The organism is Paenibacillus sp. JJ-223 (genome assembly GCF_927798175.1).
Classification (GTDB): Bacteria; Bacillota; Bacilli; order Paenibacillales; family Paenibacillaceae; genus Paenibacillus; species Paenibacillus hubeiensis.
Genome location: NZ_CAKMMP010000003.1, coordinates 403699 through 461369, shown reverse-complemented (window position 1 = coordinate 461369; position 57671 = coordinate 403699). Strand labels below are relative to the sequence as shown.

Below are 57671 nucleotides of genomic sequence, written 5' to 3'. Positions count from 1 at the left end.
GGCGATTATGGAGCACATGATTCAGTAAAGTTGTTTTGCCCGCTCCCAAATATCCGCTCAATACGGTGACGGGAATGGGGCTGCGTGCTTGTCGTTGTTCCATGTATCGTTCCTCCGCTTCTCCAGATTCTTTCTGCCCTCTCCGTTATCGTGTAAATGTTTAGTTCAACCTGTATAATAAACAGAATGCTTTTATTAATCGTAATAATTACGATTAACAAGTAGTAATATACCTTATAGCAAATACAATGTCAACGGCACTATGTCTTTGCACGCCAATAAATCGTAATTTTTATGATTAGATGCCTGCCAACAGTTATGTTGTCCAAGGTACAAGCATATATCTTAAACAAAACGATTGTGGAGGTCTGTCGATGAAGCTGGCGGCCAATCTGAAGCTCCTTACCTTCCTTATTCCCTGCGCATTTCTCATCCCCGTACTTGTTCTCATGGCGCCGGACCTGCAGCAAGCCTGGAACAGCGGGAGTATGCAAAGCATAAAAACGATATTGGTCAGCATCCTGCTCGAAGCCATGCCGTTCCTCCTCATTGGCGTTCTGCTCTCTTCCCTGATGCAATGGTTTGTGTCCGAAGACATGGTGCGCAGGCTGACGCCAAAAAACCCCGTGCTGGGGATTATCGCCGCAGGCCTGCTCGGCATCGCGTTTCCGATTTGCGAGTGCGGCATGATTCCGGTCGTGCGCAGGTTAATGCGCAAAGGCATGCCTGCCTACATCGCCACGACGTTTATTCTCAGTGGACCTGTAGTAAATCCGGTTGTGTTCACGGCCACCTTGCTTGCCTTTCCGTCCCATCCCGAAATCGTGATCGCCCGCATGGGACTGGCTTTCGCCGTTGCGGCCATCGTCGGGGGGCTCGTCTATCTGTTCGCAAAACACAATCCGCTCCGCAAAACAAATGTACCGGACGAACTGTCCGTACAAACAACGGTGAGAACGCATCCCGGCTTCAAGATGGCACATCCGCACGTCCATAACGGACATGATCATTCGGATCATGAACATCCCAAAAACTGGCGCAGCTTTTTCATTCATGCGGGAGACGAGCTGTTCGACATGGGCAAATATTTGGTTCTTGGCGCCGTGATCACTGCCTGCATTCAAACCTTTGTCAGCCGGGCCGACTTGATTTCCCTCGGAAACGGGCCGATCTCGTCCTATGTATTCATGATGGCGTTCGCCTACGTGCTGTCCCTGTGTTCTACTTCCGATGCCTTCGTTGCTTCAGCTTTCTCACATACGTTTGCCCTTGGGCCGCTGTTGTCTTTTCTCGTGCTCGGACCAATGCTCGATTTCAAAAGCACCTTGATGCTGCTGTCCACGTTCCGCACCCGCTTTGTCATTGGCCTTGCGATCGCCATCATCGTTCTGGTGTTTGCGGGATCGTGGTTAATCAATGCATTTGCATGAGGTAGCTTAGCTTTAAGGCTGCGGAAGATTCTGAGCATCTTGCCTGCTCGCAGCTGAAGATACATGAACCGCAGAAGAAAAGAAAGGAGTTGATGCCATGGCTGCCGTGTTACGATCATCCCCAAAAATGCGTACTAGCTTTTCCCGTTCAGTTCGCGTGCAATGGCACAGCCTGTTTCGTTCCGTTTGGCTCGGTGCGCTGGCTATATACATTATTCGGCTCAACGAAACCGATTCGCTGCACTATTATTTGGCCCCCTCGCTGCACCCGCTGCTCTTGTGCTGTCCGGTGCCGCTCTTGTTCATCTCGGCAATCATGGGTTGGCAAGGCGTTTTCGGTCATAAGCATGTGCATTGCGATTGCGAGCATCCACCGCCTTCGGGATGGATTCGTACCTCCCTTACCTACGGATTGGTTTGTTTTCCTTTACTGCTCGGCTTTTTGTTGCCTGATCTTGCATTGGGCAGCGCGATGGCTAGTCAGAAAGGCATGGCGCTTTCTTACGCACCTCCCGAAATCCGACGCAAAGAGCCTTTGCCGGAAGCAAACGCCATGAAGGTGCAGGATATTAACGGGCTCCCATCCAGAATGGATGCGTCCAAAGCTTCCAATGCAGCTGCCGCGGGACAAGTGCAATTCATACCGCCTGACGAATACAGCCAGGAGTTCGCCGATCTCGCCCAAAAGCTGTACCGCGAACAGGTCATTCAGGTCCATCCGGCGATTTTCTCGGAAACGCTTGGTGCCATCGACATGTTTCAACGTCAATTTGCAGGCAAATCCATCTCGTTAACGGGCTTCGTATACCGGGATGAAGACATGAATCAGGATTCCCACTTTGCCCTTGGTCGTTTCCTGGTCATGTGCTGCCCGGCGGACGCCGCTCCCTTCGGCATTATGATCCATGTGCCCGACGCTGCGGCCTTCCCCACCGACAGCTGGGTCCAAATCGACGGCAGCATCGGTTCCGTGCAGGTAGACGGCATAGATCGGCTGGAAATTCGTGCTGACAAAGTCATTCCTGTGGCTGAACCGTCGACGCCTTACATCTACACCAACGCAGATTCGGTGGAAGCCTATGACCAACTTCAGAATAGCGATACGGGGCAATAAAAAGCATCATAAAGAAAGGCTATGTATAATCCTTGTGGTGATATTTGATATCCACGAACATTTGTTCTGTAATCAGAGCAAGTGAGCGGTTTTTACCAAAAATCAACATCCAAAGAAAACAGAGCCTACAGAAAAAACCGCAAGCATGGTAGAGACCCATGCCTGCGGTTTTCGTAATGTATTTCGTCCTTTTATTCGGTTACTATACCATGTACCAATACCGGAGCTTCCGCATGATCGGCAATCGTAATGTTTTCCTTGATTTTCTCGATCACGCTTGCGACATCCTCGCGATTGGCATGGATCGTAACAAGGGATTCGCCCGCTTTGACGGCATCCCCCACTTTTTTGTTCAACATCAGGCCAACGGCCAGATCAATCTCGGATTCTTTCGTTGCGCGTCCGGCACCAAGCAGCATGGCCGCCGTACCAATCTCGTCAGCGATAATTTCCGCTACGTATCCATCTTTATCCGCAGGCACTTCAATGAGATATTGAGCCTGGGGCAGACGTTCCGGATGATCCACGACCGAAGCATCGCCGCCCTGATTGGCGAGGAACTGCTTGAACTTCTCCAACGCTTTGCCATTGCGGATGACTTCTTTCAGTTTTTCCTCGGCATCTTCCAGCGAATCCGCTTTGCCTGCGAGGAACACCATTTGCCGCCCGAGTGCCAGGCACAGTTCCTCAAGGTCTTTCGGCCCTTTGCCTTGCAGCGTCAGAATGGCTTCTTTCACTTCAAGCGCATTCCCGATCGCGAATCCAAGCGGTTGGGACATGTCGGAGATGACCGCCATCGTTTTGCGGCCGACATTGTTGCCGATGCTGACCATCGCGTGCGCAAGCTCTTTGGCGTCCTCTGCGGTTTTCATGAACGCGCCCGCGCCCGTCTTGACGTCCAGCACGATCGCGTCAGCGCCGGCGGCGATTTTTTTGCTCATGATCGAGCTGGCGATCAATGGAATGGAGTTGACTGTTGCCGTCACGTCGCGCAATGCGTACAGCTTTTTGTCCGCAGGCGTAAGGTTGCCGCTTTGTCCGATGACCGCAACTTTGTTTTCGTTCACAAGCCGGATGAACTCTTCTTTTTCCAGCTCGACGTGGAAACCGGCAACGGATTCCAGCTTGTCCGTAGTACCGCCGGTGTGGCCCAGGCCGCGTCCGGACATTTTGGCTACAGGCACGTCCAATGCCGCTACAAGAGGTGCCAGCACCAATGTCGTTGTATCGCCTACGCCGCCGGTGGAGTGCTTGTCTACCTTGATGCCTTCAATGGCGGAAAGGTCGATCGTTTCGCCGGAATTCACCATGGACATGGTAAGGTCAGCACGCTCTTTGTCCGTCATGTCATTGAAATACACGGCCATCGCCCATGCACTGACTTGATAATCCGGAATTTCGCCTTGGGTATATCCTTGAACGACAAAATCGATCTCGGCCGTCGTCAGCTCTTTCCCATCGCGTTTCTTGGCTATAATGTCTACCATTCTCATGGCCTAATCTCTCCTTTGAAGTTTATATTGTGAATTGGTGTCATACTTACAGCGTAATGGCTGTATCCAGGGCGACAACCATCATGTCGTTGAACGTTTTTTGGCGTTCTTCGGCCGACGTTTCTTCGCCTGTCAACAAGTGGTCGCTTACGGTAAGGATCGTCAGCGCGTTTACACCGAACTTCGCTGCAATCGTATACAGTGCTGTCGTTTCCATTTCCACGCCCAATACGCCGTGCTGCATCAGCTTTTCTGTCACGGAACGGTCGTCGCGATAGAAGGAATCGGAGCTGAACACGTTGCCGACATGAATGTTCATGCCTTTTTCGGTAGCGCGGTCATATGCGGCCTTAAGCAGAGAGAACGTCGCGATTGGAGAAAAGTCGTATCCGCCGAACACCAGCTTGTTCATGCTGGAATCCGTACAAGCCGCTTGGGCCAAAATGACATCGCGAACGCGAACGTGCTCCTGCATGCCTCCGCAAGTGCCCACGCGAATCAGGTTTTTAACGCCATAATCGCGGATCAACTCGTTCGCATAGATCGCGAAGGAAGGAATGCCCATGCCCGAACCTTGCACCGAAATCCGTTTTCCTTGATATGTACCCGTGAAACCAAGCATGCCGCGCACCTCGTTATAACACACCACGTCTTCAAGGTACGTATCCGCAATGTATTTTGCCCGCAAAGGATCTCCCGGCAACAGAATCGTTTCCGCAATATCTCCCGGTTTTGCTCCAATATGTGTACTCATCGTATGTTCTCCTCCATTAACCAATGAATTGTGTTCGTTTATCAGGTGTGTCGACTTTCATCGACCATGGGCGAAGCTAAGCCGAAGCAGCAGGACTGCCCCGGCTCATTGCTCCTCCCGATTATTTAAGTTCGCTCAGGAAACTTGTGCCATGTTCCGGCAGTTTTACGCCGAAATTGTCGGCCACGGTTGCTCCTACGTCGGCAAACGTACGTCGCTGCTCCAGCCGTTTGCCTCCTGCAAAGCGAGGGGAGTATACCAGCAGCGGCACATACTCGCGCGTGTGATCCGTTCCGCGATAGGTTGGATCGTTACCGTGGTCTGCTGTGATGATCAGCAAATCGTCTTCCGTCATTTTACCCATAATTTCCGGCAGGCGTGCATCGTAGTCTTCCAGCGCTTGCGCATAGCCTTGCGGATCGCGGCGATGGCCATATAACGCGTCGAAATCCACCAGGTTAACGAAGCTAAGGCCAGTGAACGCTTCGTCCATCGTTTCGGAAAGCTTGTCCATGCCGTCCATGTTGGAAACGGTACGAATCGCCTTGGTCACCCCTTCGCCGTCATAGATATCGGAAATTTTGCCAAGCGCAATGACATCGAAACCGCCGTCCTTCAGCTCGTTCATCACGGTGCGGCCGAACGGTTTCAACGCGTAGTCATGGCGGTTCGCCGTACGTTTGAAGCTGCCTGGTTCACCCACGAACGGACGTGCGATGATGCGGCCGAGCATGTACGGGTCATCCAGCGTGATTTCGCGGCAGAACTCGCAAATTTCGTACAATTCCTTCAGCGGAACGACGTCTTCATGCGCAGCGATCTGCAGCACCGAATCTGCGGAGGTATAAATGATCAACGCACCGGTCTTTACATGCTCTTCGCCCAGCTCGTCAATGATTTCCGTACCGCTCGCCGGCTTGTTGCCGATGACTTTGCGGCCCGTTTTTTCTTCGATGCGCCGGATCAGCTCATCCGGGAAGCCGTCGGGGAATACGCGAAACGGCGTATCGATGTACAGCCCCATCAGCTCCCAGTGACCTGTCATCGTATCTTTTCCTTTGGACGCTTCCTGCATTTTGGTGTAAAACGCCTTCGGCGCATCCGCTACCGCCACGCCTTCGATTTCCTTGATGTTGGACAACCCCAGGCTGGCCATATGAGGCATGTTCAGCCCGCCGCGCTCACGCGCGATGTGGCCGAACGTATCGACGTCATAATCGTCGAAATCCGCTGCGTCCGGCGCCTCGCCGATTCCGACGGAATCCATGACGATCAGGTGTATTCTTTTGAATGTTGACATAGTTGAAGCACTCCTTCCAAATGATCCGGCTTACAAAAACAGTCCGGCGATGACCGCGGACAGCACGCTGACCAGCGATGCACCGTAAAGCAGCTTCAGACCGAAGCGGGCCACCACGTTGCTCTGTTTTTCATGAAGGCCCTTCACCGCACCGGCGATAATGCCGATGGAGGAGAAATTGGCGAACGACACCAGAAAGACGGATACGATGCCTGTCGTTCTGGCAGACAGCGCCGTTTGCTGGGTCAGACTCAGCATGGCCACAAATTCGTTCGAGACCAGCTTTGTCGCCATGATGCTTCCTGCCTGCACCGCTTCTCCCCAGGGAATACCCATCACAAACGCAAGCGGGGCAAACACATAACCGAGCAGTTGCTGGAATGAAATGCCGAGCACGGCGCTAAAAATGCCATTCACAAGCGCAATCAAAGCCACGAAGCCAATAAGCATCGCCGCTACCGTGATGGCGACCTTGAAACCATCCATGATGTATTCGCCCAGCATTTCAAAGAACGATTGCTTCCCCTCTTCCTGCACTTCCAATATATCTTCTTCCTCGGTAACCCGGTATGGGTTGACGATGGACGCGATGATAAAACCGCCAAACAGGTTCAGCACCAGTGCCGTAACCACATATTTCGGGTCAATCATGGACATATAGGCCCCGACGATCGACATGGATACCGTTGACATGGCCGAGGCGCACAGGGTATACAGTCGATGCTTTGGCAGCAGGCCGATTTGCTTTTTGACCGAAATGAACACTTCCGATTGCCCCAGTATGGCTGAAGCAACCGCGTTATACGATTCCAGTTTGCCCATTCCGTTGATTTTGCTTAATACCAGACCAATATATTTTATAACAAAAGGCAAGATTCGGATATACTGCAATATGCCGATCAGCGCCGAGATAAAAACGATCGGCATTAGCACGCTCAAGAAGAACGGAACGCCTCCGCTCTCCGCGCCGACGGTCGTCAATCCGCCGAACACAAACGAGATCCCTTCGTTCGCGTAATCGAGCAAGTTTTTAAAAACAGACGCAAAACCGCCGATCAAAAATGTGCCGATCTCAGTATTGAGCAGCAAATAAGCAAGTATTAGCTGCAGAACGATCATGACGGCAAGGGGACGGTAACGAATGTTCTTTCGGCCGTTGCTGGCGAGATAAGCCAGTCCAAACACCACCAGCAAACCGACAATCGCGATCAGAAATTTCATGTCTTCACTCCTTTGAAGTTGGTTGGGCCTGATGCAAGTCTTCGGATCAAAGGTTGCTTTGCCATGAATTAACCTTTCAGAAACAAGGTGAAGCGCTTACAATAGAGCCGGAATCCAAATAGCCAGCGTAGAGTTGTTCCCTTATGGAAAAGAGCGGAATCTACTGCATGGCTAATGGAACGAGGCCTGTATGCTAGTGCCCTAGTGTGATTAATTCGTGCGGTTTATATAGCTTCGCCTTAATAAGAAGATGTGGATTGTCCGCCTTGCATAATTTTCACGCCGGAGCTGGCTCCGATGCGCGTTGCGCCTGCTTCGATCATTTTTTGCATGTCTTCGAGGCTGCGCACGCCGCCGGATGCTTTAACGCCTACATTCGGGCCCACCGTACGGCGCATCAGCGCGATGTCTTCCGGAGTGGCTCCGCCCGTGGAGAATCCTGTGGACGTTTTAACGAAATCAGCACCTGCTCTAACTGCCGCTTCGCAAGCACGAACCTTCTCGTCATCGGTAAGCAGACAGGTTTCGATGATGACTTTCACCAACGCTTTGCCTGCTGCAGCTTCCACGACCGCACGGATGTCCTGCTCCACGTAATCGTCCTTGCCGTCCTTCAAAGCGCTGATGTTAATGACCATATCCACCTCGGTAGCACCTTTGGCAATGGCATCTTTGGTTTCGAATGCTTTCGTTTCGGATGTGGACGCACCCAGAGGGAAACCGATGACCGTGCAAATATCGACGCCAGTGCCTTGAAGCTGTTCGGTGGCGTAAGCAACCCAGCCCGGATTGACGCAAACGGAAGCAAATTGATATTGTTTCGCTTCTTCCGTCAGTTTATGGATTTCACTTTGCGTAGCATCGGCACGCAGCAAGGTATGATCAATCATTTTTGCGAGTTGTGATGTATTCAATCGAATCTCTCCCTTAGTTTTCTGAACTGATGAATTCCATACTGTTACACTACCATGAACATATGTAAAAATCAATTTGAACTTTCGTTCAATCTGTAAAGATAACTTGGGTTGCCATACGACTTATCTTTTGCCTAAAAAAACAAAACATCCACCGATTGTCTTTGGCAGATGTTGTCACCGCTTTCTATATTAACCGGTTTGCCTCCGGCAAGCATTATTCCAACGGCGGCTTAAGGATCTGCCGCGATTCGGCGGCGGCTTTACATTCGCAGCAGTGCTTGCGCCGTGTACTGGTCCGTAACCAGGGTGTTCGCATAATGTCCTCTCAATGCCGCATGGATGGCTTCGATCTTACGCTGCCCACCGGCAACGAGAATCGATTTGTCTTTTTTGCGCAGCTCGCCCAAATCGATCCCCACGGTTCTGCTGTTGATCTCATCGCTGATCAATCGGCCTTCCGCGTCAAAGAAGCGGGAACAGATGTCTCCCACGCCGTTTTCCATCAGAAGCCGCTGCTCCGTTTCGTTGAAATAGCCCAATTTGAACAGAAGCGCATCCTCTTTCACCGTTCCCACGGTGAAGACCGCGATGTTGGCCTGTCTCCCGAGTTCCACGATCCTTCCGATATGCCTGTCGGCTTCGACCATTTTCTTCACTTCGATATTGTCGAAAATGACCGGCAACGGCAAATACCGCGGAACGGTATGAAAGGCTTCGGCGAACAAATGCGCAATCTCTGCCGCATGAGTATTCACATGTGAATGGCTGACTCCGCCCTTCAGCTGAACGACTTCAACGCCCTTGACTTGTTTTGGGCGCAGCTGGCGGGCCACGTCATGCATCGTCGTTCCCCAGGTCACGCCGATGATATCGGTATCCTGCACGATCTCATGCATATAATCGGCCGCACGTTTGCTGATGTGTTTCCGGATCTCTTCATCGCTTTTGATCGGAGCAAAACAGACCAGCGCCGTTTCAAGCCCATATTTGGCTTTCAACTCGTCGGCAATGATGTCGATGTCCTCCAGCGGGTCCATAATTTCGATGCGTACATACCCGCGATCCTTGGCGTACTGTAACAAACGGGATACCGTAGGGCGCGACACGCCGAGCCTCTCGGCGATATCCTGCTGGCTGTAATCCGATTGATAGTACAATTTGGCTGCTTCAATGCTCAGTCTTTGCTTTTCCAAATCCATCCCTGCTCGCCTCGCTTCACTATAAGCCCAATTATGCCTGACTTAACGTTGTCCCACCACAAGCCTTGGAAAACGCGTCCTGTTCATTATACATGAATCGCTGCAAGGGTCACTATTCCCGCACAAAAAGCCTGCCTCTCCTAGCATAGCGCTAGGATAGACAAGCTTGGCGGTATATATCTATATGATTATATATATTTAGAGCGAAAGCTGTTGTATTATCTGCCGGCACCGGATCGGGTGATCGTTTCCAACTTGCGTGAAATGGCATTGCGGTCGACTTTAAGCCCCCACAATTCCTCGATGATTTTTTCTTTTTCGTTCGGTTCGTCCGTATCCTTCAACTGCAGCAGCAAAGCATGCATTTGTTCATTAATATGTTCAAACTGTACCCAGAGGTCGTGTCTGACCTCATGCGAATCCCGATGGCGGTTTGCCTCTACCTCTTCGCGGAGTGCATCCAAAATGGATTGCTTCCATTCATCATCCCCGAGCCGGTCAGCCATGTTCAGGAGATCCAGATAATCGTCGACAAGCAGCGAGTTCAATTCATCGTATGTTTTCATCGTTTATTGCATCCCCCTACGGTTTGTTTACCAAGTATTATACTCGGTAATAGCGGATATGCAATAGTTGTCGAAAAAAGAATTTCATTTATTTTCACGAATCAGGATTTAAGCTGCTGCAGCAGCTGGACGCGGTACGCCTCCGTTTCCAGAGATTGGATCTCTTTATATTGTTCAGCCGTGAGCGCTCTGGGTTCTCCGACCGACTGGGCGATCATGTACACCTTGGCGCTTTCCTCAACGACTTGTGTACGATAATAGGCTTCCCGCAGATTTTTGCCGATCGTCACCAGACCATGGTTCGCCAGGATCAAGGCGCTATGCTGCCCTGGTCCCACTTTCGCGGAGACGGTATCGGCAAGGCGTTTGGTGGTTGGCAGTACATAAGGGACCATACCGATGTCCCCCACGAGTGCGGATTGATCGGGAAAGAGGTGCGGCAGTTCGTCGTATACCAGGCTGAGCGCAATGGTGTAGGCCGGATGCGTGTGTACGATCGCTTGAATGCCCGCATTAACGCGATACGCGAACAAGTGCATCAGCACTTCGGATGAAGGGCGGGGAGAGCCTGGCCGCGTCTCCCCCGTGGAAATATCCACGGCAACCCACTCATCCGGTTCCAGTTCTTCCAGCGCATAACCGCTTGGGGAAAGCAGCATCGTGTCGCCCGCGCGTGCGCTGATGTTTCCGCCGGGTCCTACCACCAGTCCTTGCGCGACTGCTTTTCTGGCATACTTCGTCAGTTCCTCCCGCACCTGCTGTTCCGTTTGTTCCAACATGTCCTCTCCACTCCTTTATATCCAAGGTTTAGATCATTCTATTTACGTCTGCATGTTCAATCGCTGATACGTGCCGTATGCTTCCTGCCATTGCGCCATTTCCTGGGGTTCATACGTCTGTGGTGAAAAAGAAACCTTCATGACCTCCCGGATCTCGCCGAGATGGGCAAATTCGCCCTGGGCCATCAACTGGACCATGCAGTTTCCGGCCGAGGTAGCCTCGGCTGGGCCAGCGATGACCGGAATGCCGGCAGCATTTGCGGTCAACTGACACAGCAGCCGGTTATGCACCCCGCCCCCCACCATATGAATCACGCGCGGCTCAACCCCCGTAACCCGTTCAAGTTCTTCCAGCGTCTGCCTGAACTCCAGGGCAAGGCTTTCGATGATACAGCGCACGACGGCTCCAACCGTCGCGGGCACCGTTTGCCTGCTGGCCTCGCACTGCTTGCGAATCCGCTCTGGCATGTTGCCCGGTGCCATGAACGCTTCGTCAGCCAAGGAGACGTAACACAGGTGCGGTGTGGACGTGGCGGCGAGCTGGACCAGTTCCTCGTGCGAGAACGATCGCCCCTCCCGCTCCCACTGTCGCTTGCATTCCTGTAGAAGCCACAGGCCGGATCGGTTTTTGAGCAGGCGAATCCTGCCATCTACCGTACCTTCATTGGTAAACCCCAGGTCGCGGGCCGTATCATTCAATACCGGCTTATCCATTTCCATGCCCATAAGCGACCATGTTCCACAGCTGATAAACGCATGGTCCGAACCTGTGGCTGGAATGGCCGCAACGGCGGAGGCGGTATCATGCGAACCCGCAGCCACAACCTGAATGGGGCCAGTCTGCAATTCTTTGCGCAGGTCGCCGGACAGTCCACCTAGGATCGTTCCAGAAGGAACGACCTCGGGGAACAACGTTTCCGGCAGCCCCAACCGGTGTAAGAGCGGTTCGTTCCATTGCGATCGCCCAGCCTGAAGCAACCCGCTGGTGCTTGCGATCGTATATTCGCAAGATTGCACGCCAGAGAGATAATAGTGGAACAGATCCGGCATGAACATCATCCGCGTATCCGAACCCAGATGTCCGGCATGCTCCCGCGCACGTCCGAACAATTGGAACACGCTGTTGATCTGATGGGGCAATACGCCGGACATCCGGTACAGTTCCCGTTCGCTGACTAGGCGCACGGCCTCCTGCATCCACGCTTTGTTGCTTGCATCGCGATAATGGCGCGGATTTCGAAGCAGCCTCCCGGTTCCGTCCACCAGGCCGAAATCAACGCCCCATGTATCTACCGCCATGGAATGAATCCCGGACACGGACCGTGCCCCTTTCGCGATGCCTTCCTTGAGTTCATGATAGAGCCGCAGGAAATCCCAATACAGGTCTGCGCCGAGCTGCACGGGATCGTTGGCGAACCTGTGCACCTCTTGCAACTCAAGCTTTGCGCCGTCATAGCTGCCCCGAACCACCCGGCCGCTTCCGGCCCCGAAATCTGCGGCAAGCACGCGGATTGCCTGCTTTCCCATCCGCTATTCCTCCTTTTAGAACCGATGATCGACAATGTCTGTAAGCAATCCTAGCGGTACAATGGGCCAAAGGTGCTGCATGCGCGGTAATCGGCATTTTCCGGTTCGCTCGTTCCGAACAGTCCCCATGCTCGCGGCCGGAAAATGTCTTCAGCAGGCACGTTATGCATGCTGACCGGTATGCGCAGCATGGAAGCCAGCGTCAGCAGGTCTGCGCCGATATGGCCATATGAGATGGAGCCATGATTCGCTCCCCATTGGTTCATGACTTCGTACACGGAGGTAAAGGCTCCCGAACCGGTCAGGATCGGGGCAAACCAGGTCGATGGCCAAGTCGGGTCCGTGCGTTGATCGAGCGCATCGTGCACGTCCTCCGGCAGATCCACCGTATATCCTTGGGCAATTTGAAGCACCGGGCCAAGTCCCTTGACCAGATTGAGCCGGGTCATCGTGACAGGCATGCCGCCCCGCGTAAGGAAATCCGCCGAGAAACCGCCGCCCCTGAAATATTCCACCGATGCCGGTCTCCAGGATGTGGCCCCCAGGCACGCCTTGGCTTCTTCATCCGTTATTTCCCAAAACGGCTTCAGCGCCGGCTTACCGTCCCGGGTCTGTTCGCCCGTGCCGTCCAGCGCCGCCGAACCGGAGTTGATCAGATGAAGGATACCGTCCTGCGCAAGACCTTCCAGCTGATGTCCTGTTACCCGTTTGACGGAGTCCGGGCTCCAATACGTACGCACATCGGCAAAAATCTGCGCGGTATGTGTCAGCAAGGAACCGAACAGCATGGATACGCCGTTCAAGCTGTCGTTTTCCGTAGCGACAAGATAAGGCGCACGTCTTCCGTTCCAGTCGAAGGAGGAATTCAGCATCGATTCGAGGAAATCCCCGTTCGGCGCATGATCCGTCCACTGGCGTTGTCCTTGAAAACCGGATACGATCGCATGGTGACCCATCGATTCTTCGGCATAACCGAGCTCGGCAAGCCTTGGATTTCCGGCCATCAAATCCCGCACGATTTGCGTCATTTTCACGACCGTTTCCCATTCGTAATCCTTCCGCTTGCGATCCGTCTGTAAATGCGGTGGATTGTTATCCGGGCCTTCAATGCAGTTCTCTTTCACCCAAGCGAGCGCCAGCTTGTATTCCTCGGGATCGTAGATTTCTTCCTCGATGCGGCGCGTCAGTTCGCTCATGTCCACATATTCGTTCCGCATGCCGAGATATTCTTGAAAAAATGCATCGTTCACGATGGAGCCGGCAATCCCCATGGAAACCGAACCGATCGACAGATAAGCCCGGCCTTTCATCGTCGCTACTGCGAGCGCTGCGCGGCTGAAACGCAGCAGCTTCTCCCGCACATCGTCCGGAATCGAAGAGTCTCCCCCATCCTGAACATGTTCACCGTAAATGCCGAACGCCGGAATCCCTTTCTGGGCATGAGCCGAAAGTACAGCCGCCAAATATACCGCACCCGGCCGCTCCGTGCCGTTGAATCCCCAAATCGCCGTCGGCGTCGAAGGAGACATATCCATCGTTTCCGTGCCGTAACACCAGCAAGGGGTGACCGTAATCGTAACGCCAACGTCGGAGCGGTTGAACAGTTCACCTGCAGCCGCAGCCTCGGCGGCGCCGCCAATGCAGGATTCGGCAATGATGCATTCTACCGGCGAGCCGTCGGGGTATCGAAGTTCAGCCGAGATCAATTCGGCCACGCTGGTGGCCATGCGCATCGTTTGCTCCTCCAGCGATTCGCGAACTCCCTTGCGTCTTCCGTCAATCGTGGGACGAATGCCAATCTTGGGAAAAGCCTGCTTATAACGGTAATCCTGATGTGTCATCGTTAAGCGTCCTCCTTTAATGGGTCCATGGAATTTCGCGAATCACGTTACGATGCCTTATTTTCTTGTGCCCACAGCCTTGTATACGGGGTTTCGCTCGTTTTGAATGCGTTTACATAACTTTGGTTAAAAACACCGATACAATCTCTGCGCATGGGACCTCATTTTCAATGGATATGTACTTCACCCTTCTATGATGTAAACAGCCATTTTAGGCAAGAAGGATGCTGTGAAAATGAAGTCTTTTGTTAGTAGGGTTATCGGTAACCCTAACATAGCATGCACTTCTCTTGCTGTCAATCGAGGTCATCCTATAAAATGGGAGGAACATCACCCGAGAAAGGTTCGATCGCATTGATTACGATTTATGACATTGCCAAAAAAGCCAACGTCTCCGCGATGACGGTCTCCAAAGTCATCAATCAGACGGGGCGAATCAGCTCCGCAACGCGTGAACGCGTGCAGCAGGTCATTGACGAGCTCGGATATATTCCGAATTCAAACGCACGAAGTCTCGTGCTTCAGCGTACCGGCATACTGTCCCTGCTCATTACCGATATTACCAATCCGTTCTACACCACCTTGGCACGGGGAGCGGAGGATGCAGCCCATGAACGCGGATACCGCCTGCTGTTCGCCAACAGCGATGAAGATTACGGGAAGGAGAAAAGTTATGTCGAGGCCCTGCTGTCCACTCGGGTCGACGGCGTACTGTTTGCGCCTGCCGGAGACCGATCGCTGGACCATTTGCAGCAATTGCAGGCACGCAGCATTCCGTTTGTCATTCTGGACCGCACCGTTCCGGGCATCACGTCAGACGTTATTGCCGGCGACAGCCGCGAAGGCGCCCTCCAGCTGATGCGTTACCTCGTGAAGCTCGGCCACCGGCGCATTGCGCTCGTCAATGGTTCTCCCGATGTGTCGACGGCCCGCTTGCGGGAACAGGGGTATATGGAGGGATTGCAGGAAGCCGGACTAGATGCCGATCCATCCTTCGTGCTGCGGACAGACTACCGGGAGTTCCGGGACGAGCAAGCGCTCCATTCATTACTGGACGGCCCGGACGGCCCTACGGCCATTTTTGCCGCGAACAATCTCGTTGCGATCGGAGTCATTCGGATTTTGCGAAAAAAAGGGCTTGCCGTGCCTGACGACGTTTCGGTCGTCTGTTTCGACGATCTGGATGCAGCGTCCGCGTTCGATCCGTTCCTGACCGTTGCGGCGCAGCCGGCCTATGAATTCGGCGCCCGAGGCATGCGGATGCTGATCGATCGGATCGAGGACAAGGCGCCAGCCGAGCCCCAGACGGTCATTCTGCCATCGGAGCTGCGCATACGCGCGTCGGCGACTTCACCACGATCTGCACCGTGGTGAGTGATGGAGCAATTTGCTGAATACGCGGATGGTTCCGGGTATGGTTTCATCCGCCGCTTGATAAACAAAGACCATGCATCGCGTTGGATGCATGGTCTCTTTATAATAACCGCGTATGCTCAGCTCGATCGTAGATTCGTGGTCGCATTAATCATACTTTGGGACATTATCGTTCAAACGTTGGATTGAAGCGCGAGCGCGACTTCTCTGACAAGACCCGGGAACCAGTCCATCAATGCCTCGAACGAATACCCTTCCTGCTCCGCTTTCGCTGTATCCATGAACCACGATTGCGCCACGCCGAACGGCGACATGTCTTCCGGCCCTGTCCGGGTCAGGATCTGGGCCTGCATGCCGGTCACGGTTTCGATCAGGTTCATCATCGCCGACAGGGTGATCGTGCCTTTGGATGCAGCGTTGACAGGACCCGTCAACGAATGTTTGCCAAGCCATGCGAGAAACCTCGCCGCTTCGGTCGAGTTGATGAAGGCGATCTCCGCATCTTTGTTCGGAATGCCGATCGGCTTGCCCTTTTGCACGTGTTCGACATGGAAATGCAGACGTTTCGTATAATCATCGATGCCGAGCACGATCGGGATGCGCATCGCAGCCACCGGAAAATCAGCCTGTTGGAAAAATACCGCCTCCGCCATCCGTTTGCCCTCCCCGTAGGAGAAATCGTCGCGGCCTCCCGGTTGGACCGGATATGTATATGGATCAAAATCGGTCTCCGTAAACCCGGGGCGCGGATCGCCATAGACGGACAACGTTGACGTCAGCACATAACGCCGCGTTCTTCCCTTGAAGGCCTCACAAGCGGATGTGGCGTCATTCGGCGAATAACAGATGTTGTCGTAGACGACATCCCAGTGGTCCGACTGCGCGGCAGCCGCAAGGGATTGCGGATCTTCCCGGTCCAATTTGATCCGTCTCACCTCGTCTGGGAAACCTGGATCCGTATTGCCGCGCGTAGCGATCGTAATCTCCGATTGGCCTTCCCATAACAGATGGTCTACCAGACGTTTGCCAAAGAAACGCGTACCGCCAAGAATAAGCACTTTTTTCATTCCCATTTAACCTCCTCTGCACGTTCTGACTTAAAACCAAATTATAACGGGCGTTGACGAAGAAGAACAAATTCCGGAAAGCGGCAACCTGCCTGATTTCAACCACTGATGTTCCTCAGCGGAGGAAAAATCACTGCCTGATAAGATCATTTTCGGATGATTAGCATCGTGTGTGCGCCCGACTGGAACTCGTATGCGGTCTTCACTTCCGATACGGAATACCCGGAATCCGCCACCGAAGCCAGCAGCTCATCCATTTGACTGTAGCGTTTCCCCGAACGATCTGCCGTAGGGAAAATGCGCAGCTCCCCTTTGGTCACCCGCAGCAGCTCCCGCAAGGTACGCACATGGAAATCCAGATCCAGCTGATCTGCGTAGGTAAAAAGGAAATGGGCCGATAACGTCAAATCGAACCATTCATCCTCAAACGGCAGACCAGGCAGCACGGCTGAGACATAACGTTCCGGAAAGTTGGCCATGTCATCGGTACTCTCTCTGAGCGCACGCAATCGTTCCACTTTCAGGCCGTCGATCGACCCGTGCTCCTCCCAACGAAAGCCGTCGCTTACTTTGGACAACTGCCGCATCGTATGATCGATGTCTGCCTGCCCCTTCAACCTTAAACTCTCCAAATCAAACGCATACGCGATATCGGCCGCAACGGCACGGGCACCGAGCTCGCAGGCTCGCGCCGTAAAGGAACATGCGCCTCCCGGACAATCCAGAATGGATGTGCCACGCAGTTCTTCCGGACGAAGATCGAACATGCGCACGTATTCTTCAAACGTTCTTCCGATAAACACGATCTGGTCCAGCTCCAAAGCGGACGACCGTCCCGTTTGCTCGTCTCTTCTGTTCTCGCTCATCTCTACTCGCCTCGACTTTCCAATTTTTCATTCAATCATTCGGGAAAACAAGTCCGATTTGCTTCCGAATCCGATCCATGACCTGCATCGTGACCAGGGAGCGTTCATACGTATTGATGTCCGACTCTCGTCTGCCCTCTTCGATCAGCTTCACGAACTCCTCCACCTCATAATACATGACCGGGTGCGTCTGATCCGCCGCAATGTTCTCGACGGTGCCGTCGTTGTACCGGATTTCGGCCTGTTCAGGGGATCCGATTTTGTCGATCAGGATGCTGCCCCGTTCGCCCATAATTTCGGTAGGAACATAGGAATTCGAAATTTTCGAATACGTCACGACGGCTTCCAATCCTTCATAATTCAAAAGGACGCTGCCCTGGCCGTCCACGCCGGAATCCAGCATCATCGCTTGCGCCTGCACCTGCTGCGGTGCGCCAAACAGGGTAATCAGCGGATACAGGCAGTACACCCCAAGATCCATCAGCGCCCCGTTCGCCAGTTCCGGTTTAAATGCGTTCAGCACGACGCCTTCCTTGTATTTGTCATAACGCGAGGAATACTGGCAATAGCTGGCCACGTATTTGCGAACAGGCCCGATTTTGTGCAGATGCGATTGCACCATCCGGAACACGGGCAGCACGGTCGATTTCATGGCCTCCATCAAGAGGACATCGTGCTTGCGCGCAACCTCGATCATGCGACCGACTTCGGCGCTGTTGGCCGCCAAAGGCTTCTCGCACAACACATGTTTGCCGTTACGCAGAAACAATTCTGCCTGCGCGGCATGAAGCGTATTGGGCGTAGCGATGTATACGGCATCCAGATGCTCGCTCGCTGCCATTTCTTCCAAATTCGTGAACCGATGTTCTGCTTGATATTGATCGGCAAAGGCATTCGCCTTCTCCGCGGTTCTCGAAAAGACGGCCGTCAACTCGAAACCTTCGACCTGCACGGCAGCCTCCAGCAGCCTTTCCGTAATCCAATTCGTACCTACCACGCCAAAACGAACCATGTCTACCTACCTCTTTCATCGATGAGTAAATATTATTATCAGTCTCCAGTACATTGTAGCTTATATTGCATTCAGATTGAAGGCAGCACCTCACCTCATCGCATGCTCTATTGGACTTCTCAGAAATTCGTTTTGAAATCTTGCTTTTACGTTCTTTCACCGTTGTTGACGATCTCAAGACGGTTATAATGGAACTGGAGGTGAGTGCCATGAAACATGCCGCAGACCGTCGAGCCGGCGCAAAATCGTTATCCTTGAGCGAAGAACACTGGAAAGCCATCATCGGCAACGATGCGTCCTGGGACGGGCGATTCTTTTACGGCGTCGCGACAACAGGCATCTTCTGCCGTCCTTCCTGCAAATCCAAGGCTCCGCTTCCCGAAAACGTTCTGCTCTTCGCAAACGCCGATGAGGCGCTGAATCGCGGGTTTAGACCTTGCAAACGCTGCAAGCCTACGGGAAAACGGGTTCCGGACCAGGAATGGATTGCCGTCGTTACCGACTATATTCATGTCCATTATGCCGAAGCAATTACGCTGGACGCATTGGCCGCTGCGAGTCACGGCAGTCCCTATCATTTGCACCGCGTATTCAAGCGGGTCACCGGCATGACGCCGGTTCAATACATTCAAACGAAACGGATGGCTGCGGCCAAAGGCTTGCTGCGCGACCAGAGCCTTTCCATTGCCGAGATCGGGCCCAAGGTCGGCATACCGAATGCCGCTTATTTTAGTACCCTCTTTCGAAAATCGACCGGCCTCACGCCCGCACAGTATCGGGAAAAGTTAGGTGATGACTCATGAAAGCGACCATTTTCCATAAAAATCCAAAATCGCTGATGAACAAAGGGAGCGGCTTCCTTCAAGGGTATTCCCACACGTTGAATCCGTACGCCGGATGTTCCTTTGCGTGTTCATATTGTTATGTCAGGCAGATGCCGGTGGCGCTGTTTCGCGGTGAGGCCTGGGGCAGTTGGGTCGATGTGAAGCAGCAGGCCGCCGCCGTGTTTGTCCGCGAGCTCAAACGTGCCAAGGCCAAAGGTCCTGTGACGATATTTATGTCCTCCAGCACCGATCCTTATCAGCCAGTCGAACATAAAGAACGTGTCACGCGCTCTTTGCTGGAGGTGATGGCCGACGATCCACCAGACTTCGTGCTGGTCCAGACCCGCAGTCCTCTCGTCACCCGGGATATCGACCTGCTTCAATCCTTGGGTCAGCGCGTGCGTGTAAGCATGACGGTGGAAACCGATCTGGAGCATGTCCGCAAGCTGTTCAGCCCGGCTGCGCCGCCGATCGCTGCAAGATTAAAAGCGCTTGCCGCACTGCGCGACGCAGGCATTCCGACGCAGGCAGCGATCGCTCCGGTTTTGCCAAGCAGCGAACGATTCGCTTCCCTGCTGAGGCCGCTTACGCAGCGCATTTGCATCGACGATTATTTCATGGGCGACGGCAGCGAAGGCAAACGCACGCGCAGGCTTGGCTTGGATGTCCTTTATGAAGAAGGCGGATATGAGGAATGGTACGGTCCGGATGCTTACCGAATCGTGCTGGAGCGCATGCGGACATGCTTCTCCTCGGACGAAATCCGGATCAGCCAGGCGGGTTTTGAACCTTGAACCTTATATCGGTAAACCTTGAATTATTGTAACTCGATCGTGAAAAGCAGCAGCCCCGCCTCCTTAATGATAAGGACGCGGGGCTGTTTTCATGGTCTTGCAGCCGGTTGAATGAGCTGCTATTGACGAAGTTTTTTTATTGATCCAGCGTATACAACGGCAAGTTCTCCGGCAGCGCCGCCGGACGTTTGCAGGTGCTCTTCATCTCGTAGAACGTTCCGGTATCGGAGGAGTCATGGAAGGCCCACATGGCTTCAAGCACATGGTATGCCAATTCCCCGCTTGCCCGATGAGCGCGGCCGCTGCGCGCAGCGTATGCCATATCCGCAACGCCGATTCCGCGCGTGTTTTCCTGATAGCCGGGAAGCAGCGGAACCTCGGTCCACTCCTGCTCGCCCGTCAAGCGATACCGGACCGGACCGCCGAAGGTGTTCGGATCGGGAACTTGCAGCGTGCCGTGCGTTCCATAAACCTCGATCGGAGGCAGTGCGCTCCCGCCAAATACGTCAAAGCTCGTGATGAGCGTGCCGATCGCCCCTTGCTCGAATTGCAGCAGACCCGTTACGTGCGTCGGAATGTCCACTTGGATCGTTTGGCCCCGCTTTTTCTCGCTGCTAATGGTGCGTTGGTCCATGGCCTTGCCCGTCATGCCCGCAATTTTGGAGATCGGTCCGAGCAGCTGCACCAGTGCCGTCAAATAATAAGGACCCATATCGAACATCGGGCCGCCGCCGGATGCATAGTAAAACTCCGGATCCGGATGCCAGTGCTCGTGGCCGCGGCTCATCATAAAAGCGGTCGCAGACATCGGCTTGCCGATTACCCCGTCTTCGACGAGTTTCAGCGATGTCTGAATGCCGGAACCGAAGAACGTTTCGGGTGCGCAGCCGACCAGCAAGCCCTTTTCGCGGGCAAGCTCCAGCACGGCTTGACCTTCTTCGCGGGTAACGGCAAGGGGTTTTTCGACGTAGACGTGTTTGCCTGCTTCAAGCGCCTTCAAGCAGACATCCGCATGTACGGCGGGGATCGTCAGGTTGATGATCAGTTCGATTTCGGGATCCGCCAAAATCTCTTCCACCGAATATACTTTCGGAACCTGATAGGCAGCAGCCTGTTCCTCCGCGCGCTTCCGGTCGATATCTGCTACGGCTGCAAGCTCGAGCACCTCGAATCGGTGGCAGTTTTCCATGTAGATGCCGCTGATTTTGCCGCAACCAATAATGCCGACTTTCATTTTGTCCATGATTGTCCGTACTCCCTTCGGGCGTATATTGAATTGTTGGAGCCTCTTTATGCGCGTTATACCGTTTGATTATCCGCCATGCCTGTGTATGCTTCCGTGCTCGCAACATTCCGTTCTTTGGCCACGGCTTTGCCTGCCGCCGCCCATTTGAAACCGCTGCGCATCATTTCGGACACGGGTTTCATGTCCACGATGTCGGCATGGTGTCCGAGCGAGTTGTAGAACACGCGGCCGGCTCCCCAGCGCTTCGTCCAGACAACAGGCATGTCGACAGGACCGTTCGCCGCATGAGGACCGTTAACGATCGGGAAGCGGGTTGTTGCCAATACTTCCACCGCAGGATCGACATGCAGGTAATATTGCTCGCTTTTGACTTCGAAGTCTTCGATATGATCCAGGAGCGGGCTTGATCCGCGCTTCATGTTCACCGTGTACTCGACGCCATCGTTGCCGGGATGGGCAACCCATTGTCCACCCGTCATGAACTGCCAATCAACGTTGTTGCGGAACGCGTCGCACATGCCGCCGTGGCAGCCTGCAAGACCGACCCCGCTCTGTACGGCCGCGGATACGTTATTGACCAGCTCTTGTTCAATCTGCCCCATCGTCCACAACGGAACGATCAGATCCAGGTCAAGCAGTTTCTGTGCATCGGCGTAGGAGTCCAGCGTGTTGGATACCTCTACCTCAAATCCTTCTTCCTTCAAAATGCGTTCAAAAATAGCCGCTACCTGTTCCGGTTCGTGACCATCCCAGCCACCCCATACGATCAAAGCTTTGCTCATCGCCAATCACTCGCTTTCCCGAAAGTTTGTTATATTCGCTGCCATGGCACTTTGTACTTTGTTTCCTCAACCCTACATTTCTTCCAGTCCGACCCAACGCCGTTCCGTTACGGAACGTTCCACGGCTTCCAATACGGCCTGACAAGCTACGCCGTCATGGAAGCTTGGCTGAGGCTGGCGTCCTTCGGAGATCGCCGTCACCAGTTCCAGCATTTCATGCGTGAACGTATGCTCGAAGCCGATCGTGTGCCCAGCCGGCCACCAAGCCTCGGCATACTTATGCGCCGCATCGGTCGCAAGCACGCGCCGGAAACCTTGCACATCTTCCTCATCCTTCGTGAAGTACACTTCCAACTCGTTCATGCGTTCGAAATCGAAGCGCACGCTGCCCAAGCTGCCGTTGATCTCGAACGAATTGGTGCTGCGATGGCCTGCCGCAAAACGAGTCGCCTCGAAACTGCCCACCGCACCGTTCTCAAAACGTGCGAGGAACAAGGTCGCATCATCCACCGTAACTTCGCCCATCGGCGCATCGGTGCCCGAGTTGCCTTTAGCGGTCAGTCCGGTCATTTCCGAAGCCAGCGGACGCTGCTTGATAAACGTTTCGCTCATGCCGATGACTTCCTTGAATTCGCCGACCAGGAAACGCGCCAGATCGATCAGGTGGGCACCAAGATCGCCGTGCGAACCGGACCCGGCTACGTCTTTTTGCAGGCGCCAAACGAGCGGGAACGATGGATCGAGAATCCAGTCCTGAAGGAAGAACGCGCGGAAATGATAAATTTTGCCGAGACGTCCGCTCTCCACCAGCTCCTTCGCCAACTGCACGGCCGGAGAGAAGCGATAGTTGAATCCGACCATGTGGGAAATGCCCGCTTCCTCCGCTGCCTGAAGCATTTCGCGGGAATCCGCCAGCGAAAGCGCCAGCGGTTTTTCGCAGAAGAGGTGCTTGCCCTGCCGTGCCGCTTCAAGCGCGATTTCCTTGTGCGCGTCGCTCGGCGCGTTGATATCGATCAGGTCGATGTCGTCGCGCTTCACGAGCTCCCGCCAGTCCGTTACGCTTTCAGCCCATCCGAACTGCTGCGCAGCCGCTTGAACTCCCTGCTCGCTCCGTCCGCAGATCACGGACATCTCAGGCTGGAGCGGAGCCGAAGGGAAGAACATCGGCAGAGCGCGGTAAGCGTTGCTGTGGGCCTTCCCCATGAATTTGTATCCTACCATTCCGACACGAAGACGTTTTGACATGATCGTTTCCTCCTTTGGAAATTGCCATCGTTAACATTGCAACCAATTTTTAAGCTTTACGTTCCGAAGACGCCCGGATGATGAGCTTCGTCGGCAGCAGCTGCCTTGCCGGGTTGAACGCCGAGCTTTCATCTTCCGTGTAATCGCTTTCGCCAAGCGAGTGGCGAATCAGCTTTGCGGCGGCCAGCTCGCCCATTTCGTAAAAAGGAACCCTTACGCTGGTTAGCGGCGGAACCGCCATCTCTGCTGCGTCGGAGTCGTCGTAACCGACGAATGCCGGGAAATCGCCTATAGCTATGCCGCGCTCGCGCAGGCCATGCATGACGCCAATCGCCATCCGGTCATTGGCCGCGAACACCGCATCGATCTCGCCGATCCGATCCGCAATGGCTGTGGCAGCCTCCATGCCGCTCCTGCGGCTGTAATTGCCCTGCAGGAGAAGATGCGGTTCAGCTCCCAGCCCAGCCTCCGCCAAGCCGATACGAACCCCCTGCAGGCGCTCCTGGCTGTTCGAATAACGGTCAGGACCGTTGAGGAACGCGATTTTGCGGTAGCCTTGATCTGCAAGATGCCTGATGGCCAGCCTGCTGCCCTCCACATGATCCGCATCCACTTCCATGAACGATTCGCCGGCAAAATGCTGGTTCATCACGCAGAACGGATGCCCTTCATCATGCAGTTCCCGCAGGGCCGCCAGTTCGCTCGGGTCATCTTGCGCCCCTAGAATGACGCAAGCGTCCACCTTATGGCGTCGAAACAGATCCGCATAGTCCATCACTTCGTCCGCCGTTCTGAACAGAACGAGCAAGTCCATGCCGTTGTCCCTGGCCTTGCTGCCGATGCCGCTTAGCATTTCCGAGAAGAAATAGGCCGAAAATAGATGGGCCTTTGGAACGTACGGCAACACAACGCCCAAATTTCCGCTTTTGCTGCGTGCGAAACGGCTGGCGAGCGCGCTCGGTACGTATCCCAACTTTTTGGAAGCTGCAAGCACTTTGCGGCGCGTTTCTTCCTTGATGGGGCCTACCCCGTTAAGCACGCGGGATACGGTGGCTTCGGACACGCCTGCAAGGTCCGCGACCTCTTTTCGCGTAGCCATCGCCTCACCCCTCTCATGTAATTATGAAATCAAAAGTTAACGAAACAGGGCATAAACGATGGTGTGATCAACGCTCAATCCCTCGGTTAACTTTTATGTACGCGCGTACATTTTCTCATGTGTTGTAAACGTTGTCAATACTTTTTACGTAAAAAGGACGGGCTCTGACCATAAGCAGAACCCCTCCTTTTTTGTCTTGTCTTTATTCGATGCAAATCGGGTGAACATCTTTTATTTTAAGCTGCAAAAAGACTGCTTGCTTTTATTTCCCTGATAAACTAACCGCTTACTCCCGTTACTCCGGCATCGGCGGAAGACTGGCTGAATTCGGCCTGTTCGAACACTTTCGGAATGCGATCCGCGGGCTTCGGTTTGGACTGCAGCTGTCTGACTTTATGAAGCACTTCTTTATTGGGAAGGAAATGCATGGAGCGAATGAAGCGGATCGTTTTGGTTTTGGCCCGCATTACGATCGAATAGGTCTCTGCCCGATCATCCGCAAGATATCGGACGCCTCCCAGAATTTCGCCGGGGGTTACGCCCGTCGCGGCGAAAATGACGTCTTCCGTGCCGATCATGTCTTCCATCGTCAGCACCTTGTATGGATTATCGATCCCCATCTGCAAGCAGCGTTGGAATTCGTCCGCATTGGCAGGCATCAATCTGCCCTGTATTTCTCCTCCGAGGCAAGATAATGCCGCAGCTGCCAGAACCCCCTCCGGCGCTCCCCCTGATCCAACATACAGGTCGATGCCTGCTTCAGGAAATGCCGGCGCCATCGCCCCTGCCACGTCGCCGTCGCTGAGGAATTTGATGCGCACGCCCACTTTGCGCAGCGTTTTGATCGTGCTTTCATGTCTTGTGCGGTCCAGGATCATGACCGTTAAGTCCGAAATGTTTTTGTTCAGAGCGGCAGCCGCCTTTTCAAGCGTCAATTCAATCGGATCTTCAATGCTGACTTTACCTACCAATTCAGGCCCCACGGAAAGTTTCTCCATATACATGTCCGGGGCGTGCAGCAAATTTCCTTTTCCCGCCACTGCAATAACCGATAAAGCGTTGTTCAGCCCCTTGGCGACAATTTCGGTGCCTTCGAGCGGGTCAACCGCCACATCCACCTCAGGCCCTTCGGCATTGCCGACTTCTTCGCCGATGTACAGCATGGGCGCTTCATCCATTTCTCCCTCACCGATTACTACCGTGCCGCGAATGGACACGGAATCGAACATGGCGCGCATGGCCAAAGTAGCCGCTTCATCTGCACTGTTCTTGTCTCCCCTACCCATCCATGGGGCAGAAGCCAATGCTGCCAATTCTGTTACTCTGACAATTTCCAACGCCAGTTCGCGTTCCATTTTCCCACTTCCTTTCCAGTTTTCCAAAGCATACAGGCAGAACGGAGTGGAAATCCATCGCAAATCGGTATGAAAATGATCTAAGACATGCCTCTCCCCATGCCATTTCAAAATATTAACTTTATTGCAGTTAGACGTGGGACCTTCTAAGCGGACCGATTTTCAATCCATTTTCAACGAAGATCATGGATGCAGAGGCTGAATGCCGACCGCTTTTTTGAAGGAAAATACCTCCCATGACCGTGTGCACGTCATATTTACCATCCAAACCGCATATTATAGCTCGATAATTCATGAAACAAGGGAATGTTAACATTTTTATTATGGAGTATGTCGCCAGAACTTCGGCGAGTTCATTTTTTCGAAAACGATTTTCATGAGATCACAGCAGGCCTTGATCAGCTTCGAAAAATGGTAAAAATGGAACGATGAAGTCGGTGCAATCGAGGAAAGTTGTATAGGAGGTTTGATGCGGGAATGCTTTATTTTCAAACTTTTCAATCGAATCCTTGCATAGATGCTGCTTATAGGGGCCATCGAAAAATATAAGTTTACATAATAATAATTACGTATAGAATAGTCGTGAATTTTCCCGGAATGAGTTTTTGCGATTTATTTACGTGGTCAAAATAGAAAAAAATGAAGCCGCTCAAGCAACAAAAACAAAAGAAAAACAGGCATGCCCTGTCGGACATACCTGCTTCATCCCTTATTTTCACCCCAGCAACGTGGGTGCCATCCAACCGAACATAGGGGTGTTCCTCATCATGCCGAATAACAGGGTTAGCCCCAGCATGCTGGCCATAATGGCGTTTTTGGTCATGTCCCACTTGTATTTCGATGAGATGGTATATGCCAGATACATGGGTGCTAACACAAACACAAGCATATTAAAGCGGAAAGCCTGAGGCAGATCCCCCTGGATCAAAGAGAGGAGCGTTCGGGTAATCCCGCAACCCGGGCAGTATAATCCCGTCATTTCATGAAAGACGCATGGAATGCTTAATCCCGTCCAAGGCAGCCATACCTTTAAATACGCATAACCCGTAATTCCTAACAGGATGGTGCCAACCGCCTTTTTTCGAAAGGGGGTATTAATGCGGAGCATACGAATACTTGTTCAGTTCCGACTGCATGAGCGCGTAGTTGATAATTCCCAAGCCGAACAGGCTGAGCACCAGATAGAGCACGGAGTTATCCGTTATGTATTGGGAACGCTGCTGCTGCACATAAGCCAGATGTTTACCCACCTGGTAAGACCAGATGAAGGTCCAGATCCCGCATGTGATAATGGAGAGCAGAAGATGTTTGCCGCCGGTGAAGTCTCGATCTCCGCTAAGTCTCCCTGTATCCTCGGTAATCGTATAGAACCAATACAGTCCATACAAACCGCAAGTAATAAGAGTAAGTATTACCGATAACGCTACGCTTCGATTTGCTACCATTGCAAAATCCTCCTGGATGCCGTGTTATTCCGATCGAAATTCACTCATGACCCGGCCGGAAAACCGTATTTTCTTTTTTGCGTGCTAAATAGACCCTATGCACTCGATCGGGTATCTGGTGACTCCATGGATCAAAAAACACCGGAATCGCATCATTCACCTCCTGCGTCTGTTTGGGGCTGTTCAGCGTCCTGCTCTATAAATCAAAACTTCCTTTCCATTATATTCCGTCATTATCGTTTCGTACATATCATTTTCGCGTTTTTATCGCATGGTTCCACAAAAAACGATTGCTTTTCTTTGTTGTTCAACGACAAAAACCGCCACTTCGGACGGTTCATTCCCGGCAACAAGGTTTAACTTTGGCATTTTTGTCCGTGTCATCCTGATTTGGAAGCATTCCCTTGGGAACCGGCGGATGTTGAACACTCGGTAGGGTAGAATTCTCGAGCCTTGCTCACTGCTCTCAATATACCCCCATATCCGGTGCACCGGCATAGATTGCCGCACAGTGCCGTTTCAATCTGTTCTTGAGTCGGCTGCGGATTCGCATCCAATAACGCCTTGGCGGAAATGATCATGCCGGGAGTGCAATATCCGCATTGAAACCCGCCTTCCTCGACAAAAGCACGCTGGATGGGGTGAAGATCCTCCTTCCCTTCGCCGTGCAGGCCTTCTATAGTGGTGATGGCCTTGTCTGCACATTGATAGGCCATGACGAGGCACGAATTGACGGGAACATCTTCGACCAGCACCATGCATGCGCCGCAACGCCCGATTTCGCACGATACTTTGGTTCCCGTCAGCTTCAGCTCGTTTCGCAGCACATCTACAAGGCGAGTCGACGGATCCACGTGCAGTTGCTTTGTCTCACCGTTTACGATGGCGTTCCACTCGGTTCCTCGTGGCTCTTTCATCCATGACTCACTCCTTCCTCAAGCGGTACATCCAGCGGCCTCATCAATTGCTCGCGTGAAACCGGCAGCCGGGTCAACCATTCGCCTGTAGCTTGATGGATTGCTGCCGTGATGGCCGGCGCCAACGCAACCGATCCGATCTCGCCGATGCCCCGAGGACCGTACGGGTCCCCTTCCGGCAAATCCTCGATCGCTTCCACTTCCAAGGACGCATGGATATCGCGAATGGTTGGAATCAGGTACGTATCGAGATTCGTGGTTACGTAGCGGGAATCTTTCATCACTGCATCTTCCGTCAGAGTAAAGCCAAGCGCCATCACGCTGCCGCCTTCGATCTGTCCCAAGAAACCCATCGGGTTGATGACAGGCCCTGCGGCAACCACATGGCGCGTATCCAGCAGCCTGGCTTCACCCGTTAACGTATTGACCTCCACCTCGGCAGCCACTGCGGCATACGTATAAAGATAGTGCCCGCCGACAACGTTGTCCGGGGTAGTCGGGTACTCAAAACGCGTATCGAATACCCAATCCTCGGGTTCGCCCTGCTGAACCAATGCTTGATATGACACGATGGCAGCAGGTCCACCCGACCTTGTGCCAACTCGCACTTTATCTTCATTTCTCGTTATCTCCGGCAACCCTGTTTCCGGCTTTTCAGCTTCGCTCCCATCCTCCATGCAGGCCAGATCTTTCGCGCGCCATACGCCTCCTGGCCCGGTCGCCAGTTCATCCTTCGGGATTCCCGACAAGCCTGACGCTGCCTCAAGTACTCTGGCGCGAAAGGGAACCTGAAGCCGCTGCAAAGCCATCCAGGCCATCGTGGTCGAGCGCGAGGCCGTGCTCGAACCGCTGTGCGGAACCTTGTCGGTATCGCCGATGACGATGCTGAGGTCGGACCGGCTGCATTGGAACAGATCGCACAGCATAATTTCCAGCGTCGCCACGAGCCCTTGCCCGAATTCTTCGTAGCCGAACGCGGCTTCGATCCGTCCCGACGCGTTCAGCGACAAGCGGCCCCCTGCGGGATCGGGAATGCCGTAGCCCAGCCCTGCGCCGTGCATGGCGATGGCCGCGCCAACGCCCCGTTTGATCCATGGCGGCAGATTTGCAGCCGCTTGAGGACGCAGGCGCTTTTGCCATAGCTCCGAACGGTCCATGGCTTCCCATACCTGCGCCAACCCATCCGTGACGAGAATGCGCTGGTTGAGCGGTCCCGGATCGGTTTTGGCCCTCAGGTTCCGTCTGCGGAATTCCCACGGATCCATGTTCATGATTGCGGCAAGACGATCCATCTGGCCCTCCATCGCAAAGATCGCCTGGTTCCCTCCGAATCCGCGGAACTCGCCCGATACGCCATTGTTGGTGTATACCGAGACCCCCTCCACGTCCACGTTCGGGATCGCATAAGGACCGAGGCAATGTTCCGTGGCAAAATTAAGCACCGGTGCTCCCAAGGTGGCATAGGCTCCGGTATCCGCGGTAATGCGGACTTTATGGGCCAGTATCATGCCTTCGGGGCTGATGCCTGTTTGCATTTCGATTTTCATCGGATGCCGCTTCAATCCCGCCCGAACCGATTCCTTACGGGAGTTGTGCATTTTGACCGGACGTCCGCAACGTAATGCCAACAATGCGCCGTACGGCTGTACGTTGAGTTCGTCCTTGCCGCCGAACGATCCGCCGATCGGAGATGATACGACCCGGATATCTTCTTCCGAACAGCCGATAATGCGGGCCAATTGCATTCGGTCTTTATAACCATGCTGCGTTGCCGCGTATACATGAAGCCTTCCATCCCGTTCCGGAACGAAAAGCCCGCCTTCCGTCTCCATGTACGCATGCATTTGCCTTGGCGTGTAGTATGTTTCGGTCACCACATGCTCGCATGCGGCAAAAGCTTCCTCCACGTTGCCGCGTTTGATCTCGGTTCGATGGAGCACATTGCCCGGTCCGTGCTCATGCAGCTCCGGGGCTTCAGGCGCCAAGGCGGCATCCGTGCTATCGAGAGGGACGAGCTCTTCATAGCTCACCCGGATCGCTTCCAGCGCAAGCGCTGCGCGTTCGGGCGTATCCGCGGCGACGGCGGCAACGGCGTCGCCGACATAACGAACGACATCTTCGCAGAACACGGGTTGGTCAGGCGTGGCGATTCCGAAGCGATTTAATCCCGGGACGTCCTTGGCCGTCAGCACCGCAAGAACGCCTTCCATGGACTCGGCTTCTTCTGTATGAATGGACAATATCCGAGCATAAGGGTGCGGGCTGCGCAAAACCCTTCCATATACCATGTCCGGCAGCGACATATCGGTCAGATATTGAAGCTGCCCCGTTACTTTGCCCGCCCCGTCGGGGCGAAGATGCCATCGTTTGCCGCTGTTTTCCCGATGAATCAGCATGTACCCGCTCCCCTTTCATATCGATCTCGGTTTATGATCGGCCAAGTGCTTCCCACAAGCCGCCTCCCAGCAGATTGCCCGCCGCCTGGCTGCGGTAGAGGTCTGTGGCAAATGCGTCTCCATAGGTCAAGAATTCGGAAGCTGCAGCCTGGCTCAGCGCTGTTGACTGTTGAATGTCCGCTACCTTGCCGCCAAGCAGTGCCTCCGTTTCGTTGAGGCGCATCGCCAAACCGGATCCTCCGCCTGCCGCAATGCGAACTTCGATCCAGCGTCCGTCTGACCCGATGAGTCCGTGATAAGCAATGGTGACCAGCGAAGCAGTGAACGTCTCCCGTCGGCCCAGCTTCCGGAAGAATGAAACCTGCTTCAATGTCAACGGCTGTTCCTGGCATGCAGTCCCGATTCCGTTTGCCGAACTCAGAGGGAGCTGAACGGCCAGCAGCATGCGATGAGGATCGTGTTTCCCCGTCTTCATTTCCGCCAGCCAAGAAGAAAGGCTCTGAACCTGTATGCCCGCGTCCGTCATCCACTGCAAGCCTGCGTCATATACCAATAAGGCCGGAATAGCATCGCCTACGCCGGACACCACATTGCCGCCAATCGTCGCCAGGTTGCGAATCGATGGGGCCGCAATGGCCCTCGCGGCATCCTGCACCAGCGGGAACCGCTGCAACAATGGATTCGCCGCACATTCATTCAACGTATTCAGCGCCCCGAGCACAAGCCGGTCCTCTTCTACGAAAATCCCGGATGCCTCCGCAATTCGTTCAAGGCTGATGAGATGCCGGGGGAAAGGGGCGATCCCGCCTTCCCACTGCGTGCGAAGCAGCGTGCCGCCCGCCACGAATATAAAGTTATCGCCACAGCGTTGTTTTGCCATTTGCAGCTCATCCAGGTCTGCGGGCTGCCATACATGTGGTCTTGCACCCGATCCGTATGCCGGAACAGCCATTATGCCCCATCTCCTTTTTCTTTCATGGTTCTGGCGTCGGGGATCGATCCAAATCGTTGCTCATATCACATTCACACTCTCACTTCACTTGCGTACGTTCCGCGAAATCGATAATGCGCGCCAGCTGCGGCTCCGTATCGGCATCCCAAAAGGAAAAGTCTGGCAGGATCACCTGACCGCCCTTATAACATGGCTCACGCAATACCGTTCGCGCCCCTTCGTCCCCATGAAGCAGCAGCAGCCGTTCCATCATGTGACACCGGAACGCGATCGGCGGTTTGCCGAAATCTCCGGGAGTGCCGTCCATCGCTGCCGAGTAATCCAGTAAGGGATCTTCCGCCAGAACACGTGCCACAAGGTCGATGTGCCGGGATTGCAGCAAGGGCTGGTCCGCGAGCAAAATCACGACACCTTCCGGGCGGGTCTGCATCGCAGCCTGGATGCCGCAACGCAGCGAGTTGGCCATGCCTTCGCGATCATCGGTACATGCCGTGAGCTGCAGCATCGTCTGCCGAATACGGGCAGAAACGCTGCCATTACGGGCTTTTGCCTCGCCCATCCATTCCGAAGGCACCCACCGTAAATCATCCTCGGGCTTCACCACGCAAACCACGTTCGCCAGGGCGGAAGAGCCTAGAGCGGCCTCCAATGCCCAAGCCGCGAGACTTCTGCCCCCAGGCATCGTAACGGCCAACTTGTCACGCCCCAGTCGGCTGCTCCGACCGGCCGCGAGCACGATCCCTGTCAGTTTCACAGGCTTCTCCTCCTCCGGCAGGCGGCTTTCTCGCCGAAACAGCTCTTCTATCGGCGATGAGTTCGGCCACGATGCTAACGGCAATTTCTTGCGGACCGTCCGCCCCGATGGTCAGCCCCACCGGTGCATGCAAATTGGGAAGCGTGGGAAGACCCTTCAGCAGTCTTCCCGTTCTTGTTTTGGAACCCAGAATTCCTAGATATCGATACTCGCAAGCTGCCAACAGCTCCAAAAACTCGCGTTCGCGCGGAAACTGGTGGCTCATCAGTATGACGTAATCCCCGCTTCGGATCTGCAGGACACGCATGATCTCGTTTGGAAAACCCAGCACGCGCTCCGCCTGGGGAAATCGCTTCGCATTGCAGAGCGATTCCCTCCAGTCGGCGACCACGACGCGGAAGCCGGAAGCTCCCGCAAGTCCCGCTACCGGTATCGCGTCATTGCCGGCACCCACAATGACAAGGCGTGGCTTGGGAGAATGGACGCTGCTCAGGCAGCGCGGCATGTTCCAACGCTGTTCAGCCGCCATAGCACTGTTCGATAATGCTTCGGTTTCTTCTGCTTTATCAGGGTTCATCCGTTCGGTCCCGCCAACCGTTTCTTCCTTTTCGCTCTCTTTTCCAGCGTGAAGGGCTGCCAAGTTAGTCGAAGGAATCTCCATATGGTCGAGAATCCCGTTCCTTCGCTTCAAAACATACTCCGTCCGGGAATAATCCGCATGAAAACGGCGCAAGAGCTCAACGGCAATCCCTTCCTCCAGACAAACGTACATCTCATGCATCACCGAACGCAGTTCTTCATGCACAGGCTCAAGAAGGACCAACACGAATCCTCCGCAGCCAATCGTCTCTCCCCAGGACCAATCCTCCTCCGGACGCATGTCGTATTCGACCCATTCCAGTTTCCCCGTCTCAAGGACGTGGCCAACGCGAGCCTGAAGATCGCTTTCCAGGCAGCCGGGACTGATGCTCCCGAACATGTCTCCGCGTTCGGTGAGCAGCATGGAAACCCCTTGCTTGCGGTAAGCATGGCCTTCCACCTTCACCGCCGTTGCCAGTACACAGCTCGTTTCGCGGATGGCTGCCGCGCACAGATCATGCATCTCCATGGCTGTTCCTCCATTCGCTTCTGCTGAAAGCCGATTCACTCAGATTCGTTTCATCAACCGCGCGATGCTTTTATCCGATTCCCGCAGCACCATACCACGGTCGATCGTCCGGATTTTGCGGTTGCCAAGCACGATGCGGCCGTCGATGATCACCGTATCCACGCAGCTCCGCGTTGCGGAATACACGACGCGGGAGTACACATCCGTATCGTAAGAAGGATAGGTGTGAAAATCGTCCAGATCAAGCAGCACGACGTCTGCTTTTTTGCCGACCTCCAGGCTGCCGATCTCCTTCGACATACCCAACACCTCGGCTCCTCCCATCGTGGCCATTCGCAGCACCGTGCGTGCATCCATCATCGTCGGCCCGTGCGGAACCTTTTGGATCAGCGCCGTCAAACGCATCTCCTGAAACATATCCAGATTGTTGTTGCACGGCGCGCCGTCGGCGCCGATGCCCACTGCAATCTGTCGGTTCAGCAGGTCCGGAATATCTGCAATCCCGGAGGACAACTTCAGGTTGGATCCGGGACAATGCGTTACTTTGACGCCGCGTTTGCGGATGATCTCCTTCTCCTCTTCGCTCAGCCACACGCAGTGAGCCAGAACCAGCCTTGGCGTGGCGAGCCCGATGTGATCCAGGTACGTGATGTTGCGCATGCCGCGTTCATGCTCGACGAGTTCGATTTCACCCCGGTTTTCGGATGCATGGGTATGGACGCGAACATGATATTGATTGGACAGCTCCCTGACTTGGATCAGAAGATCCTCGGTACAAGAGACGACGAAACGCGGGCAGAACGCATACTGGATGCGCCCGCCGCCGAAACCGTTCCATTTCTCCAGCAAGTCCACGCTCTGCTGCAGCGAAGCGGACGTGCTCTCGCGCAGCGGCTCCGGCACCTCGTCGCCGTGATCCATCATGACTTTGCCGGAAATGACGCGAATGCCGCTCTGTGCCATTGCTTGAAAAGCAGATTCCGTATGATGGACCGTTTCCATGTCCAGAATCGTCGTTGTGCCGCTCGAGATGAGTTCCCCGAGCCCGAGCATGGCCGAATAATAGACAGATTCCTCATCATGCGCGGCCTCCAGCGGCCAAATGCGCTGCCGCAGCCAATCCATCAGTTCCAGATCGTCCGCGCGGCCGCGAAACAAGGTCTGGCACAAGTGGATGTGCGTTTGGACGAAACCCGGCAGCAGCACTTTGCCGCGGGCATCGATGACCTCATCGGCATGAGCGTCGATATTCTCCTTCATTTGCTTGATCCGGTTGTCTTCGATGAAGAGATCGCCCGTAAATACTTCTTCGTCCGCATTCATCGTAACGAGCTGAGCACCTTTCAGCAGGATCGTTCCCATGTCTTTTCCCCCATCCGTTTTCAATCTGTGCCCTTGAACTGGTCTATATCCTGCAGCAAAGACCAGGCAATCACCCTAATGCGTGGTTGGGTTATCGGCTACCATCCGATCGCCATGCCGTCTCCCCTGGGATCGGCCGCGCCGCTGATCATGCCGTCCTCGCTAATCGCAATGCCTTGCGATTGGCCCATAATGCCATCCCACGGCGATACCGCTTCTACCTGATGTCCCCAGCGGGCAAGCGTGTCGCATACATCGTCGTGAAATCGGTTCTCGACGCGCATGGTGTCCCCATCCTCACCCCAAGTGCGGCCGTAAACCCAACGCGGCAGCCCGATCGCTTCCTGAACCGTTAGCCCGTAATCCAACACGCCGGTCAGCACGGACAGCTGCGTTTGCGGCTGACCTTCGCCACCCTGAGTGCCTACAAGCAGGCAAGGCTTTCCGTTCCGGGTGACCATGCCAGGCATCAACGTATGGAAGGAACGTTTGCCCGGCTCCAGCACGTTGGCATCCTTCGGATCGAGCGAAAAAAAAGAACCTCTGTTTTGCATGATGATCCCCGTGCCTCCAGGCACGTAGGCCGAGCCAAAATCGAAATACAGGCTTTGAATGAACGAAACGGCATGACCATCGCCGTCAACCACGGCCGCGTACGCGGTATCCTGCCCCATCGTTTGGGAGATGAAAGGCTGCGCGGAAGGCGGTGCCGCATGAATTTCGTTCCAGAGCTCGTTGCCGTAAGCTTTGGACAACAGGTGCTCAAGCGGGATCTTCCTGAAATCCGGGTCCGTCAAATACCGATCACGATCGCGGAAAGCCTTCTTCACCACTTCGGCCATCAGATGGTAGAACTCGGGCGACGTGCGCGCCACCGCCGAAAGATTGATGTTTTCCAGCATGTTCAGCATCATGAGCATCGAGAACCCTTGCGAGTTCGGCGGCATTTGATGCACTTGATAGCCCCGATAATCCGTGCTGACCGGCTCTACCCATGCGCCCCGGTGATCGGCAAAATCCTTCGCGGTCAGCATGCCACCGTCTTCAAGCATGGCTGCAGCGATGCGTTCGGCAAGTTCCCCTGTATAAAAAGCTTTGCGTCCCCCGCTTTGGAGCAAACGAATGGAGGCCGCAAGTTCAGGCTGCAGCAGCAGGTCTCCTTCCCGCAAAAGAGTGCCTTCCGGGGCGTAAATGCGCCTAAGCGGCGCATATCCCGTAATCAATTCTTCATCTCTTTCCATCCACAGGCGCAGATTGCGGGAGACCGGGCACCCCTGCTCGGCATAACGCGCCGCGGGCTCCAGCAATACCGCCCACTCCAGCTTGCCGAAGCGGTTCCACACTTCCCACCAGGCATCGACCATGCCGGGAACGGTGATCGCGCTAAGCACGCCGCGCTGCGGAATGGCACTCATCCCCATCGACTTGAAAGTATCCGCGTTTATGCCTGCAGCGGAGCGTCCACTCCCGTTGTAAGCCGCAATCCTGCCGCTTTGCCCATCGTGAACAAGGAAGAATGCGTCTCCGCCCAACCCTGTCATATGCGGATAGACAACGCCCAAGGCTGCGCTGATCGCTATTGCTGCATCGACCGCGCTTCCGCCCTGCTGCAGGATGGAGCTCCCTACCGCACTGGCGATATAATGCGGCGTAGTAACCATGGCATTTCTGGAAACCGGCATCTGGTTCAGCATAATGCTCCCTCCTTTCCTGCATAGACATCGAGTGCCGCTTGTACCGCCTCCCCCGCAGGCAAAGCAAATTTGTGATGCAGCATTACCGCTTCCAGCACACCCGGAACGTGCAGCACTACCCGGCCGCCCCGGACGATCGTATCCATGTTTGCCATCGTCCTGCCCTCCGCCTCAAAACCGGTACTCGGCTTACTTAGCTCCCCCGGTATGTACTGTATCCCCCTGGCGCGATCAATAAAGGGATATGGTAGTGACTGTTCGCATCGGAAACGGTGAACCGGATCGGAACCACGGTCCAGAGCAGCGACGGTCCCTCTCCTTCGCCCAACCGCTCCGAATAATACTTCTCCACATGAAACCGAAGCTCATAAATGCCTTTTTGAAGCTCGCTTCCAACCAACAACGGCGCATCCAGCCGCCCGTCTGTATTGGTTAAGGACGCACCTTCCCTTGACCAGCTCTCCATTTCCTTATTGCACGTCATCCTGTATAATTCCACATTCACTCCAGCTGCCGGAACGCCTCTGGACGTATCCAGTACATGCGTGGTGATGCGTCCTCCCGAGCTGGCTGACATAGTTCCCGCCTGCGTGATCCATTGCTCCAAACGGATCGAAGCGATTTTGAACACTTCACCGAGCGCCGTCCGAAATTCTTCGTCCCAGCTCCGCTCATTGCGTTGCCGCATGGCATGCAAAATGGAATCGGGATGGTGTCCTTTCACCGCCATTATAAACGGAAACCCCAGTCGGTCCGTATACTTCCTGTTCAATCGGTTCATCTCTTCGAATTGCACCGGAGAAAGGGAGTTCAGCCCGGCTCCGGCCTGTTCCTGCACCGAACTGTCGCTCATGCGGATACGTGCCCCAAGATCGGGATGATTGCGAAGCAACTGCAGCTTGACCTCGGTATCGGCTGCCAGAACAACTTGTTTCATGACGTTCATCATGTGTTCAAAAGAGGCAAAGGGACGCATACCATAGGAGTGCTCGGCTACCCACGGCGATTCCTCGAAAAGCCCGCCGAACGTTTGCACGTATTGTTCCGCAGACCAGTTGTTAATGCGTGTAATGAACTCATCCATTCCATCACCTCCGGTCTTTGGTAGATTGTTGTATTTCATTGTACGTGCAGGTTCTTGGAGCAACAATAATAATCATGCAACTTTGTGATATAACATAACATATGTGAGTTGAATTGTTTGCCGTGCACGGCTCTTTTTTACTGACATGTGCCTTTAAGCACAAAAAACCATGCTTCTCAACGGAAGCACGGCGACATTTCCTTGGTTTTCAGTTGAATTATGGAATATTATCTAACTTCAAACTCACTTCAAGTACGAGGACTGTTTTTGTCACGGATGAATTTGCGGAATGTAAAGACCAGCTTCAATTTCAGCAAATCGTTCGTTTTTTTGAAGTCCATTTGCAGCAAGCTGCCGATCTTCTCCATGCGATACGTCACCGTGTTGCGATGCACGTACAAGCGTTTGGCTGCCTCATTGATCAGACCGTCGTTCTCGATAAAAGATTCCAGCGTGTTCATCAATACCTGATTCGGATCCCCCTCGTGCGCGAGCAGCGGCTCCAACACTTTGTTGCAGTAATTTTCCATGATGCGATCCGGCACATGTTGAAAAACATAAGCAAACTCCACCATTTCAAATTGCAGCGCCCGGTCTTTCATCCCGAATCGGCGTGCCAGCTGCCCGGTATCCAGGCATTCTTGGTAAGCTTCGCGCAGCGATTTGGGTTCATGTTTCATTTTGCTGATCCAAAAACGCGGAGCGGAAGCTCCCTTCGCCTCCTGCGCTGCGAGCACGTCAGCAAAACGGTTAAGAAGAAACGCGGATAATTCTTCTCCATAGTCCCTTCCAGTCGGACAAGTGTACAGGGATAGAATGCCGTCTTCGATCTGAAAATGCTGCGAGGACGCAAACTGCATCAGCGGGTTGTACTGCAGCTCGCGGTGAATCTGTTTCAAAAGCTTGCCATCGGCAACTGCGGCAGGCTCCAACGTGGTAAGCACGCATTGGTACGTGCCCTGGAACAGGTAAACGCCTTTGTTTTCGCTAAGCATGTTCAGCTCTTCGATCGTCAGTTTATTGCCCAGATATTGAGTCAGCCATGTGCGCATCTCGTCTTGCACGGTCGGGTTAATGTGTTCCCGATACGTCATATCCATATAGAAGGCAAGCACGTCCGCGGCTTGTTGAAACAATTCTTCCTCAGCCTTGAGCGATAATGCCGAATCCGTGAATACGAGCAGGAAACCGTACTCCTCGTCATTATGCTTGATGGGCACGCGATGGCAGCTCCCTTGATTCCATTTGACGCGGTGCATGACCGATCTCCAAGGCCATCCCTGTACCGCCGAATCCGCAGCAATGCCTTCACTTCCGAAAAGCACATGTCCGCGAGGACCGATTACCGCAAGCGGATGACTCAGGATCGCCGCCAGCTCGGCAAACACGTTGCGATAAGGCTGTTGATGCAGGGCGAATTTCATCAGCCTTTTCTGCTTTTGCATCACCTCGTGCAGCAAACGATGGGAGCGCTCGTGCTCGGCTTTAAACAATGCGTTCATCTGGTCGGAAAATGTGAATTGGAACGGCAATTCCAGCAAAGGCATTCGCAAACGATCCGCTTCTTCGATGATGCCTTGAGGAATGGACTGCCAGAAACGTCCCAGTTTGATGCCAAGCCCAGCACATCCCCGTTCATTCAGGCGCCGCATCAGGCGCAATGCATCTGTTTCGTTGTCCTTCATAATAAAGGCGGTCGTAAACAACATCTCGCCCGATTTGATCCAGTCCGCAATATCCGGAGCATCCATGACGTTTACGGATTTCATCATACGCGAAGTTCCTTCCCCGCCGGCGACCAATTTGGCCTCGGACAGCGGATACACCTGCAAAGCCTCTTTAACCGTGAGCTGCATGGACATTACCTCCCATGTACATTACATTAAAACCATAAACGAATTAGTTTCACCGTCTTTTTCAGGTTGATCTGTAGTTTTAAAAGTAATAAATCGGCTGGAACCATTAATTCTTGTTAAGTATTATAACATCAAATTCCGAATTAAAGCTGACATCCAAAAAAAATACAACCCAAGGGCTGTTCACAGCCATGCTGTGGAAGCTTCTTGGATTGCATATCGTGCAGCGTATTGGTGTAGTTTTTTTCAAGCCCGCATGTTGATCATCCGCCTTGCGTCTGTTCCTTTAACTCCCCAGCCATAATTTCATGCGGGAAATCACTTCGCTCATGTTAAGCGGTTTGCTAATGTAGTCCGAAGCTCCTGCAGCCAGGCATTTATCGCGATCTTCCTTCATCGCCTTGGCAGTCAGCGCAATGATCGGAATTCGCGTCATTCCCAGTCTGTTTCTGATCTGCCGCGTCGCTTCGTACCCGTCCAATTCCGGCATCATGATGTCCATCATGATGATATCCGGCCGAACCTCTCCCCGCTCCAGCATCTCCAGGCATTCATGCCCGTTCTGGGCCGTCGCAATCTTCATGCCGTATTGCTCAAGTGCATTCGCAAGCGCATATACGTTGCGGATGTCATCGTCTACGACGAATACTTCCTTGTCATGAAGCAGCGTTTTCTCCAACGGCGTTAACCAAGGGTCCGTTTTCCAATCGGGTTCTTCGTCCATCGAATTTTGACCCGAACGTTCGGCTGCAGCAGCCGCCTCATTCAAGAATAACCTCGCGCCATGCGCATCTGATGGAGATAACGAAACAACGCCATTGTCCCTGTTCAATGGCAGAATTAGCGAGAACGTGCTCCCTTCGCCGATCCGGCTCGTCACTGAAATGGAACCGCCTAACAGGTTGGCAAGCGACAGGGATATGGACAATCCGAGCCCCGTCCCGCCGTATTTTCGCGCAGTGGCCCCATCTGCTTGTTTGAACGCTTCAAAAATGGGCTGCAGCTGATCTTCATGGATCCCGATCCCCGTATCGCTTACGGAGAAAGAGACAACCTCGGCCGGTTTCCCGTCCTTATGGGAGCCTTCCAAATGCATGCGGGAAATCGTAAGAATTACTTCGCCTTTACTTGTAAACTTGAATGCATTGGAGAGCAAATTCCGCAAAATTTGTTGCAAACGCATCTCGTCGGTTTCAATGTACTCGGGAAGTTCCCCTTGCAATATAATGCGAAAATCAAGCCCTTTTTGTTCCGCCATTTTTTGAAAGTACCGGTACATGGCCTCAGGCAAGTCGGCAATCCTTACGTTACTCCAGGCCATGTCCATTTTGCCGGCTTCAACCTTCGACAGATCCAGAATGTCATTAATCAGGTGCAGCAAATCCTTGCCGGACGCGTGAATGACCGAAGCATATTTCTGTTCTTCCGCATCCAGATGCCCCTGTTTGTTCGCAGCAAGGATTTCGGACAATATAAGCATGCTGTTGAGCGGCGTGCGCAATTCATGAGACATATTCGCCAAAAATTCCGATTTGTACCCCGAACTAGCACGCAATTGCTCTGCCAGAACGGCCATTTCGCTCGCCGATAATTCGGCAGCGCTCTTTTGCTCTTCGAGGCGATCGTTGAGGACGTGAAGTTCCTCGGTCTGCATCTGAAGCTCCTCCGTTTGGGAAGCCATCTCTTCGGTCTGCTGCTGCAACCTCTCCGATTGGGCCTGCAGCTCCTCGTTTAACACTTGGGATTCATCATACAACTGCTGAAGTTCCATGCGCGTCATGACAGAGTGCAGGGATACTCCGAAAATCTCATTCAACTCGCTCAGCACAGCCGCTTGATCCGGAGACAAAGGCTGGAGAGCGGCAATCTCGACGACCGAGATCACTTTGCCTTCGAATAATACGGGAGCTACCGTCAATGAGCGTGCTTCCGCATACCCCAGACCAGAACTGATACGGATATAACCAGGCGGCAGATCATGCAAGTGCAGCATCCGTTTTTCGGCCACGCATTGTCCGACGAGTCCTTCGCCGACATTTAATACGGTTTGATTCGGTTTAAGCAATTCTCCACTTGCGGCGTAGGATGCCAGATTGGTCAACTGTTGATGTTTATTCCAATGATAGAGCACCCCGTAAGGGACCTCCAAAACGATCGACAGGTGGTTCAGGTACAATTGGGACAGCGATTCAAGACTGGCCTGGTTTTGCAGCATCGTGGCCATTGCTGCAATGCGCTCCTTAATCCGATTCTGTTCCTGAACAGTATCCAAAAGCCGGTTGGTTTCCATCCCCAGATCGCCGACTTCGTCCCTCGAACGTACATGAACCCGTTGAGTCAGACTTCCGCCGCGTGAGATGTCGCTGATCGTCTGAATCACTTCTTTCAACGTTTTTACGATATTGCCGGAGATCGCGAGAGCAGCGGCAACGGAAATCGCCGTGATTGCGAACCAGAGGGCGTAAATGACTTTTAACAACACGGAGGAACGATCGGAAAGTTCGGATACGCGGGCATCCGTCAATTGTAACTCCGTATTCCGAAACCGGGTTAATTGGTCGCGAAGAAGATCAATTTCGTTTTTTCCGGGGTCAGCCCGAAAAAAGGCGAGCACTTCGCCTGGACTTCCTTCTTTCTTCAACGCAATCGCAGGTTCCCCCGAACCTCCAGCCAGCGCTCGATATGGTTCCGAATCATTTCCAGGTTGCGCTGCTGGGTGGGGTTGTCGCCGATCAGTTCATAGAGAAGATTGTAATTCGAATTCCATTCCGAATTGGCCGACCGATAAGGTTCAAGATAATCCTCGTCACCGGTAAGCATATATCCGCGCTGTCCGGTTTCCATGTTCAGCACGTTTTTTTCAATGGCATTGGTCAGATTATGTACTTCAAGATCATGATGGCTAATATAATCGTTTTCTTCCTGTAAAGTATGGATCTGTACCGATAAAACGGAGAGCGAGATACCGAATAACAGGAGTACGACGAGATATCCCAGCAAAATTTTGGAGCGTATCGAGAATCTTTGCATTTTGGGCAGCATGGGGACCTCCAGTGGAACGCACAATATCGCAACCATTGAATTTGGCTGCCGCACCGTAACGTCCAACGACCAAAGTTGGTTGGGAAACGTCGTTCAATGCGCATGCGTATTCTATGGATCCGTATTTTGTGTGAATGCATGTAATTTGGTTAATCATGGTGTAGAACGATCGTTATTCGACGCATCCATGGACTGAAAAACTTTTAAATATCATGGTAAAAGGACCTGCCAACCGCAGGTCCTTCGTAACAAAGATCAACGCCAAGCAAGTTAACCATACCCTTGGCTATGAAATAGATCAGGCTTTGGGTGCGATCATTTTTGCCGGGTCGACGTATTGATCAAATTGCTCTTCGGTCAGCAAACCCGTCTGCAAGGCAGCTTCCTTCAGAGAGAGCCCTTCCTTGTGCGCAAGCTTGGCAATTTTCGCCGCATTCTCATAACCGATGTGCGGGTTTAGCGCAGTGACCAGCATCAGCGAGTTATTCAGGTTATGCTGAATTTGGTCCAGGTTCGGTTCAATGCCAACGGCACATTTGTCATTGAACGCTATGATGGAATCGGCTAACAATTGAACGGATTGCAGGAAGTTATAGATGATGACCGGCTTAAACACGTTCAGCTCGAAATTCCCCTGGCTTGCGGCAAATCCGATGGCAGCATCATTGCCCATAACCTGCGTAACCACCATCGTCATGGCTTCGCTCTGCGTTGGATTCACTTTACCAGGCATGATCGAGCTGCCCGGCTCATTTTCCGGAATGCGAATCTCGCCCAGACCGCTGCGCGGACCGCTCGCAAGCCAGCGTACGTCATTGGCGATTTTCATGAGGTCTGCCGCAAGCGCTTTTACCGCCCCATGCGCATATACGACTTCGTCATGGCTTGTCAGCGCATGGAATTTGTTCGGAGCAGACACGAAATCCTTGCCGGTATGTTTGCCGATTTCCTTTGCGGTCAGGTCGCCAAAGTCAGGATGGGCATTGATTCCTGTGCCGACAGCGGTGCCCCCGATGGCAAGCTCCTTCATATACTGCACGCTGTCGCGAATCATGCGCTCGCTCTTGTCGAGCATAGCGGACCAGCCGCTGATTTCTTGTCCAAGCGTGATCGGCGTGGCATCCTGCAGATGCGTACGGCCGATTTTGATGATATCCTTGAACGCTTCCGCTTTCTCGTTCAGCGTTTTTTTGAGCACGGCGATCGCCGGGAGCAGCTGATCCTCAACAGCAATGACACCGGCCACATGCAGTGCCGTAGGGAACGTATCGTTCGAGCTTTGGGACATGTTAACGTCATCATTCGGATGCAGGCGCTCTTCTTTGCCTTTTTGCTCCAGCAATCGGTTGCCCAGGTTGGCAATGACCTCGTTCACGTTCATGTTGGACTGGGTGCCGCTTCCGGTTTGCCAAACAACGAGTGGGAAATGGTCATCGATGCGTCCGGCGATAATTTCATCGGCAGCCTCAGCAATGGCCGCTGCTTTATCCGCAGACAGCTTGCCCAGAGAGTGGTTGCTGGCTGCAGCACTTTTTTTCAATATAGCGAGAGCTCGCACAACCTCCATCGGCATCTGTTCGTTCCCGATCGGAAAGTTCTCCTTGCTCCGTTGCGTTTGAGCTCCCCACAGTCTGTCTGCGGGCACTTTCATTTCACCTAGCGTATCTCTCTCAATGCGATATTCCACTTGCTTGTCCTCCTCCGGAAAGATGGTTTCGAGCTTTCCAAATATGAATGATTTCATGGGCAGAGCTTGCGTATCTTGTCATATTATACATGATTGCCGTGCAAACTTTCACCTTTTCGACAAAGATGTAAGCGCATCACAAAAAAGCAAAACTTAGTTGCGTGGACGAATCGGATACAGGCGGCTCGACTGTTCAAACAGTTCCCCTGGCTCCAGGCCGATCAAACCGCTTTCTTCTGCGGGAATTTCAGGCAGGTTTGGTGCGTTTACCAGGTTCATTTGCGGCTCGGGGCAGAAAAATCCGCCTTCCGTGTTGTTGTTCCAGATCATCCAGTGCTTGTATGCCGTTCCCACATCATATACGAGCTTGTCCCCTGTACGCAGGTTGGTCAGCTCCATATAATTGCGGCCATCCTGAGGTTCCGACGTGTAATGATGATCCATCGCCTCGAAGAATGGGCTGACCCCTTCAGCCTTCATTTGCTGCTCTTCCGGTGAAAGCGGTTGAAATTGGCCTGTCGGCAAAGAACGTCCATTCAGTTCGCGGCGTTGTCCAATCGTAATTTTCGCCGTATAGTCGGATGCTGCGCTATCCGGCACGAAAGGCACGTTGATCGCCGTATGGAAAGCAAACAGGGCAGGCATGCGTTCTGCACCCTCATTACGTGCTTTCAACTGAATTTGAAGCCCGTCGACGCTAAGAGAGTAGCGCAAGGTTACCGTAAACGTAAACGGCAAATATTTATGGAAAACATGCCCTTCCTTCACTTGCTGGCTCAACAATACATAGCTCTCAAGATCGTCGGAGCCATATCCTTCAACCTTCCATTCGATATCATGCAAAAAGCCGTGCAAATGGTTGCCCGTAGCCGGTTCGTTGACGGGTAACTGGTATACCTTCCCGTCCCAAGGAAAACGTCCGTCTTCGTAACGGTTCGGCGGAGACAACACCGGGATTCCGTATACCGCAGGCGCTGCCTTGAACTCTTCGATCCTTGCCTCATTCGGTTCGCGCAAGTAACGATGGCCGCGCTCCACATCGCGGAATGCAACCAAATTAGCGCCGATGCTTGGAATAACGGCCGCTTCAAACGCGCCATAATGAAGCCAGATAGCCGGGATGCCCCCGAATTGCCCTTCCACTGCCGAATTCTGTCGTGTCATGGATTATGTACCTCCTGCATTCTAAGGTTATAACTATACGGCTCGACTATATCATGACTTCGGCAAAAATACCAATCTATGATAGAGATTGAACACTCCCACCACTTAGCTTTCGCTTGAAGTGGGGGATTCTTGGGTAATCGAACCTCTTGGTTCGAAGTGGACCAAGCGATCCCTGTGGTCCCCACAGTTCTCGGGCGATATGACGATTGATATGGCAACATCCTTAATGTTTCGGGCTGCATTGACATCCCGATCATGGAGGGTCTCGCAGGATGGGCACACCCATTGCCGTACCGAAAGATCTTTCACCTCTCGGTGCAGTGCTCCGCATACATGGCAGGTTTGACTTGTCGGAGCAAATCTATCCGCAATCTTGAGGGTGCGCCCGTACCATTCCGCTTTATACGTGAGCTGCCTTCTGAACTCACTCCAGGACGCATCGGCGATCGATTTGGCCAGCTTGTGATTCTTGAGCATGTTAGAAACTTTTAAGTCCGAGGGTGCTGATCGTTTGGTTTTCACGGATCAGCTTGGTGGACAGCTTGTGCAAAAAGTCATGGCGGATATTCGCCATTCTCTCGTGGATCAGAGCGATCTTCCGTTTGGCTTTTTGCCAATTGAATCCGTCTTTCGTACGCCGGGCCAGCCTCCGCTGCCAGCTTGCCAACTTCTTTTCATATTGGCTCCAGGCTTTTGGATGAGTATCCCGCATACCCTCGGACGATACCGCAAACGTTTTTAGTCCCAGATCGATCCCTACCGACTTCTCGTTATGCGGTAAGGGCTCCATCTCCACTTCACAGACGAGCGAAACAAAATACTTCCCCGCGGCATTTCGCCGTACCGTAGCCGAGAGAATGCGTCCTACACAGGGGCGGGAGTTTGCAAAACGCAGCCACCCCAGCTTGGGGAGCTTGAGCTCCCTCCCATTCACAGCGATATTTCCATTGGTATATCGGGTCGTGTAGCTTTGAACCGGATGTTTACGGTTTTTGAAACGCGGAGCCTGCGTCTGCTTCTTGAAAAAACGATCAAAGCTATCGGCTACATGCCGAACAGCCGATTGTAGGGCAATACTGTCCGTTTTTTTCAACCAAGGATGTTCTTGCTTTAGACCTGGAAGCTGAGTGGCACAAGCATGGTACGACAAGCCCTTGCCTGTGGCATCAAACGTATCCTTCCATTGTCCCAGAAAATAGTTGAACACAAAACGGCAACATCCAAACATCTGATGGATTAGCTTCTGCTGTTCACGATTGGGGTAGATCCGATACTTGTATGCTTTATGGAAGAGCATGCCATACACCTCCGTTCCTTGCAGTTATTATAGCACATATGTTCGGTTCTGAATAGAAAAGATGGCGATTCATCCCCCACCTAAAGCTGAGGCTTTTGAGGAGGGAGTCTTCTCGCCTTCAGATAAACTCATCCGGCAAAATTAAAGACGGCTGCAGATCATCGCAGGCCGCCGTATGTCACCATTGTAACGGTCAATCCACAAACTTGCCGTGTTCCGGTACGATCTGGTCTTCAAACGTTTCATCCAGCTTCTCTAATGAATCCGTTAACGCCGTTCCGCGAAGCGCATGTCCGTGCCCGGTGACGATGACTTCCGGTTGAAGGCTTCGCAAGCAACTGACCGAGCGATGGGCCGCATCCCAATCTGTCGTAAAATAGGCTGGAGGCCCGTGCATCTGCAAATCCTGCAGAAGCACGTTCCATAACGATTCCTGCTTCACCGTTACGATGGCGTCTCCGGCAATCAGGCAGCGGTCTGCATCCCGGAACAGCGAAATATGTCCCGGCGTATGGCCAGGCGTATGGATCCAGCGCCAGCCAGGAGCTCCGGGCACAGAATGATCTTTTGGCAGGCAGAACACGCGATCGTCCAAATTAATGGCTTCGTTCGGATAGGCAAACGACAATCTGGACATCAGGCCGCCGCCCACGGACGGATCGGCCGGCGGATAATCCTTTTGTCCCGTCAAATAAGGCATTTCCAATGGATGGGCATACACCGGCACTCCCCAAAACTGCTCCAACTCGATCACCGTTCCCACATGGTCGAAATGGCCATGGGTCAGTATAATCGCAGAAGGCGGGCCTGCAAATCTATGTTCTGCAGCCTGTTTGATGTCCTCGGCAAACGACGTCATGCCTGTATCGACAAGAATCCAGTTCCTGCTTCCTTTTTCCCCGACAAACACAACATTGACAAATAGCGTCCGCATACTGAGGATATCGTGCGCGACTTCTTCAAGCCCTGTCATGCCGGATGTAAACCATTGGTCTAATGACATACACGCTTACCTCCTCTTCAGGCGATCGTGACCCGGATTGCGTTGCTCTGTCGTAGACTTCCCTTTTTGCAACAGTTCATTCGAAGCATCAAAAAAACAGACGATGCATGCCAAGTACAGGCACACACCGTCTAGTATAGTCTGTTCAACACGGGGTTAGAACCAATTTCATCCAAAATCAAGCAGGATATGCATCCAAAGCGGCATCCAGCAGCATGTTATAAAGATCGTCATCGTTCTCCAGCAGCTCGTCCATGCGCAGCAATTCCTCTTCATCCCCGGACTCTTCCGTGAAATGCAAACTGTAATCCCAGTCCTTTCCGTTCTTGCTCATAAACGTAATTTCGTAAAGGGACTTATCGCCCTCTGCCCGAAATACCGTACTTCCCACAAACATCATCTCGTCGCCGCGATGCATTTCGGCGGAAACAATCACAACATTCACCGTCATTCTCTCCTTTTGCTCTCTGGTCTTGCGCCAGTTCACCCCATTTTGTTCAAATGGGGTTTGGTAATTATTATTGGTTAATTGTACAATATATATTGTAGCAACGTATACCTTAATTAATGAAGGAACCATTCCTTACATACACTTAATGGGGACGCAACACTTGAGCTACAACATTTCTATCATACTGGAGGAGAACATAGCATGAACTCATTTGAAAAAAAACTGCAGCAATATGCTGCTCTGGCCGTCCAAGTCGGCGTCAATGTCCATCAGGGACAAACGCTGGTCGTAAACGCTCCGATCTCGGCCGCGCATTTCGTGCGTCTCATCGTTAAAGAAGCTTACAGCGTGGGCGCCAAGCTCGTAAAGGTCAACTGGAGCGATGAAACAGTGACCCGCATCCACTATGATTTGGCCCCGGACGAAGCGTTCTCGATCGAACCGAAGTGGTTTGCCGGTGAAATGACCGAACTCGTGGAAAATGGCGCAGCCGTACTGCACGTCATCGCCGAGAACCCGGACCTGCTGAACGGCGTTCCGCAGGAACGCATCGTCACGACGCAAAAGGTGCGCGCCAAAGCGCTGGAGAAATATCGCGAGTATCAAATGGCCGACAAATTCAGTTGGTCCATCGTGGCCGTACCGTCTGCGGAATGGGCTGCCAAAGTATTCCCGGATCTGCCGGAGAACGAACAAGTCGAAAAATTGTGGGACGTTATTTTCAAAACCGTTCGAATCGGCGATCAGGATGCCGTTGCCGAATGGAAGAGCCATTTGCAAAACCTCGACTCCCGCGCCGAGCTGCTGAATTCGAAGAAATACAAAAAATTGCATTATACCGCACCTGGAACGGATCTGACGATCGAGCTTCCGGAAGGACATCTGTGGGTATCCGGCGGCAGCATCAATGAACAAGGACATGTTTTCGTCGCAAACATGCCAACAGAGGAAGTATTTACGGCTCCGCTCAAAACCGGAGTTAACGGCACCGTTCGCAGCACAAAACCACTGAGCTATGGCGGTAATTTGATCGACGGTTTCTCCATTACATTCGAAAACGGGCGGATCGTGGATTATACGGCCGAACAAGGACTGGAAGCATTGAAAAGCCTGGTCGAAATGGACGAGGGTGCTCATTACCTTGGCGAAGTGGCTCTAGTGCCGCATCAATCGCCGATTTCCGATACAAATATTTTGTTCTTCAACACCTTGTTTGACGAAAATGCATCGAACCATCTCGCCATCGGCAATGCCTATGCGTTCTGTCTGGAAGGCGGTAAAACGATGTCTCAGCAGCAATTGGCGGAAAGCGGGTTGAATTCCAGTCTGACTCATGTCGACTTCATGATTGGTTCGGGCGAAATGGACATCAACGGCGTGACTGCGGACGGAACGGAAGAACCGATCTTCCGTAAAGGCAACTGGGCTTTCTAAATCATGATCGAATAGCATGGAGAGGAGCTCGCCTCCTCTCTATTTTTGTCTTTCGATGTGACCGGAAGACCAAATAGAAAAAGAAAGGCGGAAAACAGAAAATGTTGACGTTTGAACAAAAATTGGACCGTTACGCCGAACTGGCCGTTAAAGTCGGAGCGAACGTGCAGCCTGGACAAGTGTTTGTCATCAATGCCATGATTGATGCTGCTGAATTCGTGCATCTATTGACACGAAAAGGATACGAAGCCGGCGCCAAACAGGTCATCGTGAAATATTCGGACGAAACCGTCAATCGGCTGAGATTGGAAAAGGCTGACGAAGCCGTGCTGGAGGAACCTCCAGTATGGCATGCCCGGGAAGTGCAGGAACTGGCTGAAAACAATGCGGTCTTCCTCACGGTGCTCTCTTCCGGGCCGGATGCCATGAAAGGCATTGATCCGAAGCGCATCGCCGCCCATCAGCGCGCCTTCGGGCAAGCCATGTCCACCTACAGACGATATTTGCAAGCCGACAAAATGAGCTGGACCGGCGTTGCATGCCCTTCTCCGGCCTGGGCAACCAAGGTATTTCCCGGCCTTCCTGCCGAGGATTCGGTAGCCCGGCTGTGGGATGCGATTTTTGCTGCAGTGCGAGCCGATCAGGAAGATCCCGTGCAAGCCTGGGAACAGCATATTGCACGACTCGACAGTAAAGCCTCGGTGCTGAACGGCAAAAAATACCGTGCACTGCATTTCATTTCCCCAGGTACCGACCTGACGGTGGAACTGCCCGAAGGTCATATTTGGGCGCAGGCTGGAAGCGTAAACGAAAAAGGCACCCCTTTCGTCGCCAACATTCCTACCGAAGAAGTCTACACCGCTCCCCTCAGAACAGGGGTCAACGGCACGGTAACCAGCACGAAACCGCTGAGCTACGGCGGTAACATCATTGACCGGTTTACGCTAACGTTCCAAAACGGGCGTATAGTCCAATATCATGCGGAAGAAGGTCAGGAATCGTTGGAGAGGCTGATTCATATGGATGAGGGATCCCATTATTTGGGGGAAGTCGCTTTAGTTCCGTATCATTCTCCCATCTCGGAGAGCGGAATTTTGTATTATACCACGCTGTACGACGAGAATGCCTCATGCCACCTTGCCATTGGCAGCTCTTACGCTTCCAATCTGGAAGGCGGTAAAACGATGTCTCCCGAGGAACTTGCAGCCCGCGGCATGAACTCAAGCATGACTCATGTCGACTTCATGATGGGTTCGCCTGAAACGAGCATTTACGGCATCACGGCTAACGGCGACCGAGAGCCGGTATTCCTCAACGGGGATTGGGCTTTCTGAGAGCATCGGTTTCCGTTTTTCTTCCCGGCTGTCCTGCCCCACGTAGCCTTGCGGCCATGGGGCAGGATGGCTTTTTTTGGATGCAGCCGGACATGTTCCATTTGCTTGTCTACCCATTGTAAGCCTTCCATATCATGTTGTAAAATGTAAGGATACCAATGTTTGTGGACTGTTCGCCAGAAAGGAGAACATCATGGCCAATCGGCTTCAATTATTGTTAGCTTCCGATTTTCACCATTTGAGCCCTGCACTGCAGGAAGAAGTATATTACGAATATTACAATATGGTTCATGGACTCATTGTATATATGATCAAGGAATACAGCGCTGCTGAAGACATTATCCAGGAAGCCTTCATCAAAATTATTAAAAACAAGCCGGTTTTCGAGGATGAAGCCAAATTGAAGGCATGGCTGAAAGTAGTAACCCGGAATACGGCCATTAATTATTTGAGAAAAAATAAAAAAAACCGTAACCAGTTGGATGTAGACGGTGTTTTTATAGATATGGAGGCGATGAATCAAACAAGCGCATCGGTTGAAACGACCGTTGAAACGCAGATGATGCAGGAATCGATCGAACATTATCTGGCCCAGCTCAAACCTGAATACCGGGTGCTGGTGGAAATGCGCTGGAAGCAAGGCTTGTCCTATCGGGAAATGGCCGATCTGTTGGATACATCCGAGGAAATCGTTAAACAGCGCCTGTTTAGAGCCAGGGGCAGTATCAAGAAGCAATTACATAAGGAATGGGGTGGAAACGTTGAGCAAAGGCAAATTCGATAAACAGAACCATCAATATGCGGAACTTGATGATGAATTTTTTGATGCAGCTTTTGACGCCGCGTTTGACCAAGCTTTCGAGCAAGCGACTTCTGCCCCAGCGAGTTTAAAAGGCAACAATGACGTTACAGAGAATATGCGCGATTCCTGGCTCAAGGTACAGCGAGAAATCAACAAAATGGGCAAACAGAGAAAAAGAATGCGGACGCTGAAACTGTCAGGAGTAGTGGCAGCTTCGATTATGCTAGGTGCCGTCATTTTCAGCATGCCTACAGGCATGCAGGCGGTTTCCCCTTTTGTACAGACGATGAAAGACTGGGGAAATGGGGTAAAGTCCATCATTATTCAGGATCGTTCGAACGATTTGATGACTCCAGATCCATCGCATGCCAAGACAGCACCGCCACCTGAACGTGGAATTGATGAAGCTCCGCAAATCTTCCCGAGTGAAGAGCAGGATCAGCCCAATATGGACGCAGAAGCGGAAACTTCCCAGGTGTTTGTCCCGGTCGAAGTAACGGAGGAAGAAGCCCGCTCGGGATTCATTGGGGACTTCTTGCTATCGAATGCAATCCCCGAGCGGTTTACTGATGTTACGTTTGAACTGTTGCTGGATCGGGATCGGCCTGCAAATTCACCTGATCCGGAGAAATCGGATCACATGAGAGTCCGTTATTCCGGTACAGACAAGGATGGTAAAGAGGAAGTGATCCAATTCGACTATGTATGGATCTATCCCGGACAGATTGTCGAAGGTCCAATGTTAAGAGAAACAAGCGTTGTTGATTTAAAGGATGGCAGTGAAGCATTTATGTCCCTTGGACCGCCTTATAATACGTTTCAATGGATGATGGGTTCAACCAACGTAAGCTTGTTTGGCACCGTTAGCGAGGAAGAAATGTTGGCCATTGCCAATGACCTGCAGAAACAACGTTTTCCTTCTACCAATCCTTAGCTTGGATTAGAAAAGCGTACTTGGAGAGGTATGTGTTGTCGTTTCGGTAGTGGAGCCGTCACGTACCGTATGTGTGCTTACCACGCGATAATAATATCCGGTGATCACCGTCCAGCTTGACTTTGCATTTAAGACCGATACGTTTGTTGCCGAGTCGGAATCCGAGCGATACGTCACCCAGCTTGTTCCTGTCCAGCGTTCAAGACGATAGTCTACCTTGATCGAGCTCATTTTCTGATAGGTCGAGGTCGTCGTAGCTACGACTGCAGTAAGTCCCCCTCCGGGAGTTACCGCACCAACCGCATTATAAATGTATTTCAGTTGAGCTAAACTCTGAATGTTATGGTACTCTGGTGGAGGTGCTGTGAGAGCGACCGGCGCTTGTACAGATGGCTGGATCTCCGTAGCCGCCTCTACGTTGGCAGCAGGAATTGTAAATACTGCTGGTGCAATTATCGCTGCAGCAAGGGTTGCTTTCAAAATCGGGTGCAAGTTCTTTGTCGACATTCGGTTTTCCTCCAATTCCATAGTTTGGGATAATCATAGTTATTTAACGAATCAAGCATAATAAAGGTTTCAAAATAATGCCTTAACTTTTTTACAGCATTTTATGTATTCTCTCGTTCCTTCATAAAAAAAGCTGCACAGTGGCGTCTAGTGATACGCTCCCACTGTGCAGCTTTTATTTTTATACTTGCATCCGATAACCTTTAGCATGACGTCAGCAAAGCAGCCCAGGGTCTTAGGCTCCCTCTCCTTCGGAGAGTTGCTCCAGTCTGATCGCGCTAACGCGGGAGATTCGTTTATGCTCGGTTTCCTGAATGACAAATACATAACCGTCGTATTCTGCCGATTGCCCGACTTCCGGAGGGATCGTCTGTACTCTTGAGTACAGCCATCCTCCAATCGTATCGTAATCGTCATGATCCATTTCCAAACCCAACAGTCCATTGACCTCTTCAATCAGCATCAGGCCGTCAATGGAGTATTCCGTCTCACCAACCTTCACAAAGGTAGGACGCTCTTGGTCGAACTCATCCTGAATCTCGCCCACGATCTCTTCCATGATATCCTCAAGGGTAACCAGACCGGAGGTACCTCCGTATTCATCAATAAGGATGGCAATCTGGTTTTTGCTGCGCTGCATGCGTTTGAGGAGCTCGCTGATCGGCGTGGATTCCGGCACGGCGAGAATAGGCCTGATAATGGAAATGGTGTCCGTAAGCTGGGAACGCATCAAGTCTTTGATATGGATAAAACCGATAATATGGTCTTTATCGCCATTATAGACCGGATAGCGGGTTCGCATGCTTTCACTGGCAATCTCCAAATTTTCAAGCATGGACTGATTGGCGTTCAGACAGATCATTTCCGTCCGCGGAATCATGATTTCACGGGCGGTTGTTGCCGTAAAATCGAATATATTATCAACAAGCGCCAATTCAGTATTGTCAATTAAACCGCTCTTATTGCTTTCTTTCATCAGAATGCGTAGTTCATCTTCGCTATGGGCCTCATCGAGTTCGGATACCGGGGCCATGCGGAACGCTTTGAGCAAGCTGTTGGCCATGCCATTTAGTGCCCAGATGAACGGATACATCAGTTTGTAAAAATACGTCAGCAATGCCGCAGACCACAACGTAATCGTCTCGGACTTGCGGATTGCCATCGTTTTGGGAGCAAGTTCCCCCAGTACGATATGCAAAATCGTTATGATAACAAAAGCAATCACGATCGAGATTCCATGTACATAGATCGGACCTAGTCCAAATGCGGTAAACATCGGCTCAAGCAGATGTGCAATGGCAGGTTCCCCCAGCCATCCCAACCCAAGCGAGGCCAACGTAATGCCCAATTGGCAAGCGGACAAATAAGCATCGAGATTGTTCACGATATTGGAGGCATAAACTGCCTTTTTGTTTCCTGCTTCCACCAAAGCTTCAATCCGGCTGCCGCGCACCTTCACCATGGCAAATTCAGCCGAGACAAAAAAGCCATTCATCAGCACCAAAAATGCAATTGCTAACAAGTTTAAAATACTCGGTAAGGGGTCACTCAAATGTTCATCCTATTCGCCGTCACTCTTCGGCAAATAGGTCCACCTCCTTCGAAATTGTAGGATATTAACCGTTCTGCCGTTCATCCACCGCTTCAACTTCCCAATGGATTCACCTCCCTTGCTTTTAGCAATATAGCAAACATATGCTTCTTTTATTATATAACTCTAAGCTACACAGTCAATCCATGTCCTATGACAGCGAATCGACGCAAACAAGCTCTTCATTTTACATTTCCCTGATATTCACGAGAGCGCCAATTTCCGGATCCCATCTCCAATCCGAGGATTTGCCTGCTCCCGTCATGATTCCGCCGATCCACCATTCATCGGTCCAGAGTGCTGCCCCGTCCCTTTCGCCATGCAGCACCCTTTCACCCAGCTCCGTCAAAGCCAGGACGGCGAACCGGAATGATTCGTCCTGCTGGCGAAAATTCGGAAACGCGTTTGCTCCCTCCACATGCAGCAGAGCATGGGGTCCGTCAGCCATTCTCCGCAAATGTGCCCAATATTGTAAATCCCCCAGACCAAGCAGGTGAAGTTTCTCGGAAACTTGCTGGAATACGTCAAATGGATGAACCGTCCCGTTTTTCACGATTTCCAGGGTCGTCTGTTCGATCATTCCAAGCCCGTTGGCGGTGGAAGGCAGTCGCGACAAATGGGCCTGAAAGGCCGCTTGCGCATATGGGAGTGCAGCTTTGTCTTCCAGCAAATACCGGGCATGATCCTGTGGATCAGGGGACACATACGCTTCCCAGAAACGGCGTCCGGCCTCCATCTCCTCTTCCTCTATTACATGCCAAGTTCCCGACAAACGTTCGATCTGCACGGGCGTGAGCTGTCCAAGTCCCCGAAAACGGGAAATCTCCGGATGGGAATCCAGGCATAACAAATGGAGTTTCGCCTGATTTGCTCCTTTTTCATGAAGAACATGCAGCAAATAAGAAAGCATCGTCTGGTCGTATAGATCGTATTCAAACCATAGGACCACTTCCCGATGGCGATCCAACGAATCCAGTTTTTGTTCCAGCTCTCGAATCTTCATGTATTCCGACTTCGGAATGCCCAATTGCGCTTCCAAATAGTCTGCACGGCGTGCTCGTTCGTTTCTTTTGCTCATATCGGGAAATACGGGACCGAACGTATACAGCTCGCGCCAAGCGACGACCTCTCCCTGGATTCCGCTTTGCCGGATTCGATCCGCCGCATGATCCCCGTTCGTGATATGAAGCATGTGTTTTCCTCCCTCATACAGTTCATTGAATACATTTAACATGTCGGTTACGGGTAATGAATGCCTAAGCTTTGCCCGGGCATCGTACAGTCTTTTTTTCAAAGCCGATACGGACACGTTCAGCGCATCCGAGATTTCTTTTAGGGAGTAACCCTGAAAATAAAACATATGGACTACCCTGCTCAAGGCCGACGGCAAATCGTCAATCGAATCATGCAGGCTCCGATATTTTTCGTTCAACAGCGCCTGCTCTTCCGGATTATGCCGCGAGTCGCGGTCCAAGTCCACATGCAGCAGCTCGGTGATCGGTACGACCGTATGTTGTTTACGTCTTTCGTGCCGATGGCACTGCCTCTCCACGATGACTTTGAACCATCCGGGAAAAGCTTCCGGCTTGTCCAGTTTACCCAAGTTTGCAAAAGCCTCGGCGAACGCTTCTTGAACCACATCTTCTGCCCACAGCATGCTCCCCAACCGGCGTCGCGCTACCGCAAGGGCCATTCCCCGATATTGCTTCATTAATTGTTCCTGAGCTTCCGCTTTTCCCTCGATGGCAGCTTCGATCCATGACTTCAATGATGTCTGCTCCTTCCAATGGTTTGTTCCGTTCTACTAATTAAGTGCCATCTTATCACATTAAGGTTACTTTTAAATGTTTCGAAAAAAAGAACCGGCTCTTTGCGACGAATGCCGCATCGAAACGGTTCTTGGTTATGTCCTTTGGTATTGATTTATCGCGTACGCGGATTAGTATCTGCTTGGCGCTTGAGGAACGTTGCCGATCACGCCAGGGTATTGATAAGTAAGCGGCTCATCGAATGTTGCATAATCGAAGTTCACCATAAGCAGCATGATGCGTTTGCCTGTTTTTGGATCACTGATAATGATATGGTCCCGGCCAGCCGCTTCGATGATGCCTTGGAAAATGCGGGCGTTCCATTCTTTGTTTCCTTCATAGGTCATGTAGAACGTACCGAATTTGCCGAGATTCAGGCGCAAAATGTTCTCGATGTAAGACTGCTCGAACTGGGGAGCCGTTGTTGTGACTACGCCGCCGGCAGGTGTCATGGGCGCTCCGCTGGAAACAAGCGGCGGCACGCTGGTAGCCGTTGGAGACACCATGGTTGCAGTCGGCGAAACGGAAGACATGCCCGGTGCGGGTGACATGGAGGTCATACCCGGCGTCGGCGACATGGAAGGCATGCCATTCCCCGTTTTGTACGCGGATAATCCTTGCACCTGAGAATTGGCTTGTTGGCCATAGGCCGGAGATTGCATGGTTGGTTGATAAGGTTGGTTAATCATGTTAATTCCTCCCCAAATTTAATATACACTCGGACAATCTTCGCCAGTCGGACTGAAGAAACAGTGTGCCTTGAATCGTCCCGTATTTTGCTGGTTAAACCAGGTTGGCGGACATTCGCCTGCCGGACGGAAGAACCAAAGCGAATTGCTGGCCGGCCAGATTCGTTCGCCATTGATGACGCGCTGGGCCAGGCGAATTTCGGATTGCCTTGCACGCTGATAAAAGTAGCCTTTTTGCGTGGATTCAAAGCCTCCGGGATTCTGAAATACCATACGGTTGATGTCCCTGATGTCGGCAAAATCCAGGCAATCTGCCAACACTCTGTTGACGCCGACATTGCCTACCATAAGCATACCCTGATCGCCATCACCTTCGGCTTCGGCTCTCATCAGTCGCGCAAGCAGCCTGACGTCGTTCGTATTGGCCTTGATTACAGCCATTACCGTTCCCTCCCTCGTTGAGCTCTTCATCACCGTATATCGTATTGTGCTGATGCCCATTTTGTGACACGATCGGCACAAAAAAAATCCCGGAACTCCCCCGCAGGGGAC

At 52.7% G+C, this 57671-nt stretch carries 51 protein-coding genes and 1 pseudogene (1 of these 52 running past the window's edge); 9 read left to right on the top strand and 43 right to left on the bottom strand.

Going from position 1 to position 57671, the window contains the following annotated elements:
• A protein-coding gene (locus tag L6H98_RS08350) for a GTP-binding protein (protein ID WP_236414261.1) crosses the window boundary here: on the bottom strand, positions 1-103 show its start. It extends 1097 nt beyond the left edge of the window; only the first 103 of its 1200 coding nucleotides appear in the window; it begins with the start codon at positions 101-103; the stop codon falls past the left edge of the window.
• 271 nt (positions 104-374) lie between these two features.
• Here L6H98_RS08350 and L6H98_RS08345 point away from each other — a divergent pair, with 271 nt between their 5' ends.
• Both L6H98_RS08345 and L6H98_RS08340 read left to right on the top strand, forming a co-directional pair.
• Positions 375-1430 carry a permease gene (locus L6H98_RS08345; protein ID WP_236414260.1) on the top strand — a complete coding sequence of 352 codons (1056 nt, stop codon included), beginning with the start codon at positions 375-377 and terminating at the stop codon, positions 1428-1430.
• A gap of 97 nt (positions 1431-1527) precedes the next feature.
• Positions 1528-2544 (top strand): TIGR03943 family protein, encoded by a 1017-nt coding sequence (locus L6H98_RS08340; protein ID WP_236414259.1) that lies wholly within the window; start codon positions 1528-1530, stop codon positions 2542-2544.
• Positions 2545-2735: 191 nt separating this feature from the next.
• Here L6H98_RS08340 and L6H98_RS08335 read toward each other — a convergent pair whose 3' ends face one another.
• From L6H98_RS08335 to L6H98_RS08290, 10 genes are all read right to left on the bottom strand, one after another.
• On the bottom strand, positions 2736-4037 hold the full coding sequence (locus L6H98_RS08335) for a pyrimidine-nucleoside phosphorylase (RefSeq protein ID WP_236414258.1): 1302 nt from the start codon (positions 4035-4037) through the stop codon (positions 2736-2738).
• 46 nt (positions 4038-4083) lie between these two features.
• Entirely contained in the window at positions 4084-4791 is a 708-nt protein-coding gene (gene deoD, locus L6H98_RS08330; protein WP_236414257.1) for a purine-nucleoside phosphorylase, read from the bottom strand.
• 121 nt (positions 4792-4912) lie between these two features.
• Entirely contained in the window at positions 4913-6091 is a 1179-nt protein-coding gene (gene deoB / locus L6H98_RS08325) for a phosphopentomutase (protein ID WP_236414256.1), read from the bottom strand.
• A 30-nt stretch (positions 6092-6121) separates the two neighbouring features.
• Entirely contained in the window at positions 6122-7312 is a 1191-nt protein-coding gene (locus tag L6H98_RS08320; protein ID WP_236414255.1) for a NupC/NupG family nucleoside CNT transporter, read from the bottom strand.
• A gap of 239 nt (positions 7313-7551) precedes the next feature.
• Positions 7552-8202, bottom strand: a complete 651-nt coding sequence (gene deoC / locus L6H98_RS08315; protein ID WP_236414371.1) for a deoxyribose-phosphate aldolase — start codon at positions 8200-8202, stop codon at positions 7552-7554.
• 287 nt (positions 8203-8489) lie between these two features.
• Positions 8490-9428, bottom strand: coding sequence for a sugar-binding transcriptional regulator (locus L6H98_RS08310; RefSeq protein WP_236414254.1), 939 nt, complete (start codon positions 9426-9428; stop codon positions 8490-8492).
• A gap of 218 nt (positions 9429-9646) precedes the next feature.
• A complete protein-coding gene (locus L6H98_RS08305; protein WP_236414253.1) occupies positions 9647-9994 on the bottom strand; it encodes a hypothetical protein in 348 nt (115 codons plus the stop codon).
• Between the two features lie 101 nt (positions 9995-10095).
• On the bottom strand, positions 10096-10773 hold the full coding sequence (locus L6H98_RS08300; protein ID WP_236414252.1) for a class II aldolase/adducin family protein: 678 nt from the start codon (positions 10771-10773) through the stop codon (positions 10096-10098).
• Between the two features lie 42 nt (positions 10774-10815).
• On the bottom strand, positions 10816-12300 hold the full coding sequence (locus tag L6H98_RS08295) for a rhamnulokinase family protein (RefSeq protein ID WP_236414251.1): 1485 nt from the start codon (positions 12298-12300) through the stop codon (positions 10816-10818).
• 50 nt (positions 12301-12350) lie between these two features.
• The gene (locus tag L6H98_RS08290) at positions 12351-14141 is read right to left on the bottom strand and encodes an L-fucose isomerase (RefSeq protein ID WP_236414250.1); all 1791 of its coding nucleotides are present in this window, start codon (positions 14139-14141) and stop codon (positions 12351-12353) included.
• A 354-nt stretch (positions 14142-14495) separates the two neighbouring features.
• Here L6H98_RS08290 and L6H98_RS08285 point away from each other — a divergent pair, with 354 nt between their 5' ends.
• Positions 14496-15515, top strand: coding sequence for a LacI family DNA-binding transcriptional regulator (locus tag L6H98_RS08285; RefSeq protein WP_236414370.1), 1020 nt, complete (start codon positions 14496-14498; stop codon positions 15513-15515).
• Positions 15516-15688: 173 nt separating this feature from the next.
• Here L6H98_RS08285 and L6H98_RS08280 read toward each other — a convergent pair whose 3' ends face one another.
• From L6H98_RS08280 to L6H98_RS08270, 3 genes are all read right to left on the bottom strand, one after another.
• On the bottom strand, positions 15689-16582 hold the full coding sequence (locus L6H98_RS08280; protein ID WP_236414248.1) for an NAD-dependent epimerase/dehydratase family protein: 894 nt from the start codon (positions 16580-16582) through the stop codon (positions 15689-15691).
• A 146-nt stretch (positions 16583-16728) separates the two neighbouring features.
• Entirely contained in the window at positions 16729-17448 is a 720-nt protein-coding gene (locus tag L6H98_RS08275) for a class I SAM-dependent methyltransferase (RefSeq protein WP_236414247.1), read from the bottom strand.
• Positions 17449-17479: 31 nt separating this feature from the next.
• On the bottom strand, positions 17480-18460 hold the full coding sequence (locus tag L6H98_RS08270) for a Gfo/Idh/MocA family oxidoreductase (protein WP_236414245.1): 981 nt from the start codon (positions 18458-18460) through the stop codon (positions 17480-17482).
• Between the two features lie 209 nt (positions 18461-18669).
• Here L6H98_RS08270 and L6H98_RS08265 point away from each other — a divergent pair, with 209 nt between their 5' ends.
• Positions 18670-19263, top strand: a complete 594-nt coding sequence (locus L6H98_RS08265) for a bifunctional transcriptional activator/DNA repair enzyme AdaA (RefSeq protein WP_236414243.1) — start codon at positions 18670-18672, stop codon at positions 19261-19263.
• The gene (locus L6H98_RS08260) at positions 19260-20078 is read left to right on the top strand and encodes a radical SAM protein (protein WP_236414241.1); all 819 of its coding nucleotides are present in this window, start codon (positions 19260-19262) and stop codon (positions 20076-20078) included. Before L6H98_RS08265 ends, L6H98_RS08260 begins: the two co-directional genes overlap by 4 nt.
• A gap of 136 nt (positions 20079-20214) precedes the next feature.
• On the opposite strand, the gene L6H98_RS08255 is transcribed toward L6H98_RS08260, so the two are convergent.
• From L6H98_RS08255 to L6H98_RS08135, 24 genes and pseudogenes are all read right to left on the bottom strand, one after another.
• Positions 20215-21321, bottom strand: coding sequence for a Gfo/Idh/MocA family oxidoreductase (locus tag L6H98_RS08255; protein ID WP_236414239.1), 1107 nt, complete (start codon positions 21319-21321; stop codon positions 20215-20217).
• Between the two features lie 56 nt (positions 21322-21377).
• Complete coding sequence (locus tag L6H98_RS08250; RefSeq protein ID WP_236414237.1) at positions 21378-22106, bottom strand: ThuA domain-containing protein; 729 nt, start codon at positions 22104-22106, stop codon at positions 21378-21380.
• 72 nt (positions 22107-22178) lie between these two features.
• A complete protein-coding gene (locus tag L6H98_RS08245; protein ID WP_236414235.1) occupies positions 22179-23351 on the bottom strand; it encodes a Gfo/Idh/MocA family oxidoreductase in 1173 nt (390 codons plus the stop codon).
• A gap of 49 nt (positions 23352-23400) precedes the next feature.
• Positions 23401-24450 carry a LacI family DNA-binding transcriptional regulator gene (locus tag L6H98_RS08240; protein WP_236414234.1) on the bottom strand — a complete coding sequence of 350 codons (1050 nt, stop codon included), beginning with the start codon at positions 24448-24450 and terminating at the stop codon, positions 23401-23403.
• A 278-nt stretch (positions 24451-24728) separates the two neighbouring features.
• Positions 24729-25805, bottom strand: a complete 1077-nt coding sequence (gene glpX, locus L6H98_RS08235) for a class II fructose-bisphosphatase (protein ID WP_236414233.1) — start codon at positions 25803-25805, stop codon at positions 24729-24731.
• Between the two features lie 715 nt (positions 25806-26520).
• Entirely contained in the window at positions 26521-26913 is a 393-nt protein-coding gene (locus L6H98_RS08230) for a DUF2752 domain-containing protein (protein ID WP_236414232.1), read from the bottom strand.
• Positions 26900-27250 (bottom strand): DUF4234 domain-containing protein, encoded by a 351-nt coding sequence (locus L6H98_RS08225; protein ID WP_236414231.1) that lies wholly within the window; start codon positions 27248-27250, stop codon positions 26900-26902. The genes L6H98_RS08230 and L6H98_RS08225 overlap by 14 nt, the downstream gene beginning before the upstream one ends.
• A 380-nt stretch (positions 27251-27630) precedes the next feature.
• Positions 27631-28167 (bottom strand): (2Fe-2S)-binding protein, encoded by a 537-nt coding sequence (locus tag L6H98_RS08220; RefSeq protein WP_236414230.1) that lies wholly within the window; start codon positions 28165-28167, stop codon positions 27631-27633.
• Complete coding sequence (gene pucD / locus L6H98_RS08215) at positions 28164-30563, bottom strand: xanthine dehydrogenase subunit D (RefSeq protein WP_236414229.1); 2400 nt, start codon at positions 30561-30563, stop codon at positions 28164-28166. The genes L6H98_RS08220 and pucD overlap by 4 nt, the downstream gene beginning before the upstream one ends.
• 31 nt (positions 30564-30594) lie before the next feature.
• Entirely contained in the window at positions 30595-31515 is a 921-nt protein-coding gene (locus tag L6H98_RS08210) for an FAD binding domain-containing protein (RefSeq protein ID WP_236414228.1), read from the bottom strand.
• 79 nt (positions 31516-31594) lie between these two features.
• Entirely contained in the window at positions 31595-32269 is a 675-nt protein-coding gene (locus tag L6H98_RS08205; RefSeq protein WP_236414227.1) for an NTP transferase domain-containing protein, read from the bottom strand.
• Positions 32214-33377, bottom strand: coding sequence for an XdhC/CoxI family protein (locus L6H98_RS08200; RefSeq protein ID WP_236414225.1), 1164 nt, complete (start codon positions 33375-33377; stop codon positions 32214-32216). The genes L6H98_RS08205 and L6H98_RS08200 overlap by 56 nt, the downstream gene beginning before the upstream one ends.
• 39 nt (positions 33378-33416) lie before the next feature.
• Positions 33417-34739 (bottom strand): 5'-deoxyadenosine deaminase, encoded by a 1323-nt coding sequence (locus L6H98_RS08195; RefSeq protein WP_236414224.1) that lies wholly within the window; start codon positions 34737-34739, stop codon positions 33417-33419.
• Between the two features lie 98 nt (positions 34740-34837).
• Positions 34838-36433, bottom strand: coding sequence for a gamma-glutamyltransferase (ggt, locus tag L6H98_RS08190; RefSeq protein ID WP_236414223.1), 1596 nt, complete (start codon positions 36431-36433; stop codon positions 34838-34840).
• Complete coding sequence (locus tag L6H98_RS08185) at positions 36427-36588, bottom strand: hypothetical protein (protein WP_236414222.1); 162 nt, start codon at positions 36586-36588, stop codon at positions 36427-36429. Before L6H98_RS08185 ends, ggt begins: the two co-directional genes overlap by 7 nt.
• Before the next feature lie 38 nt (positions 36589-36626).
• Entirely contained in the window at positions 36627-37517 is an 891-nt protein-coding gene (uraD, locus tag L6H98_RS31370) for a 2-oxo-4-hydroxy-4-carboxy-5-ureidoimidazoline decarboxylase (protein WP_356722658.1), read from the bottom strand.
• Between the two features lie 248 nt (positions 37518-37765).
• Positions 37766-39373: a PucR family transcriptional regulator gene (locus L6H98_RS08170; protein ID WP_236414221.1), complete on the bottom strand. Its 1608-nt coding sequence runs from the start codon at positions 39371-39373 to the stop codon at positions 37766-37768.
• A 286-nt stretch (positions 39374-39659) separates the two neighbouring features.
• Positions 39660-42014: a response regulator gene (locus tag L6H98_RS08165; protein WP_236414220.1), complete on the bottom strand. Its 2355-nt coding sequence runs from the start codon at positions 42012-42014 to the stop codon at positions 39660-39662.
• Positions 42011-42415 carry a CHASE3 domain-containing protein gene (locus tag L6H98_RS08160; protein ID WP_236414219.1) on the bottom strand — a complete coding sequence of 135 codons (405 nt, stop codon included), beginning with the start codon at positions 42413-42415 and terminating at the stop codon, positions 42011-42013. The genes L6H98_RS08165 and L6H98_RS08160 overlap by 4 nt, the downstream gene beginning before the upstream one ends.
• 298 nt (positions 42416-42713) lie before the next feature.
• The gene (gene fumC / locus L6H98_RS08155; RefSeq protein WP_236414218.1) at positions 42714-44102 is read right to left on the bottom strand and encodes a class II fumarate hydratase; all 1389 of its coding nucleotides are present in this window, start codon (positions 44100-44102) and stop codon (positions 42714-42716) included.
• A 153-nt stretch (positions 44103-44255) separates the two neighbouring features.
• Positions 44256-45266 carry an aldose 1-epimerase gene (locus tag L6H98_RS08150; protein WP_236414216.1) on the bottom strand — a complete coding sequence of 337 codons (1011 nt, stop codon included), beginning with the start codon at positions 45264-45266 and terminating at the stop codon, positions 44256-44258.
• Positions 45267-45479: 213 nt separating this feature from the next.
• Positions 45480-46566 (bottom strand): annotated as a pseudogene (gene tnpB / locus L6H98_RS08145) (IS200/IS605 family element RNA-guided endonuclease TnpB); the annotation flags it as partial.
• A 193-nt stretch (positions 46567-46759) separates the two neighbouring features.
• Positions 46760-47569, bottom strand: a complete 810-nt coding sequence (locus L6H98_RS08140; protein WP_236414215.1) for an MBL fold metallo-hydrolase — start codon at positions 47567-47569, stop codon at positions 46760-46762.
• Positions 47570-47747: 178 nt separating this feature from the next.
• Positions 47748-48020: a hypothetical protein gene (locus L6H98_RS08135; RefSeq protein WP_236414212.1), complete on the bottom strand. Its 273-nt coding sequence runs from the start codon at positions 48018-48020 to the stop codon at positions 47748-47750.
• 201 nt (positions 48021-48221) lie between these two features.
• Between L6H98_RS08135 and L6H98_RS08130 the strand changes: the two genes are divergently transcribed.
• From L6H98_RS08130 to L6H98_RS08115, 4 genes are all read left to right on the top strand, one after another.
• Positions 48222-49454 carry an aminopeptidase gene (locus tag L6H98_RS08130; RefSeq protein ID WP_236414211.1) on the top strand — a complete coding sequence of 411 codons (1233 nt, stop codon included), beginning with the start codon at positions 48222-48224 and terminating at the stop codon, positions 49452-49454.
• A 101-nt stretch (positions 49455-49555) separates the two neighbouring features.
• Positions 49556-50788 carry an aminopeptidase gene (locus L6H98_RS08125; protein ID WP_236414209.1) on the top strand — a complete coding sequence of 411 codons (1233 nt, stop codon included), beginning with the start codon at positions 49556-49558 and terminating at the stop codon, positions 50786-50788.
• Between the two features lie 193 nt (positions 50789-50981).
• Positions 50982-51572 (top strand): RNA polymerase sigma factor, encoded by a 591-nt coding sequence (locus tag L6H98_RS08120; protein ID WP_236414207.1) that lies wholly within the window; start codon positions 50982-50984, stop codon positions 51570-51572.
• Entirely contained in the window at positions 51550-52524 is a 975-nt protein-coding gene (locus L6H98_RS08115) for a hypothetical protein (protein ID WP_236414205.1), read from the top strand. The genes L6H98_RS08120 and L6H98_RS08115 overlap by 23 nt, the downstream gene beginning before the upstream one ends.
• 6 nt (positions 52525-52530) lie before the next feature.
• Here the strand turns inward: L6H98_RS08115 and L6H98_RS08110 are convergent, their stop codons facing one another.
• The 5 genes from L6H98_RS08110 to L6H98_RS08090 all read right to left on the bottom strand — a co-directional run bounded on the left by L6H98_RS08110 (position 52531) and on the right by L6H98_RS08090 (position 57560).
• On the bottom strand, positions 52531-53031 hold the full coding sequence (locus L6H98_RS08110; protein ID WP_236414204.1) for a hypothetical protein: 501 nt from the start codon (positions 53029-53031) through the stop codon (positions 52531-52533).
• Positions 53032-53266: 235 nt separating this feature from the next.
• Positions 53267-54562, bottom strand: a complete 1296-nt coding sequence (locus L6H98_RS08105) for a hemolysin family protein (RefSeq protein ID WP_290371428.1) — start codon at positions 54560-54562, stop codon at positions 53267-53269.
• A 247-nt stretch (positions 54563-54809) separates the two neighbouring features.
• On the bottom strand, positions 54810-56390 hold the full coding sequence (locus tag L6H98_RS08100) for a sigma-70 family RNA polymerase sigma factor (protein ID WP_236414201.1): 1581 nt from the start codon (positions 56388-56390) through the stop codon (positions 54810-54812).
• Positions 56391-56561: 171 nt separating this feature from the next.
• Positions 56562-56963, bottom strand: a complete 402-nt coding sequence (gene gerQ / locus L6H98_RS08095; RefSeq protein WP_236414367.1) for a spore coat protein GerQ — start codon at positions 56961-56963, stop codon at positions 56562-56564.
• Positions 56964-57137: 174 nt separating this feature from the next.
• Positions 57138-57560 carry a cell wall hydrolase gene (locus L6H98_RS08090; RefSeq protein ID WP_236414199.1) on the bottom strand — a complete coding sequence of 141 codons (423 nt, stop codon included), beginning with the start codon at positions 57558-57560 and terminating at the stop codon, positions 57138-57140.
• Between the last annotated feature and the right edge of the window lie 111 nt (positions 57561-57671).

What these genes read in the sequence shown, in the direction of transcription:
- L6H98_RS08245 (WP_236414235.1), bottom strand. Translation starts at nt 23,351, where the DNA reads ATGTCAAAACGTCTTCGTGTCGGAATGGTAGGATACAAATTCATGGGG.
- L6H98_RS08170 (WP_236414221.1), bottom strand. Translation starts at nt 39,373, where the DNA reads ATGCAGCTCACGGTTAAAGAGGCTTTGCAGGTGTATCCGCTGTCCGAG.
- L6H98_RS08125 (WP_236414209.1), top strand. Translation starts at nt 49,556, where the DNA reads ATGTTGACGTTTGAACAAAAATTGGACCGTTACGCCGAACTGGCCGTT.
- L6H98_RS08275 (WP_236414247.1), bottom strand. Translation starts at nt 17,448, where the DNA reads ATGAGCGAGAACAGAAGAGACGAGCAAACGGGACGGTCGTCCGCTTTG.
- L6H98_RS08210 (WP_236414228.1), bottom strand. Translation starts at nt 31,515, where the DNA reads ATGGCTGTTCCGGCATACGGATCGGGTGCAAGACCACATGTATGGCAG.
- L6H98_RS08255 (WP_236414239.1), bottom strand. Translation starts at nt 21,321, where the DNA reads ATGGACAAAATGAAAGTCGGCATTATTGGTTGCGGCAAAATCAGCGGC.
- L6H98_RS08110 (WP_236414204.1), bottom strand. Translation starts at nt 53,031, where the DNA reads ATGTCGACAAAGAACTTGCACCCGATTTTGAAAGCAACCCTTGCTGCA.
- L6H98_RS08240 (WP_236414234.1), bottom strand. Translation starts at nt 24,450, where the DNA reads ATGGCTACGCGAAAAGAGGTCGCGGACCTTGCAGGCGTGTCCGAAGCC.
- L6H98_RS08185 (WP_236414222.1), bottom strand. Translation starts at nt 36,588, where the DNA reads ATGGCAAACATGGATACGATCGTCCGGGGCGGCCGGGTAGTGCTGCAC.
- L6H98_RS08345 (WP_236414260.1), top strand. Translation starts at nt 375, where the DNA reads ATGAAGCTGGCGGCCAATCTGAAGCTCCTTACCTTCCTTATTCCCTGC.
- L6H98_RS08295 (WP_236414251.1), bottom strand. Translation starts at nt 12,300, where the DNA reads ATGGGAAAGCAGGCAATCCGCGTGCTTGCCGCAGATTTCGGGGCCGGA.
- L6H98_RS08320 (WP_236414255.1), bottom strand. Translation starts at nt 7,312, where the DNA reads ATGAAATTTCTGATCGCGATTGTCGGTTTGCTGGTGGTGTTTGGACTG.
- L6H98_RS08310 (WP_236414254.1), bottom strand. Translation starts at nt 9,428, where the DNA reads ATGGATTTGGAAAAGCAAAGACTGAGCATTGAAGCAGCCAAATTGTAC.
- L6H98_RS08270 (WP_236414245.1), bottom strand. Translation starts at nt 18,460, where the DNA reads ATGGTTCGTTTTGGCGTGGTAGGTACGAATTGGATTACGGAAAGGCTG.
- L6H98_RS08220 (WP_236414230.1), bottom strand. Translation starts at nt 28,167, where the DNA reads ATGAAAGAGCCACGAGGAACCGAGTGGAACGCCATCGTAAACGGTGAG.
- deoD (WP_236414257.1), bottom strand. Translation starts at nt 4,791, where the DNA reads ATGAGTACACATATTGGAGCAAAACCGGGAGATATTGCGGAAACGATT.
- L6H98_RS08250 (WP_236414237.1), bottom strand. Translation starts at nt 22,106, where the DNA reads ATGAGCAAAGCTTTGATCGTATGGGGTGGCTGGGATGGTCACGAACCG.
- L6H98_RS08160 (WP_236414219.1), bottom strand. Translation starts at nt 42,415, where the DNA reads ATGCTGCCCAAAATGCAAAGATTCTCGATACGCTCCAAAATTTTGCTG.
- deoB (WP_236414256.1), bottom strand. Translation starts at nt 6,091, where the DNA reads ATGTCAACATTCAAAAGAATACACCTGATCGTCATGGATTCCGTCGGA.
- L6H98_RS08135 (WP_236414212.1), bottom strand. Translation starts at nt 48,020, where the DNA reads ATGACGGTGAATGTTGTGATTGTTTCCGCCGAAATGCATCGCGGCGAC.
- L6H98_RS08120 (WP_236414207.1), top strand. Translation starts at nt 50,982, where the DNA reads ATGGCCAATCGGCTTCAATTATTGTTAGCTTCCGATTTTCACCATTTG.
- L6H98_RS08130 (WP_236414211.1), top strand. Translation starts at nt 48,222, where the DNA reads ATGAACTCATTTGAAAAAAAACTGCAGCAATATGCTGCTCTGGCCGTC.
- L6H98_RS08230 (WP_236414232.1), bottom strand. Translation starts at nt 26,913, where the DNA reads ATGCTCCGCATTAATACCCCCTTTCGAAAAAAGGCGGTTGGCACCATC.
- gerQ (WP_236414367.1), bottom strand. Translation starts at nt 56,963, where the DNA reads ATGTCTTCCGTTTCGCCGACTGCAACCATGGTGTCTCCAACGGCTACC.
- L6H98_RS08280 (WP_236414248.1), bottom strand. Translation starts at nt 16,582, where the DNA reads ATGAAAAAAGTGCTTATTCTTGGCGGTACGCGTTTCTTTGGCAAACGT.
- L6H98_RS08300 (WP_236414252.1), bottom strand. Translation starts at nt 10,773, where the DNA reads ATGTTGGAACAAACGGAACAGCAGGTGCGGGAGGAACTGACGAAGTAT.
- L6H98_RS08305 (WP_236414253.1), bottom strand. Translation starts at nt 9,994, where the DNA reads ATGAAAACATACGATGAATTGAACTCGCTGCTTGTCGACGATTATCTG.
- L6H98_RS08265 (WP_236414243.1), top strand. Translation starts at nt 18,670, where the DNA reads ATGAAACATGCCGCAGACCGTCGAGCCGGCGCAAAATCGTTATCCTTG.
- L6H98_RS08090 (WP_236414199.1), bottom strand. Translation starts at nt 57,560, where the DNA reads ATGGCTGTAATCAAGGCCAATACGAACGACGTCAGGCTGCTTGCGCGA.
- L6H98_RS08225 (WP_236414231.1), bottom strand. Translation starts at nt 27,250, where the DNA reads ATGGTAGCAAATCGAAGCGTAGCGTTATCGGTAATACTTACTCTTATT.
- uraD (WP_356722658.1), bottom strand. Translation starts at nt 37,517, where the DNA reads ATGGATGAGTTCATTACACGCATTAACAACTGGTCTGCGGAACAATAC.
- deoC (WP_236414371.1), bottom strand. Translation starts at nt 8,202, where the DNA reads ATGATTGATCATACCTTGCTGCGTGCCGATGCTACGCAAAGTGAAATC.
- L6H98_RS08150 (WP_236414216.1), bottom strand. Translation starts at nt 45,266, where the DNA reads ATGACACGACAGAATTCGGCAGTGGAAGGGCAATTCGGGGGCATCCCG.
- pucD (WP_236414229.1), bottom strand. Translation starts at nt 30,563, where the DNA reads ATGCTGATTCATCGGGAAAACAGCGGCAAACGATGGCATCTTCGCCCC.
- L6H98_RS08340 (WP_236414259.1), top strand. Translation starts at nt 1,528, where the DNA reads ATGGCTGCCGTGTTACGATCATCCCCAAAAATGCGTACTAGCTTTTCC.
- L6H98_RS08140 (WP_236414215.1), bottom strand. Translation starts at nt 47,569, where the DNA reads ATGTCATTAGACCAATGGTTTACATCCGGCATGACAGGGCTTGAAGAA.
- L6H98_RS08290 (WP_236414250.1), bottom strand. Translation starts at nt 14,141, where the DNA reads ATGACACATCAGGATTACCGTTATAAGCAGGCTTTTCCCAAGATTGGC.
- ggt (WP_236414223.1), bottom strand. Translation starts at nt 36,433, where the DNA reads ATGCTGAACCAGATGCCGGTTTCCAGAAATGCCATGGTTACTACGCCG.
- glpX (WP_236414233.1), bottom strand. Translation starts at nt 25,805, where the DNA reads ATGGAACGCGAACTGGCGTTGGAAATTGTCAGAGTAACAGAATTGGCA.
- L6H98_RS08195 (WP_236414224.1), bottom strand. Translation starts at nt 34,739, where the DNA reads ATGGGAACGATCCTGCTGAAAGGTGCTCAGCTCGTTACGATGAATGCG.
- L6H98_RS08260 (WP_236414241.1), top strand. Translation starts at nt 19,260, where the DNA reads ATGAAAGCGACCATTTTCCATAAAAATCCAAAATCGCTGATGAACAAA.
- L6H98_RS08200 (WP_236414225.1), bottom strand. Translation starts at nt 33,377, where the DNA reads ATGGAGATGCATGATCTGTGCGCGGCAGCCATCCGCGAAACGAGCTGT.
- L6H98_RS08335 (WP_236414258.1), bottom strand. Translation starts at nt 4,037, where the DNA reads ATGAGAATGGTAGACATTATAGCCAAGAAACGCGATGGGAAAGAGCTG.